We start from the raw sequence: 49,587 nt of genomic DNA on the forward strand, positions 1-49,587 counted from the left end.
ATCCGGTATTAGCCCCGGTTTCCCGGAGTTATCCCAGTCTTATAGGCAGGTTACCCACGTGTTACTCACCCGTCCGCCGCTAACTTCTTAAGAGCAAGCTCTTAATCGGTTCGCTCGACTTGCATGTATTAGGCACGCCGCCAGCGTTCATCCTGAGCCAGGATCAAACTCTCCAATAAAGTGTTTGTCTAGCATCATAAATAAAAATTGACGTTTCACGTTGTTTGTTTCGTTCAGTTTTCAAAGAACTCATTTGCCGCTCAAAGCGACTTTATCAATATAACATTTCGTTATTTATCTGTCAACAACTTTTTTCGTTTTCAAGTTGTTAACCACGTTGCCGTTCGTGACAACGAATATAAATATACCAGTTCACAAATTAAAATGCAATAGTTTTTTTATAATTTTTTTACCTTATAAAATAATAGAAAAAAAGCTTTGGAGAAACCCCCAAAGCTTAGTCTTGTTTATGTCTCATTGCAGGGAATAGTAATACATCACGAATAGATGGTGCATTCGTTAATAACATAACTAGACGATCAATACCGATTCCTAATCCACCTGTAGGAGGCATACCATATTCAAGCGCTTCAATATAATCATTATCCATCATGTGCGCTTCATCATTACCTTGTTCACGCTCTTTTAACTGCGCTTCGAAACGTTCTTTTTGATCGATTGGATCATTTAATTCTGTAAATGCGTTCGCATGTTCACGAGCAACAATAAATAACTCAAAACGATCTGTAAAGCGTGGATCTTCATCATTCTTTTTCGCAAGAGGAGAAATCTCCACCGGATGTCCATAAACAAATGTAGGTTGAATTAAACGTTCTTCTACTTTTTGCTCGAAGAACTCATTAATAATATGACCAACTTCCATTGTATCTTTAATTTCCACACCGTGCTCTTTCGCCAACGCACGAGCTTCTTCTACGCTCATTGGATTCCAGAAATCCGCTCCAGAGTATTGTTTGATTGCATCTACCATGTGCAATCTTGTCCACTCTGGCTCTAAATTAATTTCATATTCACCATATGGAATTGTCGTTGTACCTAAAACTTCTTTTGCAATATGAGCAACCATGTTTTCTGTTAGCTTCATAATATCTTTATAGTCTGCATACGCTTCATATAATTCAATCATCGTAAATTCAGGATTATGACGAGTTGATACACCTTCATTACGGAATACACGACCAATTTCGTATACTTTTTCTAACCCACCCACAATTAGGCGTTTTAAATGTAGTTCAATTGCAATACGCATATAGAATTCCATATCTAACGCATTATGGTGCGTAATAAACGGACGCGCAGATGCTCCGCCTGCAATTGCGTGTAACATCGGTGTTTCTACTTCTAGATAACCGTTATTATCTAAATATCTTCTCATCTCACGAATGATTTTACTACGAGTTACAAACGTTTCACGACTTTCCATGCTTGTAATTAAATCTAGATAGCGTTGACGGTAACGTTGTTCAACGTCTTTTAATCCATGATATTTATCAGGAAGTGGACGAAGAGATTTTGTAAGTAAAGTAAAAGTAGTCGCTTTAACCGAAAGTTCTCCAACTTTTGTTTTAAATACTTTCCCTTCAATCCCTACTAAGTCACCTAAATCCGCTGTATTAAACAGTTCATATTGCTCATCACCAACTGCATCTTTACGAACGTAAATTTGAACTTGGCCATGTAGATCTTGGATATGCGCAAAGCCCGCTTTCCCTTTACCGCGTTTTGTCATAATACGACCGGCAATCGAAACAGAGATTTCTTTCTCTTCTAATTCTTCCTTAGAAAGTTCCTCATATAGGCTTAACAATTCTTTCGTTGAATGCGTACGTTCAAAACGTTTACCAAATGGATCGATTCCTTGTTCACGTAAGTTATGTAGCTTCTCGCGACGAACGAGCAATTGGTCATTTAATTCTTCGTGGTTCATGTTATCCATGGTATTGATATCACTCCAGCTCTATTAAAATTTACAATATATACAGTATATCATTTTCTATCCAACTAGAAAAACTGCCAGCAACCCGCTGGCAGTTCTTATTTCTTAGACGTAATTATAGGTAGTAAAAACCGGAATGTCAAACACCCCTTCATTCACTAACCATTATCCAATTTGAATAGATGTTTGTTTCACTTCTACCTCTTCTACAAATGCCGTCAATAATGAAGCAAGATCAGCGCGTGTGTTACAACTATTAATTTCATTACGTACTTTAGCGTTACCACGAACACCCTTTAAATACCATGCCGCATGTTTGCGCATTTCTCGAACTGCGATGTTTTCATTTTTCAAATCAATGAGACGATCTAAATGCAACATACATACGTCAATTTTTTCCCGCACAGACGGTTCCGGCATTAATTCACCAGTTTCTAAATATTTCACTGTGCGGTAAATCATCCATGGATCACCAAGTGCTGCACGACCAATCATTACACCATCCACACCAATTTCATCTAACATGCGCTTAGCATCTTGCGGCGTTTCTACATCACCATTTCCGATAACAGGAATATTGACAGCTTGTTTTACTTGCTTAATAATATTCCAATCCGCTTTTCCCTCATACATTTGAACACGAGTACGGCCATGAACAGCAACCGCCTGACCGCCTGCACGTTCAACTGCCTGAGCATTTTCAATCGCAAAAATATGATCTTCATCCCAACCGATACGCATCTTTACCGTTACCGGCTTCTCGACTGCATCTACTACCGCCGCTACCATTTCGTACACTTTATTCGGATCAAGCAACCATTTTGCACCTGCGTCACATTTTGTAATCTTCGGCACTGGACACCCCATGTTAATATCGATAATATCCGCCGTTGTATTTTTATCTACATATTTTGCAGCTTCTACAAGCGTTTCTTTTTCTCCGCCAAAAATTTGCAAACTTAATGGTTTTTCTCTCTCATCAATATATAGCATATCTAACGTTTTTTGATTGTTAAATAAAATTGCCTTATCACTTACCATTTCCGCACATACTAATCCTGCACCAAATTCTTTTACCGTTAAACGGAATGCAGCGTTACATACTCCTGCCATCGGTGCTAGCACAACCGGATTTTTCATTTCAATGTTTGCAATCTTTAACAACTGATTGCCTCCCTTCATTTATCCCTACTTCGGCATTAATTCCTCTATTGAAACTTCTAACGTCTTCGCAACCTCTACAACAAAATCACGTGACGGAACTCGATTCCCTCTCTCAACTTCACCTAAAACCGATACAGATACCCCTAATTCTTTCGCAAATCCTTCTTGCGTATAGCCTTTTAGTTTACGAAAAGCGCGAATGCGTCTTCCCCATTTCTCTGCTTCCATACCGTTACTCCCTCTCGCCTTTTCATTTCTTCTACTTGTGAACGTGAAATGTTTCGGTTAATTTCTTGATTAATCTCCATCAATGGTACGATAACAAAAGCCCTTTCAAACATCCGCGGATGCGGAACAATAAGATTCTCTGCTTCAATATTTTCGTGATTATAGAGCAAAATGTCAAGGTCAATGGTACGCGGACCCCACTTGATTTCCCTTTTTCTCCCTAGCTCATTCTCCACCTTTTGTGTCACCATCAATAATTCTTGAGGTAATAAATTGGTAGAAACTTTTATAACTAAGTTTAAAAACTGTTCTTGTTCTGTATATCCAACTGGATCTGTTTCATAAACAGATGATACATCCTCAATTTCAATAGCTGGGTGCGCCTGCAACAATTCTATAGCTTGTGATAAATACGTATGGCGATCCCCCATGTTCGAACCTAAAGCAATATAAACTACACTATTCATGAACGTCCTCTCTCAATCTCCACTGCCACCGCACGGTAATGTCCTGGAATTGGCGGATCTGGTTTAATAACTTTTACAATACAATTCATAATACAATCGTAACGTTCTAATATATCCGCCGCAATATTTTCCGCAATACTTTCCACAAGTTTATACGTTTTCTCTTCTACCACACATCTACATAACTCGTATAACTCTCCATAATTTACGGAATGCTCTAAGTTATCGCTCATTCCAGCTCGCTTTAAATCTAATTCTACAGTTAAGTCTACTTTAAAACGTTGCCCTAATTTATTCTCTTCAGGAAATACACCATGATAACCATAGAACTCCATGTCATGAACAAAAATTTTATCCAAACCTTTTACCCCCTTAACATAGCGTCCATCATCTTCGCCATGCGGGACATCTCTTTCACATCATGAACGCGTACAATTTCACAGCCTTTTTGAATACCAAGACAAACAGTTGCGCCAGTTCCTTCTAAACGTTCTTCTACAGGCAAATCTAATGCATGGCCAATAAATGATTTTCGAGAAGTTCCAAGAAGAAGCGGATACCCTAACACTTTCAACTGTTCTAGATTTCGCATCACTTCTAAATTTTGTTCAAATGTTTTTGCAAATCCTATACCTGGATCTAAAATAATATTCTCATCACGTACACCTACACGTTTTGCAATTGTAATACTCTCATACAAATCAGCAATCATATCCGCCATCAGATTTCGATAATTTGTATTCTCACGGTTATGCATTAAAATAATCGGTACATTATAACACGCTGCTACTTTTGCAATTCCCGGCTCTGCTTTCGCTCCCCAAACATCATTAATAATATGTGCACCAGCTTCAATAGCTTGTTTTGCAACCTCCGCTTTGTACGTGTCGATAGATATAGGAACATCTACCGCCCTCGATACAGCTTGAATGATCGGTACAACACGTTGCACTTCTTCTTCTTCCGAGACTTTAGCAAAACCAGGACGAGTAGACTCTCCGCCAATATCAATAATATGCGCGCCGTTCTTTACCATCTCTTTTGCATAACGGACAGCTGCTCCTACTTCATTATAATTACCACCATCAGAGAAAGAATCAGGTGTAGCATTCAAAATCCCCATAATGAACGTCTTTTCATTTAAGTCCAATGTATATTCACCGCACTGCATATTAGACATCTCCTTTTAACAATTCATTTCTGCTCCAAAGTTTTTCACGATACGTTTCATATATACGCGAAAGCTTAGTTGTAACCGATCCTTCTTTACCCGGGAAATGTGTTTCTCCAATGCACCAAATTGGGACAATTTCCTGAATGGAATTCGTAACAAATACTTCATCAGCTGCAAGTAACTCTTCTTGCAAGAATAATCCCTCTCTTACTTTGAGCTCCAGCGTTTCAGCAACTGCTAATATAAAAGCACGCGTAACCCCATTTAAAATTCCAGTCTGTAGTGACGGTGTATACAATATGTCATTTCTCACAAAAAAGAGGTTCGAAACAATCCCTTCCGCAACATACCCTTCCTTTGTAAGAAAAATCCCTTCTTTCGAAGTTGTATTCCCAATCTCACGTTTCCCCAAAATATTATTTAAATAATGATGTGATTTTAAACGAAACTCCCCTTCTGGTGTATTGCGTGTTTGTTTTAAAACGACTCCTTCTTTTTCTATTACTTCACCAGGAGCCGGCAAAGGCTTTATAAAAACAATAATAGAAGGCTCTTCATACATATCTGTCTGCAAACCAATCTCCCCGCTACCTGCAGACACGTTAAAGCGAACATACGCATTTTGCAAATGGTTTCTTACCATTAACTCTTTTAAAATGTTTTTTACATCTTCTTTTGTCATTTTCCATGCAATATGCAATGACGAAAGAGCGGTCATAAGCCGCTCATAATGATCATCTAGCAAGAAAGGGTGCCCATTGTAAATACGGAACGTTTCAAATACACCAAGACCATATAAATACCCATGATCATAAGGAGAAATTTTAGCTTCACTAGCGTCTACAAATGAACCGTTCACATAAATTAACATACAGAGATACTCCGGCTATAATGACGGATGAAGTTTTGCAGCAACTCCTTACCATGGGAAGTCATAATAGATTCTGGATGGAATTGTACACCTTCAATTGGTAACGTTTTATGACGAAGCGCCATAATTTCCCCTTCCTCTGTCCAAGATGTTACTTCCAAACACTCTGGTAATGTTTCTTTTTTTACAATTAAAGAATGGTAACGCGTTGCTGTAAATGGATTTGGAATATCAGCAAAGATTGTTTTCTCATCATGATGCATTAAGGACGTTTTCCCGTGCATTAAACGCTCCGCACGAACAACATCCCCTCCAAATACTTGAGCGATCGATTGATGTCCTAAACAAACACCAAAAATCGGAATTTTCCCTGCAAAATGCCGAATCACATCCATACTGATCCCCGCTTCATTTGGACTACACGGCCCAGGGGAAATCATTAAGAAATCAGGCTGCATGTTTTCAATATCTCCAATTGTAATTTCATCGTTACGTTTGACGATAAGTTCTTGCCCTAACTCTCCAAGAAATTGCACTAAATTAAACGTAAAGGAATCATAATTATCAATCATTAATATCATTTCTCTCACCTAACCATTTCTTCGCTACTTTCTTTCGCACGCCATAATGCTATTGCTTTCTTTAACGACTCTTTATACTCATTTTTCGGATTAGAATCAATAACAATTCCCGCGCCTGCCTGTACATATGCTTGTCCATCTTTTGCAAGTAACGTACGAATGATAATATTTAATTCCATATCCCCTGAATAGCCAATCCAACCAATTGAACCTGTATAAATACCACGGCGAACTGGTTCTAACTCTTCAATAATTTCCATCGTCCGAATTTTCGGCGCTCCAGTAATCGTCCCGCCTGGAAATACAGCCTTCACACCATCAAAAGCATCTTTCTCTTGCTGCAATTCCCCGCGTACATTTGAAACAATGTGCATAACGTGGGAATATTTTTCAATTACCATAAATTCATCCACTTCTACTGTCCCATACTTACAAACACGGCCTAAATCATTTCTCTCTAAATCAACAAGCATAACGTGTTCTGCACGCTCTTTGTCATTTTCAATTAACTCTTTTGCAAGCTTCTGATCTTCTTGTTCATCTTTCCCGCGAGAGCGCGTACCTGCAATTGGACGTGTACTAACTTCATTACCCTGCTTTTTAATTAATAACTCTGGCGAAGCACTTACAATTTGAAAATCTCCAAACTCTAAATAACCCATATACGGAGAAGGATTAATTTCACGAAGCGTTGTATAAATTTCTAGCGGATGTGTTTGCAATGTTTTTTCTTGTCTTGTAGACAAGTTCACTTGAAATACATCTCCTGCGCTAATATAATCCTGAATTCGCCCAACAGCTTCAACAAACCCCGTTTCTGTAAAGGAGACCGCTTCTTTATTTGTTTCAGGCGAACTAAACTTCATTGTCACTTCCGGCACATCTTGTAACCAAAGTTCTTTTAATTCATTTAAGCGTCGCTTTGCTTGCTTCTCATCATTTGTATAATGAGTAATAATCCATAACGTTCGTTCTTTCTGATCATAAACAAATACATCATCAAATAATAAGAAAAATATATCTGGTACATTTACATCATCTTCTGCAAGAGAAGGTATTTTTTCAATATAGCGGATACAATCATAACTGAAATAACCAATTGCGCCACCTTGAAACGGCGGATACGCATCATTATGTTCTGTTTTCCATTGTTCCATATACTGTTGCATTAGGTGCAATGGATTCCCCTTTTCTATTGTTTCCTCTCCATTTTCCCATATATGTAGTGTTTCACCTTTCCCACGAACAATCGCTACAGGATCAAGTCCAACAATACTATAACGTCCCCCGCGGCCACTTTCTAAAATGATATGATGAGGTTTATTTTGCGAAAGGAACTTATACTGTTTAAAAAAGTCTAACTGATACGAAACTGAAATAGCTAAAGATTTTCGTCGCTGCATATAAACACCTCGTCTTATTTTATCCTGTTCTAACGATCGGTTAAAAAACATGGAACCGTCCGCAGAAACCCGATTTGGTTCAACTAACACTTATTTTACATGAAGTTTTCTAGTCGTTCACTCTTTTCCTATTTTCAAACGAAAAAAGAAAAAGCATCCCCTTTTTTTAGGAATGCTTTCCATATATTAAAGCTTATGATTCAAATTGATAAAGTGGTGTACTTAAATAACGCTCACCATTACTCGGAATAATGACAAGTACTTTCTTGCCTTTCCCAAGTTTCCTGGCAACTTCTGTCGCCGCATAAATAGCCGCTCCAGATGAAATACCAACTAAAATCCCTTCTTCGCGTGCTACTTTTCGTGCATGTTCAAATGCTTGCTCTGCTTTTACTTGAATAACTTCATCATATACATCTGTATCTAACGTTCCTGGAACAAATCCAGCACCGATACCTTGAATTTTATGAGGACCCGGTTTTCCACCTGATAATATCGGAGAATCAGAAGGCTCTACAGCATAAATTTTGATATCTTTATACGTCTCTTTTAATACCTCACCAGCACCCGTAATTGTTCCACCTGTACCAACACCAGAAACGAATGCATCTAATTGTTCACCCATCTGCTCAACAATTTCCGGACCTGTAGTTAAACGATGAATTTCTGGATTTGCGTCATTTTGGAACTGTTGAGGCATAAAGTATCCATGTTCTTTCGATAACTCCGTTGCCTTACGAATTGCCCCGCCCATTCCTTCTGATCCTGGCGTTAACAATAATTCCGCTCCATAAGCACGCAATAAATTGCGACGTTCCACACTCATCGTTTCTGGCATAACTAAAATCGCATTATACCCTTTTGCCGCTGCTACCATCGCTAAACCAATTCCTGTATTTCCACTTGTCGGCTCAATAATCGTATCGCCTTCTTTTAATAACCCTTGTTTCTCAGCAACTTCAATCATCGCTAAAGCAATACGATCTTTTACGCTACTCCCAGGGTTCATAAACTCTAATTTCAAATAAATATCTGCACTATCCTCTTCTGCAATGCGGTTTAACTTAACAATCGGCGTCTTTCCAATTAACTCTGAAATTGATTGTGCCACTCGCATCTCCGTCACTCCTAACACCAAGTATTTTCATTGGATTTATGTACATTTTGTCAAAAAGAAGGTTATTTGTCAATCTATTTGGATGATTTTAAATAGACAAATAACCTTTTTCTTACTTACAAACTTTCTATTAATTTTGTTATATCTTCTTCAGAAAATTTATATCGTTCATTGCAAAAATGACAATGCACTTCCGTCTCTTCTTCTTCATCACGCACTTGCGTTAATTCCGTTTTACCTAAACTTATTAATACACTTTCAATACGCTCACGAGAACATGTACAGTTAAATTGTACATCCATTGTTTCTAAAATTTTCACATTGTCTTTCCCTAACAACTCATACAACAACTCTTCAGGAGTTAGACCTTGTTCAATAAGTTTAGAAACTGGTGGGATTTTTTGCAAACGCTCTTCAAGGGCTGCAATCGTCTCTTCCTGTGCACCCGGCATAATTTGCAAAATAAAGCCGCCCGCAGCTGAAATACTATCGTCACCATTTACAAGAACTCCAACACCAACAGAAGAAGGCGTTTGCTCAGAAACAGCAAAATAATACGTAAAATCTTCTCCTAACTCACCAGATACAAGTGGAACTTGACCAATAAATGGCTCACGCATACCGATATCTTTAATAATTGTTAAAAACCCTTCTGTTCCTACAGCCTGATATACACGTAGCTTCCCTTGTTCTGTTGCTTCAAAATCAACATGCGGATTTGTTACATAACCACGTACATCCCCATTTGCATGCGCATCTATTAATATTGGACCGAGAGGACCGTTACCTTCTACTTTAATTGTAAGCTTCTGATCACCCTTTAACATCGCACCCATCATTGTACCTGCCGTTAAAGAACGACCAAGTGCTGCAGAAGCAGTTCTCCATGTATCATGACGTCTTTGCGCTTCACTCACTGTATTTGTCGTGTGAACACTATAGGCACGCACTTCTCCATTAAACGCTAGCGCTTTTACCAAATAATCTTTCATTTTCATCTATTCACCTTTCTCTTGTTGTAAATTCGCATTACGCTCATATAACATATATAAACCTTTAAGCGTTAAAAATGGATCGACAATATCAATAACATTCGATTCCTCTGCAATTAATTTTGCTAACCCACCTGTTGCAATAACAGTCGGTTCTTGTTTAGCTTCCTCTTTCATTCGCTTTACAATACCTTCTACTTGTCCAACATAACCATATAAAATACCTGCCTGCATTGCACTCACTGTATTCTTTCCAATGACACTACTTGGTCTTGTAATTTCAATACGAGGAAGCTTTGCCGCTCTACTGTATAATGCTTCTGCTGAAATCATAATGCCAGGTGTAATTACCCCACCCATATAATGCTTATGCTCGCTAATATAACAATATGTAGTTGCTGTTCCAAAGTCGACAATAATAAGAGGATTTCCGTATAACTGAATACCAGCTACCGCATTTACAATACGATCAGCCCCCACTTCACGTGGATTCTCATACTTAATATTTAAGCCCGTTTTAATTCCAGGTCCAACTACAAGAGGCTTAATTTTGAAATATTTCTCACACATACGCTCTAAAGCAAACATAATAGGCGGTACAACAGAAGAAATAATAATTCCTTTTATATCATGAAAACTAATTCCTTCGTGTTCAAGTAATTGTTTCACAAGCATTCCATATTCATCTTCCGTTTTATGACGATCTGTTTCCATACGCCAATGTTGAAGAAGTTTACCATTTTCAAACACACCAAGTACCGCATTTGTATTCCCTACATCCAATACAAAAATCATATTCTCACCACTTATCTTATTTAATGTATATTTGTGCAATATGTACAAAATTTATCCCGCTATTTGTGGGCAGTAATACTCCCAATTCAAAATTCAGCAAAAGCAAAGAAGTTATACGGGAGATAAATTGCCCGTAAAAGCCCGCTGCTAGAAGTTTTACTTTATAACCCCATCATACCATATTTATACACATGGTCAGCTTTCCTATCCTCACCATTTTACAAAAATCCATTTCCTTTTTTCAATGTTTAAGCCCGGCTATACCGCAAAGAAAAAAGGAGCGACAATTGTCACTCCTTCGGTTCTTCTTTATCTTCTGGCACTTCATCTTCTTTTTTCATTGTGATGTTTACCTTTACATCACTTTCAGAAGATGTTTTACGCTCCGGTAATGTACCATGTTCACATAAATGATTGATTTGCTCTGCATCTAACGTTTCTACTTCAAGCAACGTATTTGCGATAATATCAAGCTTATCACGGTTTTCAGTAAGAATTTGTTTTGCGCGAGCATAACATTCTTTCATAATGCTTTGCATTTCCATATCAATTTCATGTGCAATTGCATCACTATAGTTTTGCTCAGAATGGAAGTCTCTTCCTAAAAACACTTGGCCGCCTTGTGAGCTGCCAAATTGCATTGGCCCAAGCTTGTCACTCATACCAAACTCAGTTACCATGCGTCTAGCTATTCCAGTCGCGCGTTGGAAGTCATTATGAGCTCCTGTACTTACTTCTCCAAATACAATTTCTTCAGCCACTCGTCCACCAAGTAGACCCGTAATTTTATCAAGCAATTCTGGCTTTGTCATGAAGTAACGATCTTCTTTTGGAAGCATTACTGCATATCCACCAGCTTGACCACGCGGCACAATCGTTACTTTATGAACAACATCCGCCTCATCAAGCACTACCCCAATTACAGTATGTCCTGCCTCATGGAATGCAACGATATTACGTTCTTTCTCAGAGATAACACGACTTTTCTTAGCTGGACCCGCAATAACGCGATCCGTTGCTTCATCAATATCACTCATATCGATCTTCTTCTTATCTTGTCTCGCCGCTACAAGAGCCGCTTCATTTAATAAGTTTTCAAGATCAGCACCAGAGAATCCTGGTGTACGCGTTGCAATAGCACGTAAATTAATATTTTCATCTAACGGTTTATTGCGCGCGTGTACTTTAAGCACTGCTTCACGACCATTTACATCTGGACGATCCACTGTAATTTGACGGTCAAAGCGTCCTGGACGTAATAACGCAGGGTCAAGAATGTCAGGTCGGTTTGTTGCAGCAATGATAATAATACCTTCATTTGCTCCGAAACCGTCCATTTCTACAAGCAATTGGTTTAATGTTTGCTCACGCTCATCGTGGCCACCACCAAGACCTGCCCCACGCTGACGACCTACCGCATCAATTTCATCAATAAAAATGATACAAGGTGCGTTTTTCTTTGCATTTTCAAATAAGTCACGTACACGAGAAGCACCGACACCAACGAACATCTCTACAAAGTCAGAACCACTAATAGAGAAGAATGGAACGCCAGCCTCACCTGCAACAGCACGTGCAAGTAATGTTTTACCTGTCCCTGGAGGTCCAACTAATAAAACACCCTTCGGAATACGAGCACCAACCTCCGCAAACTTACGAGGGTCTTTTAAGAACTCTACAACCTCAACAAGTTCTTGCTTTTCTTCATCTGCTCCGGCTACATCTCTAAAACGGACCTTTTTCTTATCATCATTGTATAACTTTGCTTTACTTTTACCGAAGTTCATCACACGACTGCCGCCGCCTTGCGCTTGGTTAAGTAAGAAGAAGAATAAAATGAAGATAATTACAAAAGGAATGATGGAAGTGAAGAATGTTACCCAAGCACTCGTTTCTTCTGCTGGTTGATACTTCACTTCTGTACCTTGTGCTTTGTCGTTAATTTTCTTTTGTAATTCTTCAGTGTTAGGCGCATAAGTTACGAACTGCTTTTCCTGACTCTCAGTACTTAGTTGTCCTTTTACCTCAAATACACCATTTTTCGGTTGAAGTTGTACATTACGAACCTCACCCTTTTCAAGTTTAGCAATGAATTTATCGTAGCTAATTGGCTTTATGCTTTGCTTTGAACCATTAAAATAACTCACAATACCAATTACCACTAAAAATATAAGTAAATAAAAGATGGTATTACGGAAGATCCGATTCATCCCTAACCTCCTCTCACAGCATACAAACTATAATAGTAAATAGTAACATAGAAAAACTTTCCTATCCAATTGTAATGCTTAATATTATTAATTGGAATATACGCTCGGTTTTAATACACCAACATAAGGAAGATTACGATATTGTTCCTTATAGTCTAATCCGTATCCCACAACAAATTCGTGCGGAACAGTAAACCCAACATAATCCGCTTTAAGATCAACTTTTCGGCCAGTTGGCTTATCTAATAACGTTACAATCTTCACAGATTTTGCTTTACGATATTTAAATAAGTCTACTAAGTAGCTTAATGTAAGGCCGCTGTCGATAATATCTTCTACGATTAAAATGTCGCGCCCTTCTACAGAAGTATCTAGATCTTTTAAAATTTTCACTTCACCAGTTGAAACAGTAGAATGACCGTAGCTAGATACAGCCATAAAGTCCATTTCAAGATATGCATCTGTGCGCTTTAATAAGTCTGCCATAAATGGCATTGCACCTTTTAGTACACCGATTGCAAGAGGTACCGTGTTTTTATAATCCTCTGCAAGAATTGCGCCTAATTCTCTTACTTTTTCTTGTATTTTCTCTTCAGAAATTAATACTTTTTCAATATCTTGATTCATCATTTCATTATCCTCCTGGAAGACTCCTTGCTTTTGTAATGAATAATAATATATGTATCCTTATCTACTGTTTCTCGCGAAATAGCAAATGCAGATCGTTTCAACAACGGAACCCAAATAATATTTCCATTCGCATCACAAACAATTGGCCAGTCTGTTCTTTTCTCCTTTGGTACTTTTGCTTCGATAAAAATAGACTTTATCTTCTTCGTACCATTCATACCTTGAATTGACATTCGATCGCCATCTTCCCGCGGACGAACGATAAGTGGAGATGTTATTTCGTTATATTTTGCAACAAACATCATCTCATTCACCATACTAGGTACACAATCGCTAATCTCTACTACAAACTCATCGCCATTTACTAATGTTACCTTTCCAGGCACTTGTAAAACATGAGAAGAAAAAACAAATTTTTCTTCAACAAAACGGAAAATACATTCTTCATATGTACGAACAACCTCTAATTCACCCGGAAAGTGAAGCACACCAGAAGGATGAGTTCGTTTGAAAAACTCAATCACCTTGTCAATATGTACAGAAGAAAGCGAAGATGGAATTTTATATTCATAAAGATAATTTAATATTAGTTGAATCCCTCTCCTTTGTAAAGGTATAGGCATAGATTCAAATGCAGGAATTGATACGACAACTCTTTTTGTATCTTTTTTCTTAATTACTTTATTCATTTTTTCAAAAGCTAATTCCTGCAAATACGCTTCATCCTCTTGCATAAACTTACTAAAAGCTTGAAAACGCTCATGAACATTTGGATTCTCCTGCTTGAAATGAGGAAGAACATACTTTCGCAGTCGATTCCTTGTATACGTTTCTTTTGTATTACTAGGATCAATACGAGGGACAACATCCTTTCTCTTACAATAATCAAGAATCTCTTCTTTCGTTACTGCCAACAGAGGTCGAATCAAAAAGCCTTTATCGAAAGCCCGTTTCGCAGAAATTCCAGAATAGCCTTTCGAGGTACTACCACGTACAAGACGCATTAAAACTGTCTCAATTTGATCGTCACCATGGTGACCAAGAGCTACATATTGCGCATTATGTTTTCTCATTATTCTTTCCAAAAATGCATATCGACATTCTCTTGCCGCAACTTGTGCACTCATTCGATTCTGTTTCTGATACTGCTTTACATCAATTTGTATTGTTTCACAGATAACATTAAGATTTTCACACAAATGTTTCACAAACCTTAAATCTTCCTGCGATTCCTCACCGCGAAACATATGGTCAACATGAGCCACTATAATTTGCAGTTTCTTTTCTTCACGCTTCTCTAACAAATAGAAGAAAAGCGCTAGAGAATCTGGTCCCCCCGATACACCAACAACAACCGTAGAATGCGCCTCTAATAAATTATGCCTTTCTACAAAAGCATCTACCTTTTTAACAAATTCATCTTTCAATGCTGCAATCACCTTTCATTGAGCTAAAACGATAGCATACCTAGATATAATGGTACAACTTTTACAAGCTTTCTGCAAAACAAAGATGTATAAATTTCACAATTTATCTTACATATGAATTTTTTCTTTGCATACAGAAATAAACAAAATTAAATATTCCATGTATAACAAACAGGCCTCAGGTATATTCCTGGGCCCTGTCATTTCCCTCTTTAAAATCAAAAAGCACTAAGAAATACGGATATTTCCTTTTCTCAAAATTACAACAAGCGAAAAAGAATAGTTTTAACTTAGATTTATATAATAATCAGTGGAGGATAAAGCCCCCACTGATTAAAATTTCTCTTTTATTGCGCTTGTTTACTAACAATAGGAATTGTAGCCCATTTTGGCATATTCTTTTTTACTTTTGCGACCACAATTGTCATATCATCATTAATATATCCATTATCAGTACGAATTACATCTTCCATAATAATATCAGCAATCTCTTGTGGATCTTCCGTTTCTAATTCTTTAATCTTCCGCTTCATCCACACTTCATGATTCTCCACATGTTTTGCACCTTCAAAAATCCCATCGCTCATCATGATTAAAATATCACCGGACTTTAATTGCTCACCTACAACATCTACTTCAAAGTCTTCAATAATTCCCATCGGTAAGTTACTCGCCTCTATTTTAAACACTTGATTACCACGCTTCACAAAACTTGGCGTAGAACCAATCTTTAAAAACTTAGCATTTGCATCACGCAAATCAATCATCGCTAAATCTAATGTTGTAAACATTTCTTCAGTTGTTCGCAGCGAAAGAATTGAATTAATCGATTTTATTGCAGTCTCCTCATCAATACCTGATTGCAATATTTTTTGCAACAGCTTCACTGTCTCTTTACTTTCCATGTGAGCCCGTCTTCCATTTCCCATCCCGTCACTAATAGCTAGCGCATATTTCCCCACACTTAACTCCATCATGGCATAGGAATCACCAGATACAAACCCTCCTCCCTTAGCCGCTGTAGCAAGGCCTGTATCAACAGAAAAAGTTTGAGCAGAACCAAAAGATACGGTACTGTAACCATTCGGATACGCTGATTGGTCTTCATGTTTCACAACAACCGTCTCGTGTAAAATATCAGACAACATCGGAGCAACAAGCTTTTCACATTCCCCATGTTTATTACACGAAGCAGGAATCATCATTTCAATATCAATGTTCCCCCGATCCAAACAATAAACATCAACATGTTCAACCTCTACACCAAAATCACGAAAGGCTTGTAAAATTTGTTCCTCTTGCACCTGATGATTATCTCTTTCCTTTTGAATCTCTTTTGAGAAATCTGCCATTACTTTCGAAACACCCATAAGTTGCTCAGCAACAATTCTACGATTATCCCGCATTTGCTTCCTTAATTTTTGTCCTTCATAAAAATGCTCTAATTCATCATCTATCAAGCCTGTTACCTTCGTTCCTCTCACACAATATTTTTCAAAGTCACGGAGCAATTTACGATTATTTTGCAATATACCTTCCTCAGTTTCGTTCATGAGTTGCTTCATATAATCATACGTTTTATCAAAATTCACAACCCAACACTGATCCTTTTTAAAGCACGTCTGACATGTCTTGGCGGTAATTGTACTTAAAAACAAATCCGTCTCTGTGTCCTTATCTTCATCTTCTACATACCCATATATAGAAAAGCTGTTCGACAATGCTTCAAACACATTTGCAAACTGATTAATTTTATTTGCCGTAACATCACGCATTCTTCTTAAATATTGTTGTTGATCGTTCGCATGCTCCTGTGTGCCCGGCATATACTTGGAAAGACGTTCAACAATGATCTTAGGCGTTAATAAAAACAATGTAATTGCCACAACTGACTCTAATAACGTCATTACAATACTTGTTTGTTTATCTACGTATAACGTAATTAAACTTGTTCCAATTAACAAACCTAAACTTACCCCTATTCGCTTTCCTTCTTTCAGCAAGCCACCTAACAATCCAGAGAATGCCAGTAAACTTAATTGATATAAACTTGCTACATTTGCTAGGCTTAAAATCAAACCTGTTACAACACCTACAGTAGAACCTGTTGCTGCTCCTGCCACAAACGCAAACACTAATACTAAATATCTCGTAAAAATATGCTGAACTGATAAATCATAAATAAACCAATCTGTTGTGCCTGTTAATACAGATGCTAGCAATATAATTAGACAAACAATTTCTTCCGTTTCTAATGATTGTTGTTTTCCTTTTCGTTCTATTAAAAGGGGAACGCTTTGCAAGAAAATCATCGTTAACACGAAGCTTAATCCCGCTTCAATTGTACTAACAAGCAAATCATACATACCAATTGATCCTTGCGCGAAATAAACAACGATAAGATGAGCAGTTAATGCGGAAATAAATACTTGAAATGGTACAAGCCCAATCGTCTTACGTGTAAAACGACCAAAGAAGATATTATAGATGAAGAATGTGAAGATAGATGCAAAGGCAAAGAATAAATTTTCTAATGAAACCGAAAATGCACCTGCCATTACAGCTAGGAATGCAATGGCCATTTTATCGCGTTTCATCACATATACGGCAGCAAAAAATGGCAAAGCAAACGGTAAAATGTTCGTTAAAATATATGCTCGTCCCAAAAGAAAACCAACCAACGCAACCACAAATCCCCAACGAAAGAAAATTTGTTCCAATTTCATCCTTAATTTGCTTGTCCACTTTTCAGCTGTCATTTGCCCACGGCCTATAGTAAGCGCACTAGAATTTGGATTGACAGTATTCCTTCCTGCTCTTGGCATATTTTGAACACCACCTGCATATTTTATTACTTGTAATTATAAGATGTTTTTTGCGGAGTTTTTGTCAAAATAACAGTTTGCAACACAATAATTGTTCGACTTTTTATACAAAATAGTACCATATATATACAGAGTTACACGTAAATCCTTCAATACATTGTTGAATTCCCAAAAAATTATAGTTGTTTTTGTAGAAGAAGCGCATAACTTTACAATTCCTTAATATAAAGTGAAACTTCCATCAGCAGGGTTTCTTCATCCCTACTGATGGAGAGCTCTCACCAATCGGGCTTTTACGGGCAATTATCCCCCACCTATCTTCTTTAGAAAAGTGGAAGTGGCTCGCTCAGAATGCGAGGGGGATGGAGCTTACTGTCCACAATAACAAGACAAAAAAAGATCATGCATAATTTGCATGATCTTTTCATTGATGACCCGTACGGGATTCGAACCCGTGTTACCGCCGTGAAAGGGCGGTGTCTTAACCACTTGACCAACGGGCCATTAAAATATATAGCGGCGGAGGGGATCGAACCCCCGACCTCACGGGTATGAACCGTACGCTCTAGCCAGCTGAGCTACACCGCCATGTCGTATTTAACGGACAATTAATATATTATCTTAAACAGCATTTTAAGTCAATACATTTTCAAATGTTTTTTGTTATTTTTTCTATACACTGTTTTTTCCATAAAAAAAGCACCCTGAGTGAACACTCTGGGTGCTTCTCTTTATTTTAAAATAAACAGCAAGTTTTATCCGCGACGAGCGCCACGGCCGCCACGTTTTGACTCCGTATTACGCTTTAAAGAAGTTAAACGATCTTCACTGTCTTTTAAAAAGCGAGCCATCTTTTGCTCAAATGTTTCTTTTTGGTTACGGTTGTCGCCGCCACCACCGCGATTGTCTCTGTTAAAAGAACGATTACGCCCAGGACGTCCAGCACGTTGATTATCGCGTTGCTCACCTTCTGTTTTTTCACGTTCTTTCGCTTTTTTAATAGATAAACCAATTTTACCGTCTTTCTCAACGTTAATAACTTTCACTTCTACTTGATCGCCTACTTTTAAGTGATCATTAATATCTTTCACATAATTATCAGCAACTTCACTAATATGAACAAGACCAGTTAATCCTTCTGGCAGCTCTACAAAAGCCCCAAAATTCGTAATACCTGTTACCTTACCCTGTAACTTGCTGCCTACCTCAATTGACATAAAAAAAACGCTCCTCCTTAGTGGTTAAAAAGCCAAATTTTACTTCATTATATATAATCTTAAAATATAGTGTCAATACAACACCTACTACTTAGAAATAGGAAAAATTATTTCCCCAGGCTTTGAAAAGTAATAATCTCTTCTAGCAATCTCTAAAACATAATCCTCATCTTGCAATTTTTCGATTTCATCTTTCAGCTGTTTTTCTTTCGTCGTTACTACATTTGTTTCTTTTTCCAACTCTTTTACTTTTGTTTCTTTAGCGTTAATCGTACTATTTTGTTGATAAAATGTCACACTAATACTTATAATAACTACAAAAGCAAACGCCAAAAATAAAGCTAACCGACGATAAACACGCCTTCTACCTTCGTTCGATTGTATTATATGCTCTTTAACAGAATTTGGATTATGCTCCAATACATCCCTTTGTTTTAGTTCCCTCATTTCCGAGGTCCCCCTAACTTCTTTTTTATAAGTTCCCAAATTAGGAATATATGCTTCTTCATTTTCTTGAAATATTTTAAAAGTCCTGCTTGTCTCTTTATAAAAATTTTAACATGGCTAGGGAGAAGTTTCCATATAACAAAACAAACAAATCGAACAGGGATAAAAATAATTTTCCACACTAACCGCAATATCGCTACAATAACTTTCCACAACCCGGTTCCAACTACAACTACAAACCGAAATAAAAATAGCATAAACGCTATAATTAAATGAATCAAAATCGTAATTGGCTTAACAACAAATAACTGAACAATACGAACGCAAAAATAAAATGTTTGAACAAAAATGTAAATCAAAAAATTTAATACTTTCATGTACAATGACTTTAACAAACTTTGATATGCAGCAAAACCACACAACAAAGCTAAAAATACATACATACGCAACTCTGCTTCATTTACAAGCAACAATACATAAAACACAACAAGAGCTTGGACAATCCAAAATAAAATATCATAGATAAATACGAGCCAACGCTTTCGCTCCCCGCGCTTCAAAAAGCGATGGTATGTATCTAAAGCTGCTCCAAGTGAAGCGCCCATCCCAATCATTGAAAGCATTGTATATAATTGAACTGTTAAGCTCATTTAAACAACTTGCTAAAGAATCCTTTAGCTTTCTCCCCTTGATGCTCATCAATGTAAGCCATCTCATATATTTTCCCTTTAATGGACACAAGTCCTTTTTCAACATCAAGGTTTTTCATTTGTAGATTTTGACCGCGTATCGTTAAAAAGCCCATGACTGTTTCTAACAAAAATTCTTCACTATCAAAACTCTCTACCTGCTTGACTCCTGTAATATCAAGAACGCGTCTTCCTCTCATTACAACGTCATGTTCTACAGTAACATTTTGTTGATTAGAAGACGACATTGAATACCCTTTGTTCACGTCCATCCCCCCATAACTTTATACTAGTATCAATTGTATGAGAGGACAAAATTATTTAGAACAAGCTATCTTCCGCCTTTACTTGAACTTTCTCTTCACGAACAACGGTATATAAGTTTGCCGCATCTTCTTTTTTTGTCGTTTCTTTTAATTCATTAATTTTTACCGTAACAACTTTTTGACCGAAACGAATCGTTAATTCATCTTCTGCCTTTACAGTTGAGCTTGCTTTCGCAACTTGACCGTTAATCATAATTCGTCCTTGATCTGCAACTTCTTTTGCTAATGTTCTTCTTTTGATAAGACGAGACACTTTTAAAAATTTATCTAAACGCACAACAACTCCCCCTTATTCATTCTCTATTCGCTTTGCTTCTTCCCATAATGCATCAAGCTCTTTTAAGGAAAAATCTTTCATTTCCTTCTCCATACTAGCAACCTTTGCTTCCATATATAAAAAACGGCTTATAAATTTTTCGTTTGTTTTATGAAGTGCTTCTTCCGGACTGATTTTATAATAGCGAGCAATATTCACAAATGCAAATATTAAATCCCCAAATTCCGATAACATTTTCTCTTCATCCATAACCGTCACTTCACGTTGGAATTCTTCCCATTCCTCATCTACTTTTTCCATCATTGGCTTAATATTATCCCAGTCAAAACCAACCTTTGCAGCTTCTTTTTGAATTTCATAAGCGCGCATTAACTGAGGTAAGCTGTTTGGAATACCTGATAAGATAGACTCTTTTACATTTCCTTTTTCTTGTTTCTTAATTTCTTCCCAATTCGTAACAACATCAGCAGCCGTCTCTACACTAACATCTCCAAATACATGAGGGTGACGACGTACCATTTTCTCAGACAATGCGCGAATGACATCATCAATCGAGAACCAGCCTTCATCTTCACCAATTTGCGCATGAAGCATAACTTGCAATAGAACATCACCAAGTTCTTCAACAAGATGCTCATCATCTTCCTCATCGATAGCTTCTAATACCTCATATGCTTCTTCAATTAAATATTTCTTTAGTGTTTGGTGCGTTTGCTTTTTATCCCACGGACATCCGTTTGGTCCGCGTAGCTCCGCGATAATATCACGTAATACAGCAAATTCTTGATACAACGATTGTCGATTTAACACCGGCGGCACATACACACTCGTTAAATTATTAAGCTCCGCCTCATGATCCAATAAATAGAGTGGCACTTTCTTCACTTGTTCAAATGATGTTCCTGCCGCAGTCACGATATATACTTCATAATCATCTGGAAGCATTTCCATTAATGTTAGTTTGACCTCAGATGCAATAAATGCATCATACACTTGACAGAAAATTAAGTGCTGACGAAGCTCTAATTGTCCTCTTTCGAATGACGTCGCATCAATTAACTGAAACCCTTCAATTGGATCAATTTTCAAGCTTGTAAACATTGGATCTAAAAAGCTTTGTCCACCTTCGATGCGCACCTCAATATTCTCTTTTTCTCCTTTTTGCAGCAAAAGTTGTACAGTACGCTCTGCCACAAGCGGATGACCTGGAACCGCATATAAAACGTTAGCTTCCTTGGCTTTTTCAATCAATGTGTTAGAAATTGTTTCATACACCTCTTCAAATGTATCATACGCTTCATATACACCATCAAAAGATGTGTATAATACACCTTCTTTCTCGAGCTCCCCTATAACTGGATGTTCTTTTGTTCGAACATACATGCGCTCCGCTTCTTTCACCTTTCGATATACGCCCATTGTAAGCTGGTCTAACTCACCAGCTCCTAATCCTAAAATCGTAATGGTTCTTTTCATAATGCCCACCTCTATCCACTCTTCTTCAAAGAAGTTTGTGCTTTTTCTTGTTTCATAACCGTTCCAAGTTCCTGCGCTGTAAATACTTGTAGCTTTAAAATTAAAAATACATATAGTAAACCACCAACACCGACACATAATAACGCTTGAATCGCTGCCAATCCTCTATGCTCCGCGTTAGCTTGCAATCCAAACCATTCAAACATATACATGCATCCAGAAAGTGCTAACACCATACTTAACGCTCCAATTGTCACACCTACAATAGGGGTTTTCTGTATAAGTGGTTCATTAACAACTCGAATCAGTAATACACTATTCAATATGGCAATAAACAACAACGCAATCACAGTTGCAATCGCTGCACCGATTACACCAAAATGCGGCATTAATATATAATTGAGTAACAATTTTACACATGCACCAATTACAACAAATAAAGCTGGTTTTACAGTTTGTCCTACTCCTTGCAAAATTGATGCAGTTGTAATTGCTAATGAACTAAACAGAATAGAAATAGATAAAACCCCTAGCATGGCAGAGCCATCGCCATTTGCAAATAACATAATATTTGTTGGACGAATGATACTTGCGAGTCCCAATGATGCAGCAAGCCCAATTACAAATGTAATTTTAATTGCTAACTGTACTTTTTCGCGAATGAACACGTGATCTCCTCTCTCTTTTGCAGCCGTAATCATCGGAATTAAGGAAAGTGAAAACGATGTTGTCACAACCGTCCCAAGCTGCATAAGAGGAATGCTGCGATCGTATATCCCCTTTAACGTTTTTGCTATTTCTGCTGGCTCTCCATTTTGAACAAGTAAACTATAGAGCGAAATAGAATCTGCCATTTGTATAAAAATTAACACTAAATTACTAACACAAATTGCAATCCCTTGCCAAAGCAACGTACGAATAATGGCCTTTTTATTGGAAATCCCTTTAAAACTTCGCACAAAAATAGAACAAAAATCCTTTCGCAAATAAAACAGCAATACAGCCACACCAATAAAGCTACCTGCTATTGAGCCAAACATAGCACCTGCTCCCACCGTATATAAATCAAATCCTTTTTTGATAAGGAATAATGATAAGAATACGATAATGGATACGCGAATCGTTTGTTCTATTACCTGTGATATAGCTGTTGGCATCATATTTCCAAACCCTTGAAAATAACCTCGTGCTACTGAAAGAAATGGCATTAATAAAAAAGAAAATGCAATAACGCAAATTAGCTTTTCTAAATTCGCATCTCCCATTAAAGATGCAATTGTATGTGCACCAAAAAACAATACACTACATCCTACAATTCCAATAGCCAATAAAAACCAAAAACAAATACATATTATGGACTCTGCTTCCTTTCGCTCTCCTCGCTCTAAACGTTCTGCAATCATTTTTGAAATAATGATTGGAAAACCATATGTCGCTAAAATTAAACAAAACCCGTAAAACGGGTAAATTTGCTGATAAATATAAAAGCCAATATCACCAGCTATATTTTGATATGGAATACGGTAAAAGGCACTTAATACTTTTGTAACAAAGCTCGCAATTGTTAATATAATCGCTCCGCGCCAAAAAGCTTGGTACTTATTCGTCTCCATAACCATACAATCTCCCTTTTTTCTTATACTCATCCTACGTATTATATCACAAAGAAAAAAACAGCCTTCCACTTTTAATGTGATCATATAAAAAAGGTAGCAAAACGCTACCTTTACATAAATATATAATTCCACGGTACATTGCATTAACTGCCCGTAGGATTGGCCCAACTAACCATCTGTGAGGAAAGCACGCACTGATGGTTAGTTGATCTTTATTGTTCCATTTGTTTTGCTAAGAAGCTTGCTGCTGTATCCACAGCTTTATGTTCTACATCACTAATGATTGCTTCTTTTGAAAAAATAATAACAGCTCCAATCGGATCGCCATTTGCGATAATCGGACCAATTGTATAAGATTGTACCCTTTCAGCCACTCCATCCATAATTGAAATTTCACTTTCATCTGTCATGACAACCGATTTACGTTCTTCCATCGCTTTCTCAACTAAATCTCCAACGCTTTTATTTAAGTATTCTTTTTTGGACACGCCGGCGACAGCAATAATTGAATCGCGGTCACAAACAAGTACGTTATGCCCTAAACTATCATACAAAGCATCTGCATATTCTTTAGCAAAATCACCCAACTCACTAATTGGAGAATATTTCTTTAAAATAACTTCTCCATCGCGATCAACAAAAATTTCTAATGGGTCACCTTCCCGAATACGGAGAGTCCTGCGAATTTCTTTCGGAATAACAACCCTTCCTAAATCATCAATTCGACGTACAATTCCAGTTGCTTTCATTCTAATGCTGCCTCACTTTCTACTGATGATAAAGGTGGTGCTTTTACCTGTTCATGTAAAAATCACCAACTATTAAACATAGTATTTTACACATTAGTTCTTCTATACACGTCGAATGGTATTTTTTATTCTCATTTAAGCATTTATCTCTTCTTTTTTCACATCTTTTAAACCTTTTAATAAATTTTCGGCGATTGTAAGCCACTTTGCTACTTCTAGTTCACGCACATTTATCACAATTTTCAAGCGTGAACCTTCCATACCAAGACCAATCATACGCCCAAAACTGCTCCCAAGCATAAATAACTTTCCGCCATCAATATTTTGACTCGCCTTTTCTGAAAACATCAGTGTCACTTCTTGTTTCATTTGCTTAATTAATTCGATTCCTTCTTGCATTGCTAGTACCTTAATACTTGCAATTTGTAGTAAATATCCAACTTCTTGTGGATAATCACCAAAGCGGTCGATCATCTCTTCTTGTAATTCTTCAATATCCTCAATGGCAGAAACGCCCCTAAATTGCTTATACATCATAATTTTTTGTTTGCTATCGGAAATATACGCATCTGGTAAATATGCATCTACTTCTAGATCAATCTCAACATCAATCGTTTGCTCTTCTGCATCCGTACCTCTTCGCTGTTCAATTGCATCTTTTAACATTTGTGAATATAAATCAAAACCAACGGAATCAATAAATCCATGTTGCTCTGCACCTAATAAATTACCTGCTCCGCGGATAGACAAATCACGCATAGCGATTTTAAATCCAGAGCCTAGTTCTGTAAATTCTTTAATGGCTTGCAGGCGTTTTTCTGCAACCTCGGATAACACTTTATCACGCTTATATGTAAAATACGCATAAGCAACACGATTAGAACGTCCTACCCGGCCACGCAACTGATACAACTGCGATAATCCCATACGATCTGCATCGAACACAATTAATGTATTTACATTCGGAATATCGACACCTGTTTCAATAATCGTTGTACTTACAAGTACATCGTGCTGACCCTCTAAAAAGGAAAGCATAACAGATTCTAATTCACTTTCATTCATCTTTCCATGCGCAAAAGTTACACGTGCATCAGGAACAAGCATAGAAATTTCATCCACTTTTCGTTCGATATCTTCAACGCGATTGTATAAGAAATACACTTGCCCGCCTCGTGCCAACTCACGTTCAATCGCTTCTCTTATTAACGCTGGATTATATTCCACAACGTACGTTTGCACCGGGAATCGATTTTCTGGCGGTGTTTCAATAACAGATAAATCACGAACACCTAACATGGACATATGAAGCGTACGGGGAATTGGCGTTGCTGTTAATGTTAGTACATCGACATTAGCTTTTAACTGCTTAACTTTTTCCTTATGTGTTACACCAAATCGCTGCTCTTCATCAATAATAAGTAATCCTAAATCTTTATATATGACATCCTTTGACAGAAGGCGATGTGTACCGATAACAATATCAACAGTACCATCTTTTAGTCCTTTAATTGTTTCATTTTGCTGTTTTCTCGTACGGAAGCGACTTAATAACCCGATATTAATAGGATAATCTTGGAATCGCTCTCGGATTGTTTCATAATGCTGCTGTGCTAAAATTGTTGTTGGCACTAAAATTGCAACTTGCTTTTCATCCATAATCGCTTTAAAAGCGGCCCGAATCGCAACTTCAGTTTTTCCATATCCCACATCGCCGCAAAGCAGGCGATCCATCGGACGACCGCGCTCCATATCCTTCTTGATTTCTGCAATTGAGCGTAACTGATCTTCTGTTTCTTGATAAGGAAATAACGATTCAAACTCCTGTTGTTCAGATGTATCTGGAGTAAAACCATAACCCTTTGATGCTTCGCGCTCTGCATACAGCTTAATTAAATCATCTGCAATATCTTGAACAGATTTTTCTACCTTCGTCTTAACCTTCTTCCAATCATTTCCGCCAAGTTTATAAACTTTAGGGTCTTTCCCCTCAGATCCCACATACTTTTGTACTTGATCAATCTGTTCAATTGGAACGTATAACTTATCATTCCCTTGATACTTAATATGCAAATAATCTTTATGGACACCATTAATTTCTAATGTTTCAATTCCTAAAAATTTACCGATACCGTGATTTACGTGAACAACGTAATCACCCACTTTTAATTCAGAGTAGCTTTTAATTCTCTCTGCATTCGAAAGTTTTTGCTTACGCTGTGATTTTTTTACTTTTTTGTTAAATAATTCTTTTTCGGTAAGGATTGCAAGCTTTTGCATCGGCATTTCAAAACCCGCATGTAAGTCACCAACCGCAATTTGAATACGACCTGGGAGCAATACATCTGTTCCTTCAATAATATCTGCTTCAATATCATAATCATTTAAAATGTGCTGCAATTTCTTTGTTCGTTCCTCATTTGCACCTAATACAACTGTGGTAAACCGACTTTTCGTCCATCTATCAATTTCTGTTTTTAATAAGTTCATTTGACCGTGAAAGTCTTGCATTGTTTTACATGTCAAATTTACAATATTTTGCGGATTTGTATGCGGAATGTGACGTAAGAACAAAGTTAAGTATAAGAAATTTCGTTTTTTGTGATTCAAAAATTGAGAAAAATTATGCGAAAAAGATAAATCTTGAACAATTGTTCCTTCTCCAAGAAGCGATATATACCATTCCGCTTCTTCCGTTTCTAAATGATCTGCTGTTTCTTGAATTCGAGAAACCTCGTCTAGAATAACAACACCATTTTCCGGTAAATATTCTATTAGACTAGCAGGTTCCTTGTAAAATAAAGATAAATATTTGAACATCTGCTCAATGGTCTGTCCATTTTTCAATAGTTCTAATTCATACGTAACAGTTTCTAATACTGTTGTTTTTAATTTCTCGTCAGATACCTTTTTTAATGTATTAGTTAAACCTAATTCTAGCTTCTGAATTCCAACCGCTAGCTCTTCTTTAGAAAATACAAATTCAGTAGCTGGGCCAAATGATATGCTATCCATCTTCTCTTGCGAACGTTGTTCTTCTACAGTAAAGGAACGGATGGAATCTACTTCGGTATCAAAGAATTCAATACGAACCGGCAATTCTTCTGTTAATGGATAGATATCTAATATCCCACCGCGAACACTAAATTCACCCGGTGCCTCTACCATAGATTTACGTTCATAGCCCATAATCGTTAACATGTGAAGCAATTCATCAAGATCAATTTCTTGCCCCATTTTTAATTCGATTTGCTGTTTCTTCCACATCTCTTTTGTCGGTAGAAAACGCCGCAAACCAGCAACAGGAGCCACAATAATTCCACTTTCTCCCGCCGCTAAGCGATTCAACACTTCAATGCGCTGTGCCTTCAATTCTGGGCTGGCAACACCGATTTCTGATGCAATAGATTCATTTACAGGATATAACCAAACATTCTGCTCTCCAATTAATGAAACTAAATCCTCGTACACCTTTTGCGCCTGATATAAATTATGCGTGATAACAAGCTGTGACTGCTTTGTTTTTTTATATAAACTAGCCATTAATAATGACCGTGAAGAAGTTGCCATACCTGAGATAAGCTGTTCTTTTAAACCTTCTTCTAAACCATCTATAATTGATCGTATTTCTTTATTTTCGTAAAATTGCTCTAGTAAACCTATCATTTTTCAAAACTCCTCTCAACATAAAGAGCAAGCTACTATATTTTATACAAAGATTTCGTAAAAAGAAAACAGAAAAATGCTTTGGACAAGCCAAAGCGAAGCAATACACCCTATCACTGTAAGTCTCTCATCTTCATATTTAGAAAAGAGAAGGATGAAAGTTCCCCCATTATCAAGGGACAATGTGTTTAGCTAACTACCGGTAAGGAAAACATGCTCTAACAGAAATTTTATTTTTATTGTAAGAACAGTTCATATTCATAATACTCTGGATAGGATGCGAGTGTTTTTTGACATGATTCACAAATTGTTTTTATATATATATTCCCGTTTTCATCAAAATGAATCATTTCTAACCGCTCTCGCTCTGTTAGTTGACCTAGCACAATGCCGTATACTTTTTCCGCTGTAATACTACCTATCCTATACCCACAATGTCTGCAGTAATAATGTCCGTCCATAACTTCCTCCTAGCCACACAATTATTACTATTATGGATATAAGTCTAAGAAAATATTCCCTTTTGTAAATGTTAATTATTGAAAGTATTCATAACTTGTAAAAATGGAGTTTTCAGCCATTCTTCACATGCATCTGCACTTTTTTCAATTGCTCGTTTTACCTCAGGCGTCTCATCTGCCATAAAACGCCCTAATACATAATCAACTACTTTCATGCCATTTTTAGGACGATCAATTCCCATGCGAATGCGTTGGAATTCCTGTGTTCCTAAATGTGCAATTGTTGATTTCACACCGTTATGTCCACCCGCACTGCCTTTCATACGAAGACGCAATTTTCCAACTGGAATATCTAAATCATCATACATCACTATAAAATCTTCAATATCAATTTTATAGTAATCCATAAGCGGACGAATACTTTCTCCAGATAAATTCATATATGTAAGCGGCTTTAATAAAATGACTTTCTCCCCATTTACAAAACCCGCACCGAATAATCCCTTAAATTTTTGCTCATTTAATGGGATATTCCATCGTTTAGATAATTCATCTATCGCCATGAACCCAATGTTGTGCCTTGTTAATTCATATTCTCTACCTGGGTTACCAAGTCCTACTATTAATTTCATTGTAACACCACTTTCTTTTTTCGATACGAAAAGACGTAACCAACACTGGTTACGTCTCATTCTATCCAATTAATTAAATAGTACACTTACAGATTCTTCTTCGTAAACACGAATAATTGCTTCTCCAATTAATGGAGCAACAGAAAGTTCTTGTACTTTATCAATTTTCTTTTCTTCTGGTAATACTATAGAGTTTGTTACAACTAACTCTTTAATATTTGAATTTTGAATACGTTCAATTGCTGGACCAGATAAAACTGGGTGTGTACAGCAAGCATATACTTCAGAAGCACCGTTCTCTACAAGAGCGTTTGCTGCTAATGTAATTGTACCAGCTGTATCAATGATGTCATCAATTAAAATTGCTGTTTTGCCTTCAATATTACCTACGATATTCATTACCTCCGCTACATTTGGACGCGGACGGCGTTTATCGATGATAGCGATTGGCGCTTTTAAACGATCTGCCATTTTTCGAGCACGTGTTACACCACCATGGTCTGGAGATACAATTACAATATCTTTAAGACCTTTCTTCTGAAAATAGTCAGAAAGAATAGGTACACCCATTAAATGGTCGATTGGAATATCAAAGAATCCTTGAATTTGTGGAGCATGTAAATCTAGAGTAATTACACGAGTAGCACCCGCTGTTTCAAGTAAGTTTGCAAACAGTTTCGCTGTAATCGGCTCACGAGAACGTGCTTTACGATCTTGGCGTGCATAACCATAGTAAGGAATAACAATGTTAATTGTTTTCGCAGATGCACGTTTTAACGCATCAATCATAATAAGCAATTCCATAATATGCTCGTTTACTGGGAAACTTGTAGATTGGATGATAAATACATCGCAACCACGAATACTTTCTTCAATGTTAATTTGAATTTCTCCATCACTAAAACGTGCAACAGAACATTTTCCTAATTCTACTCCAATGTGCTTTGCAATTTGCTCAGCAAGCGCCTTGTTAGAGTTTAAAGAAAATACTTTCAAATTAGAATTTAGATATTGAGTCGACATCTAGATTAACCCTCCACATTATGAATTTTTCTTATTCAGCAATCGATCGACATAGTCTTCTTTATTAATTTGACGTGTACGTGCAATTGATAACGCTTTTGCTGGCACATCTTCTGTAATTGTAGAACCTGCTGCAACATAAGCACCATCTTCAACCGTTACAGGAGCAACAAGATTTGAGTTACAACCAATAAACACACCATCGCCAATTACAGTTTTAAATTTATTCTTGCCATCGTAGTTTACTGTAATAGAACCACAACCAAGATTTACATCTTCTCCCACCTCTGCATCACCAATATAGCTTAAGTGAGAAGCTTTACTTTTATTTCCGAAAACAGTCTTTTTAATTTCAACAAAGTTTCCAACACGAACTTCATTACCAATAACAGATTGCGGACGAATATGGGCAAACGGTCCAATTGCAACATCGATACCAATCTTACTATCATGAACAGTAGACTGACGAATTGTTGTATTATCGCCCACTTCACTATCACGGATGACTGTATGCGGCCCAACCTCACAATTTGATCCAATAACAGTATAACCTTCAATAATTGTTCCTGGGTAAATAACCGTATCATTACCAATTTTTGCATCAACAGAAATATACGTGTTATTCGGATCAATAATCGTAACACCATTTACCATGTGTTGATAGTTAATACGTTTTTTCATAATGTCTTCCGCTTGCGATAGAGCGACCCTGTCATTAACTCCTAACGTTTCATCAAAATGCTCTGTTTGATAAGCAGATACAATATGACCTTCATTTTTCAAAATCTCAATTACATCTGGAAGGTAATATTCTCCTTGCACATTTTCATTGGAAACTTTAGAAAGGGACGCGAATAGCGCTTTATTATCAAAACAATACGTACCTGTATTAATTTCTTTAATCGCTCGCTCTACTTCATTTGCATCTTTATGTTCAACAATTTTCTCAACGTGACCATTTTTATTACGAACAATTCGGCCATAACCAGCAGGCTCTTGTATGTAGGCTGTTAATACCGTTGCCTTTGCACCTGCTTCTTCATGCTGCTTTAATAAAGCTTCCATTGTTTCTGCTGTAATAAGAGGTGTATCACCACAAATTACCAACGTTGTTCCTTCCTCGTTTCCCAGTGCATCAGCTGCTTGCATAACGGCATGTGCTGTTCCCAGCTGTTCTGTTTGCAATGCAAATTCACTTGCACTTCCTAATTGATCCTGTACCTTTTCAGCACCGTGTCCAACAACCGTAACAAGTTTCTGTACTTCTAGCTGAGAGACTTGATCAACTACATGCTGTACCATCGGTTTCCCACATACAGAATGTAGCACCTTGTATAAACTTGACTTCATACGTGTGCCTTTTCCCGCAGCAAGAATCACTGCAAATCTTTTTGACATATAGACCCTCCATCGCAACCTATTTATCCATTAAAGATATTATCCTAAATAACTATATATTTCAAGAAACACCTTACAACTATTAAATTTTACCATAACTTTTATATAATGTTTTAGTATTTCATATCTTTTTATGAAATAAGCTATACTATTCCTTTTTCAAGAAAAATTGAGGTAACTATTATAGATACAAATAGAAAAAAACGATACGAAAACCCTTTATTTCCCAAATGAAACCTCTCGCCATATGCAGATGTGAAAACAAAGATAAAAAAGCAAATGCAGATTAGTTATTTTTGCATAGCTGCGACTTATATATTGAGAAATCAAAATCGATTTATATTACATAGAAACGACAACAAACTCCTGTAAATGCTTACAGGAGTTTGCCAAAATTATAGAGCTCTTCTTTTAGAGCTCTTCTTATTCGAATTTTACGAAGCTCCAGCTTCTTCAAACTCAACTTCTTCTAACTCGCCTAAACGGTGATACTCAGCTAAAACCGCATCTTGAATCTTAGAACGAGTACCTGAATTAATTGGATGAGCAATATCACGGAACTCTCCATCTGGAGTACGTTTACTTGGCATTGCTACAAATAATCCATTATTGCCATCAATTACACGAATATCATGAACAACAAATTCGTGGTCCAGTGTAATAGAGGCAATTGCTCGCATACGGCCTTCTGTGTTTACGCGGCGTAATCTTACGTCAGTCACTTCCATCTTGTGTTCACCACCCTTTTTCTAAATAAGCGATATATTTCTATAAATTCCACAAATGTTCCATTTTTCCTTCAATTTTTCAAAAATTTTTAAGATAAAAATTTTTATATAAGTAAAAATATATAAATGAACATAAGTTACCGCTTACAATTCCTTATTTTACAAGGGCAATAACTTCAATTTCAACAGATACATCTTTCGGTAGTTTTACTACTTGTACACAAGAACGGGCTGGTTTATTTGTAGAAAAATATGTACCATATACTTCATTTACCGCATCAAAATCATTCATATCTTTTAAGAATACAGTTGCTTTTACCACCGTCTCAAACGATGCTCCCGCTTCTGTTAATACTGCCTTTAAATTTTGAAATACCAGCTCTGTTTGGTCCTTTATATCTCCAGTCACAACTTCCCCATTTACTGTTAAAGGAATTTGTCCAGAACTGTAAAACATATTATTTACAACCATCCCCTGTGAATATGGACCGATTGCCTGCGGCGCTTCATTTGTTTGAACTACTTTCATTATTCCTCACCCTTTTATATTTTTTTATCCTGCCTTTACAAGCTGTCCCTAACAAGAAACCTATTGTTTTAGCAGGTGGTAAACCTCCAAGGTTGGAAGCTTACCACCTGCTAAAACTTACCGCTTGGAAATAACAGGACAAATTACCCAACTGGTAAAACCCTATTATCAATCAGTATAAAAAAAGATAAAGCAGTTGCTTTATCTTTTCCCCCGCTCTGGCGAACAGTATCTCCTTTAAAACAATCTACTAAAAAGATTGCTTCTCTTATTCAACTTCTACAATGACATCAGCAAATGGACTTAAAGAATAATTTCCTTTTTCCACTTGAATCGTCTTTTCTCTCACATCTACTTCAGACAAGCGAATTAACGAAACAAAGTTATCGACAAGTCTTTCTTCAATATCACTTGATTCCACTAAAACTCCAACGCCAATAACATTTGCATTAAACTCCTCAAGCATACTCATCATACCTTGTACGGTTCCGCCTGCCTTCATAAAATCATCGATGATTAATACATTCGCACCATCTGGAAGACTACGTTTTGCTAATGTCATCGTTTGAATACGCTTAGAAGATCCTGATACATAATTAATACTTACTGTTGGACCTTCCGTTACTTTATTATCTTTTCTAGCAATTACGACCGGAACATCCAAATAATTGGCTACTGCATACGCCAAAGGAATCCCTTTCGTGGCAACTGTCATAACAGCGTCAATCGGCTGTCTTGCGAATACAGAAGCAAAAAGCCTCCCTGCACCATTAATGTAGCGCGGGTTACTTAAAAGATCCGTCATATATAAATAACCGCCCGGAAGAATACGGTCCGGATTTTCAAATAAGTTACAAAGCTCATTAATAATTTGCTTTGCTTCCTCCTGACTTATATATGGGATATATTTCACTCCTCCTGCTGCACCTGGTACCGTTTGTAATGTGCCGACCCCTTGTTGTTCAAACGTTTGTTTAATAATAACTAAATCTTCACTAATAGAAGATTTAGCAGACTGATACCGTTCAGCAAAAAAAGTGAGAGAAACTAACTGACGAGGGTTTTGAAGCAAATAATAAGTCATATCGACTAACCTTGTACTTCGTCTAATTTTCATGCTCTCACCTCAAATTACGAATATTTTAAACAAATCATAACTTATTATACGTCTTTATTCAAGACCTTCTCGCTCTCCTAATAAACGAACTGCGTATACTTGATCACAAAATCCTTTTAAACCGTTATAAATGCGGTGCATACGTGAATCATGACGAACTAAACCAAAAACGGTTGGACCGCTACCGCTCATTAATACCGCATCTGCACCGAAACGTTTCATCTGCGCTTTAATATGTGCAACTTCAGGATGCATAGAAAATGTTACATCTTCTAATACATTGCCAACAGCTTGACAAATCCCCTCATAGTCACCATTTTGAATCACTTCAACCATACGATTTACATCTGGATGTGTTACACGATTTAAATTTAAATTCCCATATACGTCAGCTGTTGATACACCAATATGCGGCTTGGCCAAAATAATCCAGCAAGAAGGAGGTGTCTTTATATGTTCGATTTTTTCTCCACGACCTGTTGCAATAGCGGTTCCGCCATATACACAAAACGATACATCTGATCCAATCTTGGCACCAAACTTTGCAAGTTCATCAATTGTAAGTCCAAGATTCCATAATTGATTCAGACCTCTTAATGTTGCAGCTGCATCACTGCTTCCACCCGCTAATCCCGCCGCAACCGGAATCGTTTTTTCAATTGCAATAGATACCCCTTTTTTTACCTGAAAGCGTTCCTTTAACAATTTTGCCGCCTGATAAGCTAAATTTCTTTGGTCGTCTGGCACATAACGGTTATGAGATACAATTTCAATTCGGTCTTCCGATAACTCTGTTAGTTCTAACCGATCCGCTAAATCAATTGTTGTCATAATCATTTTAACTTCATGATAACCGTCCGATCTTTTTCCTAGTACATCTAACGACAAGTTAATTTTTGCTGGTGCTTTAACTAGTAGCTTCAATCTATTCACCTACTCTATGTACTCAATCTTTTATCGTTTATTTTACCATAAATTTATAGTAGAACGATGACACTTTCCTAATTATAACGAAAAGCATCAAGAATGAAACTACTTATACACTACGAATACAACTTTTTCGCGTGCAAAAAGCCGAGGAATATCTCCTCGGCTACCGTAGCATAGAAGTATCTTACTGTTACTGGTTTTGTTTCATTAATTGCTGTTCTGCAATTTCAATTGCACGCTTAACCATATTACCAGCATCTTTCGCACGAATTCCGCCCCATCCTTCTTTTTGCACAACATCATAAAATCCAAGCTCTTTTGCAAGCTCTTCTTTAAATTGATTCGACATGACTCCTCTTCGTCTACTCAACGCAAGGCCCCCTTTATCGCTACGGTACATTTAGTATGTGACACTACGAATTTTTTCAAATCCGGAAAATATATGTAACAAAAGGCCATCCTTAAACAGATTGTTCACCTAACATAGCTTCATTATCTTGTGCATCATAAAATGTAAGCTCAACAGTTTCTGTTAATACGTCTGCATAACTATAAGAAACGCGCTGAAATGTATCTTCTTGTTGATCAAGTTGAACTACAAAAACAGAACGGTATGTTTCTGCTAACACGCCAGATCGTTCTATCGTCTTTCTTCTTCCACTATTTGCTTTTAGCATAAGCCTCTGACCGAGATGATGGTCCAAAGCACTTTTAATTTCATCTAAACGTTTTGACATATCACGCTACACCTCGCTGTAATTGGGATGGAAAGTATAAAAATACAAGTCATACATATATAGTCTGTACTTTCTTATACTTTTTTATCCAATTCTCAAAAAGCGCGTACATAAAAAGCAAGGCAAATACTTACCTTGCTCACTCTTCATAATATTGAAAAGGCAATCCTGTTCGTAAAATTCCCTTTGTTTCAATTCCGCCAAGCCCCTTCTCACCGGTTACTGTATTGCGCACTACATCCCAAACATTAACTCGTTCCATAAAAGATGTAAAGCTCACTTTTGCTACAACATACACCGGATCTAACGCATGAATATTAACGCGGGACGGAGAACTTGCAAAATTTGCTCCAGCTCGAATAAGGGCTTCAAAATGCGATTGACACGCCCCAGCAAAAATAACAGGGTGATCTAATGAAGGATACTTTTTTCGTACTGTACGTACAGCCTGTACAAAATGCTTAGAATGACGATAAGCTGCCAAATTTTCCATTTCTCCCTTTGATTTTGCATAAGCATCATGTCCGGTAATCACTAAGATATCAGGACGAACATGCTCAATTAAATCTAGAACCTTCTCGTGCATCTCCGTTTCTTTACAATGAATTCCCTGTACAGGCACACCTATTTTCGTATATAAATCTAAGCATTTTCTTAAATATAAAGGATCCCCATCAAGATGAAGCACTTTACCCGGCATTTGAAAATAATTTACTTCATTTGCATAGCCGCCTGTTGACTGATATTCTTGGCGCTCTCTCATTAATACATAATCTTGTTGAAATAAGCGATATGTCTTTTCCATTGTTTCTCGTTCCTGCTTTACTCTTTTCGTATAATCTCGTTGATCGACAAGAACTAAATCCTCTATTGGTGCATCTGCTACGAGCCGAAATTCTTCTCCAAACAAAATTGCTATTGTATCTTTTATTTCTGTTACTCGAAAAAGAAGGTCGCGCTTATAAGACTTTCTCTCCACTAAATCTCCAACATGTACAGCCATCCTTCTACCTCCAAACTCGTAGGGACATATAACTCACTACGTTCTGTTTTAGCCTATGAACTTATAGGAAAAAGGTGACAAAAAAGGTAGCTCAAAACGAGCTACCTTTTACATTTTATACGAAAATAAAGCGTTGCTTAACTTTGCAAATTCTTCAATTGATAATGTTTCGCCTCTTCGCTTCGGATCAATTTCAACTTCTGCTAGTATACGCTCAAGCAATATTTTATCCTTTGGAAAACCATTTAAATTATTAGATAGATTATTCATCAATGTTTTACGTCGCTGCGCAAAGCTAGCACGCACTACTTCGAAGAAAAACGCTTCATCCTTTACTTCCACAAGCGGCTTTTGACGTCTTAGTAAACGAATAACTGCTGAATCCACATTTGGCTGTGGTACAAATACTGTACGCGGAACCGTCATCACTGTTTCTGGTTCTGTATAGTATTGAATGGCAATTGACAACGAACCATAATCTTTTGTTCCCGGGCGAGCCGCCAAGCGATCTGCTACTTCTTTTTGCATCATCACAACAAAACCACGCACTGGTAATTGTTCTTCTAATAGCTTAAATAAAATTGGTGTTGTCACATAGTATGGTAAGTTTGCTACCACCATTACATCTTTGCTTTCTTCAAACTGCTCTTGAAATACGGTATTTACATCTGCTTTTAAAATATCCTTATTGATTACCGTTACATTATTATAAGGTGCTAATGTCTCTTCTAAAATCGGTAAAAGGCGTTGGTCAATTTCAAACGCTACAACTTTCTTAGCACGCTTTGCTAACTGCTCTGTTAACGCTCCAATACCAGGTCCAATTTCAATTGCCCCGCTCTCAGGTCCAATCTCTGCATAATCTACAATCCGATTTAATACATTTGTATCAATTAAAAAGTTTTGTCCTAAACTCTTTTTAAATGAAAATCCATACTTTTCAACAATATCTTTCGTACGATTTGGCGTTGCGATATCTTTCATTTCTTTTCCTCCTGTAATACTTGCTTATACGCTTTTGCAAAATCCTGCTTTGAAATTTGAAACATTTGCAAACGTTTATGTAACTGCTTTGCATTTGTATAACCGATCTTTAATAGCTTACCCATTCGTTCCCTACGGCTTTTGGCTTTTTCTCCACCAACGAGTCCCGCTTCTACTAAGTCAATCCACTGAATTTCGCTCGTGTACTCTTCCATCTCTCCGTGTAAACTTTCCAAAGCGCGCCTGATAGATTCGTTAGAGGCATGTTCAATTCCAACACTCTTCTTTCGCTTCGCTAATGCTTCTTCTTTCGGTAAGAATGCGTGCTTACAACCTGGTACTTTCTCAGAAATAATTTTACGAATACGCTCTCCTGGATAATCAGGATCTGTAAAAATAATAACACCTCGTGTTTGTTGCGCCAATTTCACCTGTTCAATTACATGATTCCCAATTGCCGAACCATTCGTTTCAATTGTATCTGCATCTACTGCACGTTTAATGGCAACCGTATCATCTTTACCTTCTACAACAATTATTTCTTTAATCTTCATAATTTCCTCCACACTCATTTCACATCTCTAATTAGTAAAACAAAAAAACGCCTACTTTTCCATTATTATTTTCCTAGTTCATACAATTTAAAAAGTAGAGGGGAAATCCCCCTCTACTTCTCATTATTGAATACCAAATAGTTTTTTTGCATTTTCTGTTGTTTTGATTGCTACTTCTTCATAAGATAGTCCTTTTAATTTTGCAATTTCCTCCGCAACAAGCTTTACATAGCTTGGTTCATTTCGTTTTCCGCGAAACGGATGAGGAGTTAAATAAGGACAATCTGTTTCGATTAAAAGTTGTTCCATTGGAATTTCCATCGCTACTTCTTTTGGTTGCTTTGCATTTTTAAAGGTTACTGGACCACCTAATGAAATGAGAAAATTCATCTCCACACACTGTTTTGCAACTTCAACACTGCCGCTAAAACAATGCATGATTCCTCCTACTTCAGATGCATTTTCTTCTTTTAAAATATCTATGATGTCTTGTGTTGCATCTCGATTATGTATAATGATTGGTAAATTTACCTTTCTTGCTAGCTTAATTTGTTTACGAAATACTTCTTTTTGCACTTCTTTCGGAGATTTGTCCCAATGATAATCCAAACCCATTTCACCAAGCGCAACAACCTTTGGATGAGCCGCTAACTCTTCCAACCATTTTAAATGTTCTTCTGTCATATCAATCGCATCAACAGGATGCCAACCAACAGCTGCATAAATAAAATCATATGTTTCTGCCAATTCAATTGCCTTTTTAATGGTCATCTCATCAAAACCAACTACAACTGTATAAGAAACACCAACTTCTTTCATTCTTGCAATTACTTCCTGTAAATCCTCTTTAAATTGCTCTGCATTTAAATGTGAATGTGTATCAAACAACATAATAATAACTCCTTTTATTTGAAATAAATTCTATCATAGGGGAAAATTATCTCCCTAACACCGTAATAACAACTACATTACAATTTTGATACAAAAAAGGGAATTTTAGAAAGATTTTCGACAAGAAAAAAGATGCTTCACGAATGTTACACGTGAAACATCTCTCGTTTTTCCGTTATTACTTAATTTTTGTACCATTTGGTAAGTTTTGATCGACTGTTGCTAACGACAATTTTCCGTTTTCTTCACCCGCTAAAATCATACCTTGTGATAACTCACCACGTAGGTTTACTGGTTTTAAATTTGTAACACAAATGACTTTTTTCCCTTTTAACTCTTCTGGGGAATAAAATTTAGCGATTCCAGAGACAACTTGTCGTTTTTCTGTGCCTAAATCAAGTTGGATCTTTAACAGCTTGTCTGCTTTTTTTACAGGCTCCGCATCCAATATTTCTGCTACGCGTAAGTCTACTTTAAAGAAATCATCAATTGTAATTTCTTCTACCTCTAGCTCTGCTTCTTTCTTTTCTTCTACTTTTGGAGCAGATCCTTTCATTTGTTCTTTAATATATTCCACTTCTACTTCTACTTCTAAACGTGGGAATACAGGTTGGCCTTTTACAACTTTTGTACCAACTGGAATGCAGCCAATTGTAGAAAGGCTGTTCCATGTTTTATATTCTTCATCTGTAATTCCAATTTGTTCAAAGATCTTCCCTGGTGTTTCTGTTAAGAATGGCATTAACAAAATTGCCGTTTGACGAAGCACTTCTGCAAGGTGTGCCATAACAGAAGCTAGTTTCTCGCGATTGCTTTCATCTTTTGCTAATACCCATGGCTGTGTTTCGTCGATATATTTATTTGTACGGCTAACAAGCTGCCAAATTGTGCTTAGCGCTACTGAAAACTCCATGTTTTCCATTGCATCTTCTACTTTTTGTAGTGTGTCTTTTGCAAATGTCACTAAGGCTTCATCAAAATCCGTTACATTTGCTTTGTATGCTGGAATTTCTCCGTCAAAATATTTATCAATCATTGCTACTGTACGATTTAATAGATTTCCTAAATCATTCGCAAGATCAAAATTAATACGCTCAACAAATCCTTCTGGTGTAAATACGCCATCTGATCCAAATGGTACTTCACGAAGAAGATAATAGCGAAGTGCATCTAGACCATAACGATCAATTAACGTCACTGGGTCTACTACATTCCCTTTAGATTTACTCATTTTTCCGTCTTTCATTAAAATCCAACCATGCGCAAATACTTTTTTCGGAAGTGGTAAATCAAGAGCCATTAAAATAATTGGCCAATAAATTGTATGGAAACGAACAATTTCTTTTCCTACTAAATGAACATCTGCTGGCCAATATTTTTTATACTTTTCTTCATTCGCTGTTCCATAACCTAATGCTGTAATATAGTTAGATAATGCATCTACCCATACGTAAATAACATGCTTCGGATTACCCGGTACACGAACACCCCAATCAAAAGAAGTACGAGAAACAGCCAAATCTTCTAATCCTGGTTTAATGAAATTATTAATCATTTCATTTTTACGTGATTCTGGTTGCATGAAGTTTGGATTATCTTCATAAAACTTTAACAGTCGATCTACATATTTCCCCATTCTAAAGAAGTAGGATTCTTCGCGAACAAGTTCTACTTGATGACCACTATCCGGGCTCTTCCCACCAACTATTTTTCCATTTTCCATCACTGGATCAACAAGTTGATGCTCTGTATAAAACGTTTCATCTTGTACAGAATACCAACCTTCATATTCATCAAGATAAATATCACCTTGATCAACAAGTTGTTTAAAGATTTTTTCTACAACTTCTTTATGACGGTCTTCGGTTGTACGAATAAAATCGTCATAAGAAATATCCATTTTACCCCACAGTTCTTTAATTCCCGCTACGATGTTGTCAACGTATGCCTGTGGTGTAACATTTAATTCTTCTGCTTTTTTTTGAATCTTTTGTCCATGTTCATCAGTGCCTGTTAAGTAGTACACATCGTATCCTTGCATACGTTTATAGCGCGCCATTGCATCTCCCGCTACTGTCGTATAAGCATGTCCAATGTGAAGCTTTCCACTTGGATAATAAATCGGCGTTGTAATGTAAAAGGTCTTATTTTCCTCTGTCATTGTTTTAAACCTCCCAAATGACCTCATATTATGTATTTTTATAAACAGTATATCAAAAACTTACGTATAAAGACGAGTTTATGTGCTATATCTTTATCATCTATTACTCATATCAATAAAAAATATACATTTCTATCTTTCGACACTATCATTAAAATTCCAAGAATAAAATAAATCTTTCTATACATCTACTATTTTTTAGCATATATAATAAATATATAAATCCGTTTTACTTTTTGACATAAAGTCGCTGCTATGCACAATAAAAAAATGACCTGCACTGGCCTTCTTACTTTGTTTTAAAACTTGCATATGGCAGAAAAAAAACTTGACCACTTCTATGCATGGCCAGATGCTCCAGTCCATCTAAAAAGAATGATTTTATGGCATTTTTTAATTTGGATTTATATAGATGCGAAAATCTAGAAAACTTTTATAAATTTTATAATTAAAGAATTGACGGAAATGTAAATGATTGGTATCATATGTTCATAGGGTATTTTGTCGAAAAATGGCGAATTAAAATAGACTTGCAGAATATGAGGAGGAAAAACAAATATGAAATCTACTGGTATCGTTCGTAAAGTTGATGAATTAGGCCGCGTTGTAATTCCAATTGAATTACGTCGTACACTAGGTATTGCAGAGAAAGATGCTCTTGAAATCTACGTTGATGATGAAAAGATTATCTTAAAAAAATATAAACCAAACATGACTTGCCAAGTAACTGGTGAAGTTTCTGATAGTAACCTTTCATTAGCTGAAGGTAAAATCATTTTAAGCCCAGAAGGCGCAGAGCAAATCTTAAATGAACTACAACAATTTATCGCAGCAGCAAAATAAAGCTTCTCTTTTAGAGAAGCTTTATTTTTTTTCAACATGATATGCTTGATATACGTCTCTTTTCGACATATTTCGATCTTTTGTAACAACTTTAATTGCTTCTTTAGAAGAAAGACCTTTCTCCTCTATGTAGTATTCAACATGTTCCTCAACTGTTAACGACTCCCACCATGCCTCTTCGCTAATTGCTTCTTCTGTAGAACCCTCTACTAAAACGCAAAATTCTCCACGCACTTCATTTTCCTTTGCCCAATGAATCACTTCTTCTAAAGAACCACGAATAAACTCTTCAAATTTCTTCGTAAGCTCACGACATAATACAACGTTTCTATTCCCTAATACCTCTTTCATAGAGACTAATGTTTCTCCTAATCGATGTGGTGCCTCATAAAACATCATTGTATTTGGAATATAACGTAGCTTTTCTAATTCTGCTTTACGCCCTTTTTTATGACGCTGTAAAAACCCGTAGAAATAAAAGTGTTTTGTTTCTAATCCTGATGCAATTAACGCTGTAAGTGCAGCATTTGGCCCAGGAAGAGGTACAACCGGATACCGCTCCGCTACTGCTTGGACAACAATATCATAGCCAGGATCAGAGATACATGGCATCCCCGCATCGCTGACAAGTGCCACTGTTTTTCCTTGCTCTAACATATCTAAGATTTTTTGTCCGCTTACTTCTTTATTATGCTCATGATAACTCATTACTGGTGTTTCAATTTCAAAATAATTACACAACTTTTTCGTTTGCCTTGTATCTTCTGCTGCAATAAAATCAGCTTCCTTTAACATACGAATTGCACGAAATGTCATATCTTCCAAATTACCAATTGGGGTTGGAACTAAATATAATGTTCCTCTCTCATTCATCTGAAAACTTTTTTGCTGCCACATAATAATCTCCTTTTTGTATGTACTCCTCTTTCTGTTTCCGTTTTAGCTGCTTGAAACGATATTCTGCCTGCATCGCAGTTCTTTTTTCTTCATAAGTTTCAAAGTATTTTAATATAACAGGACGTCTGGCTCTTGTATAACGTGCCCCTTTTCCGCTATTATGGGCCCTAATTCGCTTCTCTAAATGGTTTGTATAGCCTGCATAGTAGCTTCCATCGGCACATTCAACAACATAAAAATAATGTTTATTCTGCTCCATATAAAATTGTATTCATTTCCTTCGTATATTTATTATTCTCTTCATATACAAAAAGGGGTGGTAAAATTTTCAAATCCGCATTCCCGTCTTTAATACCTTCAATTAATAATGTATTCGCTTCTTTACCTGCTTTTGGATACACAAATTGGAGGCGTTTTGGCTCAATCTTATATTTTCTCATAAGCATTACAATATCGAGCAAGCGGCCAGGTCGATGTACAAAAGCAACTTTCCCTCCTTGCTTAACAAGTTGACTGCTAACACGTACAACATCTTCTAATGTGCACATAATTTCATGACGAGCAATTGCTAAATGTTCATTTAAATTTTGCTCAGATGGTTTTGGCGTTTGAAAGTATGGCGGATTGCACGTAACAACATCAAACTGATGTCGTCCCAATTGCTCTGTCATATGTTTTAAATCACCATGAATAAGCTGGATTCTCTCTTCTAAATCATTATATTGAACACTTCTAACACCCATATTGTAAATGCGCTCTTGTATTTCAACTCCCGTAATCTTCCCTTTCGTACGAGAACTTAATAAAAGAGGAATCACTGCATTGCCCGTACACAAATCTAATATGTTTCCTTTCTGAATGGGCACCCATACAAAGTTCGCCAATAACACTGCATCTAATGAAAAATTAAATACTGATGGGCTTTGAATAATTTTCATATCTTTTGATAGTAAATAATCTAAACGTTCGTCTCCATACAACTGCATAGTGTTTTTTCCTTCCTTATCATTCAAACTTTATCCCGCTATTCGTGGGCAGTAAGCCCCCCACTGACGGAAGTTTCATTTTATTTTAGCAAACGTTAAGACAATTTACCTATACCAACAGTCTAACGTCTATTATTTCTATTTTGGTTATATGTACAAAAAATTACCTTTCCAATATATTGGAAAGGTAATTTTATTTTTTATTTAAAAATGATAAACAGAATAAGCAATCCCCTTCTTTACGTACACTTCCATAATGCAAATTGCAAATATGAAAACCCTCCTGGTACAGGCGTGCTAGATTATCATATCCTTCACCGATATCTATTTTAGGCTTTATTTCTTTTCTCGTATTCGATTTCTGTTTCTGCTTATTCTGAACTTCTTCAAAACGATTCCGCAAATTTTCATTTTCCATTTTAATATGTTGGTTTTCTTCAAGTAGCTCTGCAAGATGCTGCTTTAACTCTCCCAACTGTTTATAGAGATGTCCAATTTGCTCTTCCATACTGGAAACCGCTGCAAAAATATCTTTTTTCTCCACAAGCACCCACCTCATTAATCTGTGGTTTGACTCGAAACGACCCCTTTATTCATTAATTCATCTAACGTATATTCTACTATCCGTTCCTTGTCTATTAATTCCACTTGAATTAATCTTTCTAAAATATTTAATCCAATTACGCGACCAAGACCATGCGGTGTTTGTATCTTCTCATCTAAATCTGGTAGCTGCTCTTTTGCTGCTTCATATTCATCATTTTCATACTTTAAACAACACATTAATCGCCCACACAACCCTGAGATTTTCGCAGGATTTAATGATAAATTTTGATCTTTTGCCATTTTTATGGATACAGGTTCAAAATCTCCTAAAAAAGTAGAGCAGCAAAGCATTCGGCCACATGGACCAATACCACCCAGCATTTTTGCTTCATCACGAACACCAATCTGTCTTAATTCGATTCTTGTCCGGAAAATGGCTGCCAAATCTTTTACAAGCTCGCGAAAATCAATACGACCGTCTGCCGTAAAATAAAAAATGACTTTATTACGATCAAATGTATATTCTACATCGACAAGTTTCATATCAAGATCATGCTCGATTACTTTCTCCTGACAAACTTGATACGCTTCTTTTGCTGCACGTTTATTTTCCTCAACAATTGTACGGTCATTTTCATTTGCAATCCGAATAACTTTCTTCAGTGGTAAAACAACATCATTTTCATCGACTTGTTTCTTCGTGATAACAACTTTCCCATATTCGATTCCCCGCACTGTTTCCACAATTGCAAACTCATTTTCTGAGATATCAAATTGATTCGGATCAAAATAATACACTTTTCCGGCCTTCTTAAATCGAACACCTACTACATCATACAAACGGTCATCCCTCCTGCAACCGCAACACTAACTGCTCGAACACAAGCTGCGCATTTACATTAGCGTTGATTCTATTTTTTGCTTCTAATATATTGAAAAGAGCCGATACAATGCGCTTTTGAGAATAGGAAAAAGATTGGAATAACTCTTTTTGATCTTGAAAAACGAGCCGCTCTTCTTCTTCCAATTGAACATATAATAAATCCTTATAAATAAGGAGCAACATATCTAATCCTAGCTGTAGTTGTTCTTTCTCTCCAAAATGCTTCACCCACTTCTCCTGCACAAAAAAAAGAGACGTGGTATCTTTCTCTAGGGCTTCACATAATTTTATCACTAAAGCTCGTGCTTGTGCAAACCATTCATCATTACAAAACGATAGTGCCTCATCAAAACTATTTGTAAGTTCTGCTGCAAGATTCCCTAAAGAAATACTTATTTTTTCCATTTCTAAACGGCTAACCAAAGCATTTTTTGGGAGCGGCCTAAATGTAACAATTTGACAGCGTGATAAAATAGTGCTTAAAATTTGATGGCTTTGCTCCGTTAACAAAATTGCTGCTGTGTCACTACTTGGTTCTTCTAAAAATTTAAGCAATGTATTGGCAGCATTTGTTGTCATCTTATCAGCATGCTCAATAATATATATTTTTTTAGTTGCTTCTAGACCTGTTTTCGAAAACTCTTCTTGTAATTCATGAATTTGTTGTTTCTTAATAGATAAGCCATCTGGTGTAACAATATATACGTTTGGGTGATTGCCCGAATCAATGCGTCGACAATTCGTACATATATGACAAGGTTCCACTCCATTTCGCTGTAAACAAAGAAAGCTTTTCGCCATTTGCATAGCTGTCTCTAACTTACCTGTTCCTTTTGGCCCTTCTAACAAATAAGCGTGGGATATACGCTCTTTTGCAATACTATTCATTAACATTTTTACAACAATGGGTTGTATAAGAGACAGTTGTTCCCACGTCTTCGTCATATTCCATACCTCACTTTTTATACTTTCTTCTATTATAACAATTTTTGTTCAATAAGCTGAGTAACTTCTTCTACAACAGCTTCCATTGGTTGATCTGCATTTACAACGACGATACGGTCTGCAAATTGGTCTACTAATTGTAAATACCCTTCACGAACACGTTTATGGAATTCCATGCTTTCTAAATCTAAACGATTCACTTCTCTATTATCATCTTTTCTAATACGTGCTAAGCCAACCTCTGGTTCAATATCTAAATAGATTGTAATATCCGGCATACAATCTTCTGTCGCAAAACGATTAATTTCAAATACCTTATCAACACCAAGACCCCTTGCATATCCTTGATAGGCAAGGGAGCTATCTATAAAACGATCACATATTACAATATAATCGTCTTCTAAAGCCGGCATGACCTTCTCTACTAAATGTTGTCTGCGCGCTGCAGCATATAATAACGCTTCTGTACGCGCCTCCATCATTGTATGCTCTTTTTTATGTAAAATGGTACGAATCTCTTCTGAAATCGTAATCCCACCTGGTTCACGTGTTGCCACTACTTTTTGTTTCTTCTTCTCAAAGTATGGCAATAATTTTGTAATTAATGTAGATTTTCCTGATCCTTCTGGCCCTTCAATTGTTACAAACAATCCCTTCATTCATAAAACCTTCTTTCTATATATCGAATACAGTAATATTTTTTATATTTCCTTGAAATCGTGCACCAGTTTCTTCTAAATCAGAAATTTGCTTTATATGCTCTAATGTAATTTCCTCTCCATACATGACCAGTGGAATACCTGGTGGATACGGTATAATCATTTCAGCCGCAATCATACCTAACGCATCTCTTAATGGTACAACTTTTTTCTTATATTTTTCCAATTGCTTATATGTAAATGATAAAGAAGATAACTGATTCTTATAAGGAAAATTTATACGCGGCTTACTATCTTCTACATCGTATGAGCATAGTGCATCTTGTAGCTTATCAATCACTTTTATATACTCTTCATTTACTTGGAGCGGTAAAATAAGTAAAACATTATACGGATCTGCCATTTCAACAAACATGCCTATCTCTTCAAATAGACGTTGTAACTCATACCCAGAGAGCTTACAGCGTGTTTGCACCGTTACTTTTAATGCATCTTGTATTGGATAATCTAAAACAACAAGTTGTGGAATGCCATTTAATGCTCTGCTAAAGCGCTGAGTAAATGCCGTAATTTCCTTACATCCTTCTTCTTTTATCTTCGCTAATGCAAAACGAGCTATATCTAAAGAAGCCATAATTGGATAAGATGGACTACTAGATTGCAATATATTTAAATAGGCAGAAACTTTTTCTTCATCAATAAGCGAGCTATTTACATGTAAGTACGAACCCATTGTCATTGCCGGTAATGTTTTATGTGCCGAATGAACAACAATATCAGCCCCATACGTAAGCGCCGATGTTGGAAAGGGTTCTCCAATACAAAAATGCGCCCCATGTGCCTCATCTACTAAAACAGGAATACCATTTTTATGCGCCAATGCAATACTCTTTTCTAAATCTACACCCATACCATAATAATTTGGATGCGTTAAAATAAGAGCTTTCGTTTGTGGATATTGTAAAATTGCATCCTCAATCGCTTCATATGGGACACCGACTGGGACACCATATTTTTCATCAATCCATGGCTCTAGAAAGACAGGACGCGCCCCAGTTAATTTAAGACCATTCATAATTGATTTATGAGCGTTTCTTTGTACAAGAATTATATCATGTTCATTACAGCACGCTAACAGCATAGCTAAATTCCCAGCTGTTGAACCATTAATTAAAAAATAACTTTTTTGTACTTCATACAGCTCTGCTAATAAACGTTGTGCTTCTTCTATACATTCAAATGGACTATGAAGATCATCAAGTCCAGTAAGTTCTGTTACATCAATAGAAAGTATATCATGAAAATACTTTTGTGCCTCATGAGGAAAGTTTGTTCCATTTTTATGCCCTGGAACATGAAAGGATACAGGTTTCTTACTTACAAAAGTCTTTAATGCTTCATATAAGGGTATTTTTCTTTGATCCATATTCACTCTTCCTTACTATTCATTCTCTCTATATTATACAGAGATTTTCACAAAAAAAATAATAGGCAAATGTGCCTATTCTTCTATAATAAATCCATTTTAATTTCCCAACCATATAAGTTGCTCTTATACAGAAAAAATAACCTATACTCCCTTTGTTTTTACCCCTACATGTGGCAAAAAAAGATTCTGACCACCTCTATACATGGCCAAATGCCCTCGCCCACCTAAGGAGAAAAGAGGTTTATCTCAGCTTTTCAATCTGTATTTTTCGTAGTTGCTGTAAATAATACATATACTTTGGATCGTTTGTATTTGTTTCTATCATTTCTCGTTCACATGATTCACATATAAAACTCGTATACAAATGAATTCCACTATCCTTTTTATGTTCACACACAATACAAACTTCTTCTTTTGTTGTGACATACCCCATATTATTTGCCTATTTATCGTATTCTATCTAACCATTACTATATAAATTTAGACCAACGATAAATAAGCTGTCCCTCCCCTCTATACGAAATGACTACATACATCTATAAGCGTTAACAATTTTTCGAAATATATACATCCTTTATACTTTTAGTGTATGAATCATTTCTAGGCGAAGTGTCTGTCTAATACTTAGTTAATCTTGCTATTTCGAAATAGGATAAAAATAAAAAGACGAGTCCGCTGACTCGTCTTTCGTTTGCCTGGCAACGTCCTACTCTCACAGGGACAAAGTCCCAACTACCATCGGCGCTAGAGAGCTTAACTTCCGTGTTCGGTATGGGAACGGGTGTGACCTCTCTGCCATCATTACCAGACTTATGAAGGTATATTCCTTCAAAACTAGATAACATTTGCTTCATATTATATGGTTAAGTCCTCGATCTATTAGTATTCGTCAGCTCCACGTGTCACCACGCTTCCACCTCGAACCTATCAACCTGATCATCTTTCAG

50 protein-coding genes, 2 tRNA genes and 3 rRNA genes are annotated in these 49,587 nt (G+C 36.7%); 1 reads left to right on the forward strand and 54 read right to left on the reverse strand.

Going from position 1 to position 49,587, the window contains the following annotated elements:
- From H280_RS0115860 to metG, 43 genes are all read right to left on the reverse strand, one after another.
- Positions 1-179, reverse strand: a 16S ribosomal RNA gene (locus H280_RS0115860); the annotation flags it as partial.
- Positions 180-457: 278 nt separating this feature from the next.
- A complete protein-coding gene (lysS, locus tag H280_RS0115865; protein WP_020062123.1) occupies positions 458-1,957 on the reverse strand; it encodes a lysine--tRNA ligase in 1,500 nt (499 codons plus the stop codon).
- Between the two features lie 165 nt (positions 1,958-2,122).
- Positions 2,123-3,121, reverse strand: coding sequence for a tRNA dihydrouridine synthase DusB (gene dusB, locus H280_RS0115870; RefSeq protein ID WP_020062124.1), 999 nt, complete (start codon positions 3,119-3,121; stop codon positions 2,123-2,125).
- 24 nt (positions 3,122-3,145) lie between these two features.
- The gene (locus H280_RS0115875; protein WP_020062125.1) at positions 3,146-3,349 is read right to left on the reverse strand and encodes a helix-turn-helix domain-containing protein; all 204 of its coding nucleotides are present in this window, start codon (positions 3,347-3,349) and stop codon (positions 3,146-3,148) included.
- Complete coding sequence (gene folK / locus H280_RS0115880; protein WP_020062126.1) at positions 3,301-3,816, reverse strand: 2-amino-4-hydroxy-6-hydroxymethyldihydropteridine diphosphokinase; 516 nt, start codon at positions 3,814-3,816, stop codon at positions 3,301-3,303. Before folK ends, H280_RS0115875 begins: the two co-directional genes overlap by 49 nt.
- Positions 3,813-4,175: a dihydroneopterin aldolase gene (gene folB, locus H280_RS0115885; protein WP_020062127.1), complete on the reverse strand. Its 363-nt coding sequence runs from the start codon at positions 4,173-4,175 to the stop codon at positions 3,813-3,815. Before folB ends, folK begins: the two co-directional genes overlap by 4 nt.
- Before the next feature lie 5 nt (positions 4,176-4,180).
- Positions 4,181-4,996, reverse strand: coding sequence for a dihydropteroate synthase (gene folP, locus H280_RS0115890; RefSeq protein ID WP_034303903.1), 816 nt, complete (start codon positions 4,994-4,996; stop codon positions 4,181-4,183).
- Positions 4,989-5,861 carry an aminodeoxychorismate lyase gene (gene pabC, locus H280_RS0115895; RefSeq protein WP_020062129.1) on the reverse strand — a complete coding sequence of 291 codons (873 nt, stop codon included), beginning with the start codon at positions 5,859-5,861 and terminating at the stop codon, positions 4,989-4,991. Before pabC ends, folP begins: the two co-directional genes overlap by 8 nt.
- Positions 5,855-6,442 (reverse strand): aminodeoxychorismate/anthranilate synthase component II, encoded by a 588-nt coding sequence (gene pabA / locus H280_RS0115900; RefSeq protein ID WP_020062130.1) that lies wholly within the window; start codon positions 6,440-6,442, stop codon positions 5,855-5,857. The genes pabC and pabA overlap by 7 nt, the downstream gene beginning before the upstream one ends.
- Positions 6,443-6,447: 5 nt before the next feature.
- The gene (trpE, locus tag H280_RS0115905; RefSeq protein ID WP_020062131.1) at positions 6,448-7,845 is read right to left on the reverse strand and encodes an anthranilate synthase component I; all 1,398 of its coding nucleotides are present in this window, start codon (positions 7,843-7,845) and stop codon (positions 6,448-6,450) included.
- A 193-nt stretch (positions 7,846-8,038) separates the two neighbouring features.
- Complete coding sequence (cysK, locus tag H280_RS0115910) at positions 8,039-8,962, reverse strand: cysteine synthase A (protein ID WP_020062132.1); 924 nt, start codon at positions 8,960-8,962, stop codon at positions 8,039-8,041.
- 116 nt (positions 8,963-9,078) lie between these two features.
- On the reverse strand, positions 9,079-9,954 hold the full coding sequence (gene hslO, locus H280_RS0115915) for an Hsp33 family molecular chaperone HslO (RefSeq protein WP_028411266.1): 876 nt from the start codon (positions 9,952-9,954) through the stop codon (positions 9,079-9,081).
- A 6-nt stretch (positions 9,955-9,960) separates the two neighbouring features.
- Positions 9,961-10,749: a type III pantothenate kinase gene (locus H280_RS0115920; RefSeq protein WP_020062134.1), complete on the reverse strand. Its 789-nt coding sequence runs from the start codon at positions 10,747-10,749 to the stop codon at positions 9,961-9,963.
- Positions 10,750-11,039: 290 nt separating this feature from the next.
- Positions 11,040-12,959 (reverse strand): ATP-dependent zinc metalloprotease FtsH, encoded by a 1,920-nt coding sequence (gene ftsH, locus H280_RS0115925; protein WP_020062135.1) that lies wholly within the window; start codon positions 12,957-12,959, stop codon positions 11,040-11,042.
- Positions 12,960-13,046: 87 nt separating this feature from the next.
- Positions 13,047-13,589 (reverse strand): hypoxanthine phosphoribosyltransferase, encoded by a 543-nt coding sequence (hpt, locus tag H280_RS0115930; RefSeq protein ID WP_020062136.1) that lies wholly within the window; start codon positions 13,587-13,589, stop codon positions 13,047-13,049.
- Positions 13,586-15,016, reverse strand: a complete 1,431-nt coding sequence (gene tilS / locus H280_RS0115935; RefSeq protein ID WP_020062137.1) for a tRNA lysidine(34) synthetase TilS — start codon at positions 15,014-15,016, stop codon at positions 13,586-13,588. The genes hpt and tilS overlap by 4 nt, the downstream gene beginning before the upstream one ends.
- Positions 15,017-15,363: 347 nt before the next feature.
- A complete protein-coding gene (spoIIE, locus tag H280_RS0115940; RefSeq protein WP_020062138.1) occupies positions 15,364-17,841 on the reverse strand; it encodes a stage II sporulation protein E in 2,478 nt (825 codons plus the stop codon).
- Between the two features lie 431 nt (positions 17,842-18,272).
- Positions 18,273-18,344: transfer RNA gene (locus H280_RS0115945), tRNA-Glu, on the reverse strand.
- A gap of 11 nt (positions 18,345-18,355) precedes the next feature.
- A tRNA-Met gene (locus tag H280_RS0115950) sits at positions 18,356-18,429 on the reverse strand.
- 167 nt (positions 18,430-18,596) lie between these two features.
- Positions 18,597-19,058: a S1 domain-containing RNA-binding protein gene (locus H280_RS0115955; RefSeq protein ID WP_020062139.1), complete on the reverse strand. Its 462-nt coding sequence runs from the start codon at positions 19,056-19,058 to the stop codon at positions 18,597-18,599.
- Between the two features lie 87 nt (positions 19,059-19,145).
- Complete coding sequence (locus tag H280_RS0115960; RefSeq protein WP_020062140.1) at positions 19,146-19,505, reverse strand: FtsB family cell division protein; 360 nt, start codon at positions 19,503-19,505, stop codon at positions 19,146-19,148.
- On the reverse strand, positions 19,502-20,155 hold the full coding sequence (gene yabQ / locus H280_RS0115965) for a spore cortex biosynthesis protein YabQ (protein WP_020062141.1): 654 nt from the start codon (positions 20,153-20,155) through the stop codon (positions 19,502-19,504). Before yabQ ends, H280_RS0115960 begins: the two co-directional genes overlap by 4 nt.
- Entirely contained in the window at positions 20,152-20,460 is a 309-nt protein-coding gene (gene yabP / locus H280_RS0115970) for a sporulation protein YabP (protein WP_020062142.1), read from the reverse strand. The genes yabQ and yabP overlap by 4 nt, the downstream gene beginning before the upstream one ends.
- A gap of 55 nt (positions 20,461-20,515) precedes the next feature.
- Positions 20,516-20,797 carry an RNA-binding S4 domain-containing protein gene (locus tag H280_RS0115975; protein WP_020062143.1) on the reverse strand — a complete coding sequence of 94 codons (282 nt, stop codon included), beginning with the start codon at positions 20,795-20,797 and terminating at the stop codon, positions 20,516-20,518.
- 12 nt (positions 20,798-20,809) lie between these two features.
- Positions 20,810-22,273: a nucleoside triphosphate pyrophosphohydrolase gene (gene mazG / locus H280_RS0115980; protein WP_020062144.1), complete on the reverse strand. Its 1,464-nt coding sequence runs from the start codon at positions 22,271-22,273 to the stop codon at positions 20,810-20,812.
- Between the two features lie 11 nt (positions 22,274-22,284).
- Positions 22,285-23,886 (reverse strand): putative polysaccharide biosynthesis protein, encoded by a 1,602-nt coding sequence (locus tag H280_RS0115985; RefSeq protein ID WP_020062145.1) that lies wholly within the window; start codon positions 23,884-23,886, stop codon positions 22,285-22,287.
- A gap of 215 nt (positions 23,887-24,101) precedes the next feature.
- Positions 24,102-24,638: a stage V sporulation protein T gene (gene spoVT / locus H280_RS0115990; RefSeq protein WP_020062146.1), complete on the reverse strand. Its 537-nt coding sequence runs from the start codon at positions 24,636-24,638 to the stop codon at positions 24,102-24,104.
- A 135-nt stretch (positions 24,639-24,773) separates the two neighbouring features.
- Complete coding sequence (gene mfd, locus H280_RS0115995) at positions 24,774-28,304, reverse strand: transcription-repair coupling factor (protein WP_020062147.1); 3,531 nt, start codon at positions 28,302-28,304, stop codon at positions 24,774-24,776.
- A gap of 236 nt (positions 28,305-28,540) precedes the next feature.
- A complete protein-coding gene (locus H280_RS0116000) occupies positions 28,541-28,765 on the reverse strand; it encodes an anti-sigma-F factor Fin family protein (RefSeq protein WP_020062148.1) in 225 nt (74 codons plus the stop codon).
- A gap of 71 nt (positions 28,766-28,836) precedes the next feature.
- Positions 28,837-29,397 carry an aminoacyl-tRNA hydrolase gene (gene pth / locus H280_RS0116005; RefSeq protein WP_020062149.1) on the reverse strand — a complete coding sequence of 187 codons (561 nt, stop codon included), beginning with the start codon at positions 29,395-29,397 and terminating at the stop codon, positions 28,837-28,839.
- A gap of 69 nt (positions 29,398-29,466) precedes the next feature.
- Positions 29,467-30,420, reverse strand: coding sequence for a ribose-phosphate diphosphokinase (locus H280_RS0116010; RefSeq protein ID WP_020062150.1), 954 nt, complete (start codon positions 30,418-30,420; stop codon positions 29,467-29,469).
- An 18-nt stretch (positions 30,421-30,438) separates the two neighbouring features.
- A complete protein-coding gene (gene glmU, locus H280_RS0116015) occupies positions 30,439-31,818 on the reverse strand; it encodes a bifunctional UDP-N-acetylglucosamine diphosphorylase/glucosamine-1-phosphate N-acetyltransferase GlmU (RefSeq protein ID WP_020062151.1) in 1,380 nt (459 codons plus the stop codon).
- 434 nt (positions 31,819-32,252) lie between these two features.
- Positions 32,253-32,546: a septation regulator SpoVG gene (gene spoVG / locus H280_RS0116020; RefSeq protein WP_020062152.1), complete on the reverse strand. Its 294-nt coding sequence runs from the start codon at positions 32,544-32,546 to the stop codon at positions 32,253-32,255.
- Positions 32,547-32,700: 154 nt separating this feature from the next.
- Positions 32,701-33,075, reverse strand: a complete 375-nt coding sequence (locus H280_RS0116025; protein ID WP_020062153.1) for a RidA family protein — start codon at positions 33,073-33,075, stop codon at positions 32,701-32,703.
- Between the two features lie 268 nt (positions 33,076-33,343).
- Positions 33,344-34,192, reverse strand: a complete 849-nt coding sequence (purR, locus tag H280_RS0116030) for a pur operon repressor (RefSeq protein WP_020062154.1) — start codon at positions 34,190-34,192, stop codon at positions 33,344-33,346.
- Between the two features lie 54 nt (positions 34,193-34,246).
- Positions 34,247-35,116, reverse strand: a complete 870-nt coding sequence (ispE, locus tag H280_RS0116035) for a 4-(cytidine 5'-diphospho)-2-C-methyl-D-erythritol kinase (RefSeq protein ID WP_020062155.1) — start codon at positions 35,114-35,116, stop codon at positions 34,247-34,249.
- A 196-nt stretch (positions 35,117-35,312) separates the two neighbouring features.
- On the reverse strand, positions 35,313-35,492 hold the full coding sequence (gene sspF / locus H280_RS0116040; protein WP_001985066.1) for an acid-soluble spore protein SspF: 180 nt from the start codon (positions 35,490-35,492) through the stop codon (positions 35,313-35,315).
- 91 nt (positions 35,493-35,583) lie between these two features.
- Positions 35,584-35,859: a biofilm formation stimulator Veg gene (veg, locus tag H280_RS0116045; protein WP_020062156.1), complete on the reverse strand. Its 276-nt coding sequence runs from the start codon at positions 35,857-35,859 to the stop codon at positions 35,584-35,586.
- A gap of 139 nt (positions 35,860-35,998) precedes the next feature.
- Positions 35,999-36,862: a sporulation peptidase YabG gene (gene yabG, locus H280_RS0116050; RefSeq protein WP_020062157.1), complete on the reverse strand. Its 864-nt coding sequence runs from the start codon at positions 36,860-36,862 to the stop codon at positions 35,999-36,001.
- A gap of 108 nt (positions 36,863-36,970) precedes the next feature.
- The gene (gene rsmA / locus H280_RS0116055; RefSeq protein WP_020062158.1) at positions 36,971-37,846 is read right to left on the reverse strand and encodes a 16S rRNA (adenine(1518)-N(6)/adenine(1519)-N(6))-dimethyltransferase RsmA; all 876 of its coding nucleotides are present in this window, start codon (positions 37,844-37,846) and stop codon (positions 36,971-36,973) included.
- Complete coding sequence (gene rnmV, locus H280_RS0116060; RefSeq protein ID WP_020062159.1) at positions 37,843-38,400, reverse strand: ribonuclease M5; 558 nt, start codon at positions 38,398-38,400, stop codon at positions 37,843-37,845. Before rnmV ends, rsmA begins: the two co-directional genes overlap by 4 nt.
- A gap of 123 nt (positions 38,401-38,523) precedes the next feature.
- A complete protein-coding gene (locus tag H280_RS0116065; protein ID WP_020062160.1) occupies positions 38,524-39,291 on the reverse strand; it encodes a TatD family hydrolase in 768 nt (255 codons plus the stop codon).
- Positions 39,292-39,469: 178 nt separating this feature from the next.
- Positions 39,470-41,452 carry a methionine--tRNA ligase gene (metG, locus tag H280_RS0116070; RefSeq protein WP_020062161.1) on the reverse strand — a complete coding sequence of 661 codons (1,983 nt, stop codon included), beginning with the start codon at positions 41,450-41,452 and terminating at the stop codon, positions 39,470-39,472.
- Positions 41,453-42,010: 558 nt separating this feature from the next.
- On the opposite strand from metG, the gene H280_RS0116075 reads away from it, so the two are divergent.
- A complete protein-coding gene (locus tag H280_RS0116075) occupies positions 42,011-42,295 on the forward strand; it encodes an AbrB/MazE/SpoVT family DNA-binding domain-containing protein (RefSeq protein WP_020062162.1) in 285 nt (94 codons plus the stop codon).
- Between the two features lie 21 nt (positions 42,296-42,316).
- On the opposite strand, the gene rsmI is transcribed toward H280_RS0116075, so the two are convergent.
- The 11 genes from rsmI to H280_RS0116130 all read right to left on the reverse strand — a co-directional run.
- Positions 42,317-43,192, reverse strand: a complete 876-nt coding sequence (rsmI, locus tag H280_RS0116080; protein WP_020062163.1) for a 16S rRNA (cytidine(1402)-2'-O)-methyltransferase — start codon at positions 43,190-43,192, stop codon at positions 42,317-42,319.
- Complete coding sequence (locus H280_RS0116085) at positions 43,161-43,451, reverse strand: GIY-YIG nuclease family protein (RefSeq protein ID WP_020062164.1); 291 nt, start codon at positions 43,449-43,451, stop codon at positions 43,161-43,163. Before H280_RS0116085 ends, rsmI begins: the two co-directional genes overlap by 32 nt.
- On the reverse strand, positions 43,438-44,178 hold the full coding sequence (locus H280_RS0116090; protein WP_020062165.1) for a tRNA1(Val) (adenine(37)-N6)-methyltransferase: 741 nt from the start codon (positions 44,176-44,178) through the stop codon (positions 43,438-43,440). The genes H280_RS0116085 and H280_RS0116090 overlap by 14 nt, the downstream gene beginning before the upstream one ends.
- A 193-nt stretch (positions 44,179-44,371) precedes the next feature.
- Positions 44,372-44,722, reverse strand: a complete 351-nt coding sequence (gene yabA, locus H280_RS0116095; RefSeq protein ID WP_020062166.1) for a DNA replication initiation control protein YabA — start codon at positions 44,720-44,722, stop codon at positions 44,372-44,374.
- Between the two features lie 14 nt (positions 44,723-44,736).
- Entirely contained in the window at positions 44,737-45,564 is an 828-nt protein-coding gene (locus tag H280_RS0116100; RefSeq protein ID WP_020062167.1) for a PSP1 domain-containing protein, read from the reverse strand.
- A gap of 4 nt (positions 45,565-45,568) precedes the next feature.
- Positions 45,569-46,552, reverse strand: a complete 984-nt coding sequence (holB, locus tag H280_RS0116105; protein ID WP_020062168.1) for a DNA polymerase III subunit delta' — start codon at positions 46,550-46,552, stop codon at positions 45,569-45,571.
- Between the two features lie 32 nt (positions 46,553-46,584).
- A complete protein-coding gene (gene tmk / locus H280_RS0116110) occupies positions 46,585-47,211 on the reverse strand; it encodes a dTMP kinase (protein WP_020062169.1) in 627 nt (208 codons plus the stop codon).
- A 16-nt stretch (positions 47,212-47,227) separates the two neighbouring features.
- Positions 47,228-48,637, reverse strand: coding sequence for an aminotransferase class I/II-fold pyridoxal phosphate-dependent enzyme (locus tag H280_RS0116115; protein ID WP_020062170.1), 1,410 nt, complete (start codon positions 48,635-48,637; stop codon positions 47,228-47,230).
- Between the two features lie 244 nt (positions 48,638-48,881).
- Entirely contained in the window at positions 48,882-49,073 is a 192-nt protein-coding gene (locus tag H280_RS0116120) for a sigma factor G inhibitor Gin (RefSeq protein ID WP_020062171.1), read from the reverse strand.
- A 260-nt stretch (positions 49,074-49,333) separates the two neighbouring features.
- Positions 49,334-49,449, reverse strand: a 5S ribosomal RNA gene (rrf, locus tag H280_RS0116125).
- 50 nt (positions 49,450-49,499) lie between these two features.
- Positions 49,500-49,587, reverse strand: a 23S ribosomal RNA gene (locus H280_RS0116130); the annotation flags it as partial.

The organism is Bacillus sp. 123MFChir2, assembly GCF_000383235.1.
Classification (GTDB): Bacteria; Bacillota; Bacilli; order Bacillales; family Bacillaceae_G; genus Bacillus_A.

What these genes read in the sequence shown, in the direction of transcription:
- lysS (WP_020062123.1), bottom strand. Translation starts at nt 1,957, where the DNA reads ATGGATAACATGAACCACGAAGAATTAAATGACCAATTGCTCGTTCGT.
- H280_RS0115875 (WP_020062125.1), bottom strand. Translation starts at nt 3,349, where the DNA reads ATGGAAGCAGAGAAATGGGGAAGACGCATTCGCGCTTTTCGTAAACTA.
- folK (WP_020062126.1), bottom strand. Translation starts at nt 3,816, where the DNA reads ATGAATAGTGTAGTTTATATTGCTTTAGGTTCGAACATGGGGGATCGC.
- folP (WP_034303903.1), bottom strand. Translation starts at nt 4,996, where the DNA reads ATGTCTAATATGCAGTGCGGTGAATATACATTGGACTTAAATGAAAAG.
- pabC (WP_020062129.1), bottom strand. Translation starts at nt 5,861, where the DNA reads ATGTTAATTTATGTGAACGGTTCATTTGTAGACGCTAGTGAAGCTAAA.
- pabA (WP_020062130.1), bottom strand. Translation starts at nt 6,442, where the DNA reads ATGATATTAATGATTGATAATTATGATTCCTTTACGTTTAATTTAGTG.
- trpE (WP_020062131.1), bottom strand. Translation starts at nt 7,845, where the DNA reads ATGCAGCGACGAAAATCTTTAGCTATTTCAGTTTCGTATCAGTTAGAC.
- cysK (WP_020062132.1), bottom strand. Translation starts at nt 8,962, where the DNA reads ATGCGAGTGGCACAATCAATTTCAGAGTTAATTGGAAAGACGCCGATT.
- hslO (WP_028411266.1), bottom strand. Translation starts at nt 9,954, where the DNA reads ATGAAAGATTATTTGGTAAAAGCGCTAGCGTTTAATGGAGAAGTGCGT.
- H280_RS0115920 (WP_020062134.1), bottom strand. Translation starts at nt 10,749, where the DNA reads ATGATTTTTGTATTGGATGTAGGGAATACAAATGCGGTACTTGGTGTG.
- ftsH (WP_020062135.1), bottom strand. Translation starts at nt 12,959, where the DNA reads ATGAATCGGATCTTCCGTAATACCATCTTTTATTTACTTATATTTTTA.
- hpt (WP_020062136.1), bottom strand. Translation starts at nt 13,589, where the DNA reads ATGATGAATCAAGATATTGAAAAAGTATTAATTTCTGAAGAGAAAATA.
- spoIIE (WP_020062138.1), bottom strand. Translation starts at nt 17,841, where the DNA reads ATGCCAAGAGCAGGAAGGAATACTGTCAATCCAAATTCTAGTGCGCTT.
- H280_RS0115955 (WP_020062139.1), bottom strand. Translation starts at nt 19,058, where the DNA reads ATGTCAATTGAGGTAGGCAGCAAGTTACAGGGTAAGGTAACAGGTATT.
- H280_RS0115960 (WP_020062140.1), bottom strand. Translation starts at nt 19,505, where the DNA reads ATGAGGGAACTAAAACAAAGGGATGTATTGGAGCATAATCCAAATTCT.
- yabQ (WP_020062141.1), bottom strand. Translation starts at nt 20,155, where the DNA reads ATGAGCTTAACAGTTCAATTATATACAATGCTTTCAATGATTGGGATG.
- mazG (WP_020062144.1), bottom strand. Translation starts at nt 22,273, where the DNA reads ATGAAAAGAACCATTACGATTTTAGGATTAGGAGCTGGTGAGTTAGAC.
- H280_RS0115985 (WP_020062145.1), bottom strand. Translation starts at nt 23,886, where the DNA reads ATGGAGACGAATAAGTACCAAGCTTTTTGGCGCGGAGCGATTATATTA.
- spoVT (WP_020062146.1), bottom strand. Translation starts at nt 24,638, where the DNA reads ATGAAAGCAACTGGAATTGTACGTCGAATTGATGATTTAGGAAGGGTT.
- mfd (WP_020062147.1), bottom strand. Translation starts at nt 28,304, where the DNA reads ATGATAGGTTTACTAGAGCAATTTTACGAAAATAAAGAAATACGATCA.
- H280_RS0116000 (WP_020062148.1), bottom strand. Translation starts at nt 28,765, where the DNA reads ATGGACGGACATTATTACTGCAGACATTGTGGGTATAGGATAGGTAGT.
- pth (WP_020062149.1), bottom strand. Translation starts at nt 29,397, where the DNA reads ATGAAATTAATAGTAGGACTTGGTAACCCAGGTAGAGAATATGAATTA.
- H280_RS0116010 (WP_020062150.1), bottom strand. Translation starts at nt 30,420, where the DNA reads ATGTCGACTCAATATCTAAATTCTAATTTGAAAGTATTTTCTTTAAAC.
- glmU (WP_020062151.1), bottom strand. Translation starts at nt 31,818, where the DNA reads ATGTCAAAAAGATTTGCAGTGATTCTTGCTGCGGGAAAAGGCACACGT.
- spoVG (WP_020062152.1), bottom strand. Translation starts at nt 32,546, where the DNA reads ATGGAAGTGACTGACGTAAGATTACGCCGCGTAAACACAGAAGGCCGT.
- H280_RS0116025 (WP_020062153.1), bottom strand. Translation starts at nt 33,075, where the DNA reads ATGAAAGTAGTTCAAACAAATGAAGCGCCGCAGGCAATCGGTCCATAT.
- purR (WP_020062154.1), bottom strand. Translation starts at nt 34,192, where the DNA reads ATGAAAATTAGACGAAGTACAAGGTTAGTCGATATGACTTATTATTTG.
- veg (WP_020062156.1), bottom strand. Translation starts at nt 35,859, where the DNA reads ATGTCAAAACGTTTAGATGAAATTAAAAGTGCTTTGGACCATCATCTC.
- yabG (WP_020062157.1), bottom strand. Translation starts at nt 36,862, where the DNA reads ATGGCTGTACATGTTGGAGATTTAGTGGAGAGAAAGTCTTATAAGCGC.
- rsmA (WP_020062158.1), bottom strand. Translation starts at nt 37,846, where the DNA reads ATGAAAGATATCGCAACGCCAAATCGTACGAAAGATATTGTTGAAAAG.
- rnmV (WP_020062159.1), bottom strand. Translation starts at nt 38,400, where the DNA reads ATGAAGATTAAAGAAATAATTGTTGTAGAAGGTAAAGATGATACGGTT.
- H280_RS0116065 (WP_020062160.1), bottom strand. Translation starts at nt 39,291, where the DNA reads ATGTTGTTTGATACACATTCACATTTAAATGCAGAGCAATTTAAAGAG.
- metG (WP_020062161.1), bottom strand. Translation starts at nt 41,452, where the DNA reads ATGACAGAGGAAAATAAGACCTTTTACATTACAACGCCGATTTATTAT.
- H280_RS0116075 (WP_020062162.1), top strand. Translation starts at nt 42,011, where the DNA reads ATGAAATCTACTGGTATCGTTCGTAAAGTTGATGAATTAGGCCGCGTT.
- rsmI (WP_020062163.1), bottom strand. Translation starts at nt 43,192, where the DNA reads ATGTGGCAGCAAAAAAGTTTTCAGATGAATGAGAGAGGAACATTATAT.
- H280_RS0116085 (WP_020062164.1), bottom strand. Translation starts at nt 43,451, where the DNA reads ATGGAGCAGAATAAACATTATTTTTATGTTGTTGAATGTGCCGATGGA.
- H280_RS0116090 (WP_020062165.1), bottom strand. Translation starts at nt 44,178, where the DNA reads ATGCAGTTGTATGGAGACGAACGTTTAGATTATTTACTATCAAAAGAT.
- holB (WP_020062168.1), bottom strand. Translation starts at nt 46,552, where the DNA reads ATGACGAAGACGTGGGAACAACTGTCTCTTATACAACCCATTGTTGTA.
- tmk (WP_020062169.1), bottom strand. Translation starts at nt 47,211, where the DNA reads ATGAAGGGATTGTTTGTAACAATTGAAGGGCCAGAAGGATCAGGAAAA.
- H280_RS0116115 (WP_020062170.1), bottom strand. Translation starts at nt 48,637, where the DNA reads ATGGATCAAAGAAAAATACCCTTATATGAAGCATTAAAGACTTTTGTA.
- H280_RS0116120 (WP_020062171.1), bottom strand. Translation starts at nt 49,073, where the DNA reads ATGGGGTATGTCACAACAAAAGAAGAAGTTTGTATTGTGTGTGAACAT.